Below are 57,063 nucleotides of genomic sequence, written 5' to 3'. Positions count from 1 at the left end.
ACGCCTTCTGCCTGTGGCCGCAACAGTTGCTTGACAACCCGCTCGACCGGGACGGGCTGGCTGCATCCGTGCGCGCGTCCCTGTTCAGTGACCATCCGCGGGGCTGGCGTGCCTACGTGGTCGGCTTGCGCCGCGACGTCGCGTGGTTCGATGCGAAGCCGGCTAAGCGGCGCGCTTCGCGTGGCGTCGCGGACGTGGCGCCGTCGCTTCCGGACGACGGCCCGCCGGCACTCGACGCGCCGGCTGGCCGAGGCATCGCGACGGACATCGAGCGCGGCTTCGGCGCCGCGGGTCATCCGATTGAAAGCGTGGAAGGGGCGAAACGGCTAGACGAAGGCCGCGCCGACGAGCAACGGGGCGCGCAGTGAGACTAGCGCTCAGGCATCGTCGACTGTCGGGAGATGACGTGTCGATGGCTCATGTTCCGAGCGACACGTACAAGAGCACGATAGGTGCCTTCGAACCATTCGGCGTCGCCGAGCGTAATGGCGCGCCGTAGGTGCAGCGAAAATCGACGAATCTCGACCATTGGAAGCGCACGCCCGCGCCGACGCCCGCGAGCAGACCGGGGTTGTTCTCCGCTGGCTGATCGATGGTGGTCCATACGCGGCCGGCATCGAAAAACACAAAGGGTTGCACGACTGCATTGCTCGCGCCGAGAGCGATCGCAGGCGTGCGCACCTCGGTCTGGATGTTCCAGCCGCGATCGCCGAGCGTCACGTACGGGTCGTAGCCTCGCACACTGGACTCCCCGCCGAGCCCCATCTCCTCGCTCGGCAATAACGTGTTCGGCGTCCACTGCAACGTTCCGTTCGTGACCAGTGTGAAGCCCGCCCCAAGCGCGGTGGCGCGCGACGCAGTCAACTGCATATAGATGTAGCGGGCCGTCGCGCCCTGCCGCGCGGCGTTGAATGCCGCGTCCTGGTTGCTGCCATCCCATCCACCCGGACTGGCGACGAGTGTCGCCGCGGCATGCGCCGTGCCCGCCTCGGTCGGTTTGCTGATGTTGTAAGCCAACACGAACTGATGGATGTGCGTGTTCGAGTTGAAAACCTGGGAGCCGCCGAATTCCAGATCGTTGTTGCTCCGCTTGAAGTCGTATCCGATCTGGACGAGCTGGGTCGTGTCCGTGATGGTCGGCAATCGCAAGTCATAACGGAAGCTAAGCTGCGCGGAAATGCCCGTTTGCCCATACGTGTCGGGCAGGCGGGGCGTGCTCTGCGCGTACACGCCGAACAACTCGATCGTGTCGAGCCAGGGCAGCGGCGCTGCGTAGTTCAGCGCGTGCGCGGTGAAGCGGGCGCGGTTCGGGCGGCCTTCGATATCCGGATTGCCGCTGAAAAAATCGTTGCTGGCCGTGAATTGATAGGCGATCTGCTGATCGAGCCCGAACAGGTTGCCGTAGCCGATGCCCGCAAAGAACCGGTCACGGCCGAGGTCCGGCACGCCTTCATTGTCGTAACCCGCGCTGACCCGAAACGGCAGACGGTCTTCGGTTTGCAGCACGACGTCGGTCGTCTCCGCTGCTTCACCGGGTGCAAACACAGCATCGACCCGTCGATAAGGATTCGCGTTCAGCACAGCGAGTCCCTTCGAGACCGTCGCTTGCGGGATCGGCGCGCCGGGTTCGAGCGGCATTTCACGTTCGAGAAGCCTGCTCGAAAAGTAGCTGTTGCCGCTGGCATGAACCCGCCCGAGCTTGAATTCCGCAACGGCGATACGCACGACCCCCGAGCTGACGTCCTGTTCCGGCACGTAGACGTCGACGAGCGGCTTTCCCGCCGCCCGATACCGCGCGACCACCGCGCGGCGAATTTCGGCGAGGCGGCCGAAAGTCAGCGGCTTGTCCAGGTCCGTGGCGAAGCTCTGCAGGAACGCGTCGTCGAGTACGGGCAGTCCTTGCGCGACGATGCGTTGTTGCTGCGTCGGTGATGCCGTCGCGTGCTCACCGGCCGGTTCGAAGACGAGCCCGGCAAGCCGCTCGACTGCGATCCGTGCGGAGTCCGCCTGGCTTTCCGGGGAGGAGGGCGGCGGCGCGCTTCGCGGCGCCTGCGGGGCGGGTTGAGGCGCGACATCGCGCCATGCCTGTGCCGCTGCGGGCGAGGTCTGCATGATGGCCGCAACGCACGACGCGATCATCAGGACAGCAGTGCAGTCGGCGGATCGCGGTTTCATCGATCGTCTGGCTGCAAAGCGCTGCGCCCAGTGACAGCGGACTGCGGCGACGAGGCGCGCGCGTCGCGCTGCAAGCGATGCCATCGCGCATGTAATACGAGCCTGCCGCTGTTCATCGCGATACCTGTTGACGGGTGTGGTGCATCGAATGCGGAGCCGCGCGTCGAAATCATTCTAGTCGAACCGTCTGGCGCGAAATTCCAAAAGACGCGAATCCTCTGAATGCCGCCAGCTACTTCCTGCCGCGTCTTGGGTATGCAGGAGACATTCAGTAAGGGCATTCACCATGTGTAACTGCCGCTGATCTTGTCCTTACTCTTCCAGACTTGTCATGCAACTATTCGTGTTTCCAGGCCATCGTTGCACAAGGTCCAGTCGCGTTCGACTACAACGGTCCGGCGCCTGCGCCGACCGTCCCGGCAATCACCGGAGTGACGATTTCCAACTGTGATTTCGGCACGCCCGCTGCCGCGGGGCCTGCTAGCGCCAGCACGCCGGGACCGATCTACCTCTACAACGGGCACGACATCACGTTGCAGAACGTGATCATCGCTGGGCAGACGCTCAATCAGACGCTGTCGGATCCGCGCTAAAGGCGACGCCAAAGAGCGGCGAGGCGCCGCTCTTTGGCGTCGCAAAGCCGAAGTGAAGCCGTCGCGTGCGGGGCTCTCACGACGCGGTGTTCTGCAACTCGTGCGACTCGCCGAGCAGACTCGCCGCGTAGGCTGGAACATTCGCCGCTGGCAGTGGCGCGGCGAAGTAGTATCCCTGAACGATCTCGCAGCCGGCCTCGGCAAGAAAAGCCAGTTGCTCCGCTCGTTCGACGCCTTCCGCGACGACTTCGAAACGCAGGTTGCGGGCAAGTGCGATGATCGCACCGATGATCGTCTCATCCGCACGACTGCTGCCAATGCCGCGGATGAACGACATGTCGATCTTCAGACGGTCGGCGTGGAAGCTGCGCAGATAAGCCAGGCTCGAGTAACCGGCGCCAAAGTCGTCGATCGCTATGGACACGCCAATGTCGTGCAGCGCGCGCAGCGTGGGCAGGGCGCCTGGGGCAACCAGACCTCCTTCGGTAATCTCCAGTTCCAGCCGGTCCGCGGCCAATTGCGACGCGGCCAGAGCACGGCGCACGACGGCGCCGAAATCACTCGACGTAAGCTGGCTCGGCGACACGTTGACCGACATGCGCAGCCACGGCAGCACTTCTTCCCAGCGCTTTGCCTGTACACAGGCAGTTTGCAGCACCCATTCTCCGATTGGCGCGATCAAACCGATGTCTTCGGCCAAGGGAATGAACGTCGTCGGGCTGACCGTGCCGAAGTCCGCGTCGTGCCATCGGATCAGCGCCTCGACTCCGCTCAGCCGGTAACTGCGTATGTCCACTTGCGGCTGGTACACCAGCTCGAAGCCGTTCTGCTCGACGGCATTGCGCAGCTTGTGGGATAGAGCGATGCGCTGAGCCGCTTCATGTGCGAGGGAAGGCGCAAATCGCTCGACGCCGTTACGCCCGCCTGCCTTGACGCGATACATCGCGAGGTCGGCGTGTTTCAGCAGGGTTTCGCAGTCTGTGCCGTCCTGCGGATAGCAGCTGACCCCAACGCTCATCCGGACCCGCAGTTGCATGTCGTCGATTTGCACCGGCTCGTTCAGCGTTTGCGTCACGCGCGCCAACAGCGCGCAGAGTTCGGCATCGCCGGTTGAACCCTTCAGCATCGTCACGAACTCGTCGCCGCCATAGCGGGTGACCACGCCATCCGATCCGACCGAGGCCGACAGCCGCCGCGCAACTTCCTGCAACAGGCGATCGCCGGCGCCGTGGCCCAGGCTGTCGTTGATGTCCTTGAAATGATCGAGGTCGATGAACAGCAGCGCGAACTCGTGACCCTCGAAGATCGCCGTGTCGATCAATTCACGCAGCGTCACGCGGTTCGGCAAGTCCGTCAGCGCATCGCGGCGCGCCTGCCTGACCAGCAGATCGCGCGACTCGATGAGCTCCGTCAGGTCGCTCACCACGCTGATGTGATGCGTAACCTTTTCCGACTCGTCGCTTACCTGCGCAACGTAGAGCTGATACCAGAACTCCGTTCCGTTCGCGCGACGGCTTTTCGTCAGCGTGGTGGCCTCGCGTTTCCCGGCAATCGCCGTACCGATCTGTTGCCACAATCCGGGTGTTTCCGGCCGCGCTGAGTGATCGCCTGCGTTCTGCGGGCGCGCATAGCCAGTTATTTTCTCGAATGCCGGGTTCGCGTATTCGACCACGTCGCCGCTCGGATCGGGTCGCGTGATGAGCACGCCGTTGCCGATCGCGTCGAGTGCACGGCTTCGCAGCAATAGCGCGAGCTCGGCATTCTTTCGCTCCGTGACGTCGACGGCCGTGATGAAGCACGCTCGATGACGGCCATAGGTGAGGAAGTGGTACGACAGTTCGACGTAGACGGGCGTGCCGTCGCTGTGCCGATGCCGGCATACACCGGCCGAGCCGCTGGTGGTGGCCGCAGCCAGCTGCGCGTGCAGATCGCGCAGAAATGACGGCAGGTCGGCTTGCGCATACAGGGCGGCCATGTCGAGCGAGCATAGCTGACGGCGCGTGCGTCCGTACTGGGATGCGGCGGCGCGGTTCGCAGCGAGAATCGATAGCGTCTCGACGTCGAAAATCAACATCGGCAGTGGATGATGATCGAAGTACTGACGGAACCGGCGCTCGCTTTCTGATGCGATGACGCGCGCGCTTTGCCGCGCGAGACGGGCGCGATAGTGAGCAATCAATGCATAGCAAAAGAGAAAACAGGCCGCCAGCGCCGTGGTCGCAAGCACGGTCCGTTCTATCACCAGGTGGCGCGTCGCGCTGTCGGATGCAGCCCTCAGGGAAGCGGTCTGCGCGTCGCGGAGGGTCACCAGCTCGGTGACGATGTTCGCCAGCATGCGGTTCGCTGCGAGCAGCTCGGGGCTGTCCACCGAGGCGTGGCCATCCGCGACGTGCGCACGTACCGCGATGTCGGCCAGAAGCCACGCCCAGCCGGCCGTCTCACCGCGCAGACGCCGTACCGCCAGTTGGCTTCGCGGGTCGCTCGCGTAACTTTGTTCCAGCCGGTCGAAGCAGGTGGCGGCCAGCACGACACGCTGCACCGGCCACGCGAAGGATGCCACCCGTGCACTGTCGAGCCCCACCAGGAAGTCGGCGTTCGCCTGAATATGCACTGCTTGCAGCGTCTCGATGTCATCGCGGGCACGCAGCGCGTGAATGCGCTCTGCAACGGACCGCTCGTGCCATATCAGCGTGTAACCAATGCCGACAGCGAAAATGACGAGGCCGGTCAACACCAGTGCGACGGTGATGATCAGTTGCCGGTCGACGCCATGTCGCCGCCTCCACCGGCCTATGACGCCAGCGATGCCGAAGCTTGAAATATATTGCATCGATTCAGAATCAGCGCGCGTGAGTGCAGAACATTGATACTCGACGGCGGCATGGCTGTGCGTCAGCATCTTTTACCGGTTATTGCGCGCGGTAACCGGGCTATTGTCTCCTCAGTGAAGGTATCGGCAGCGAGACGAAGAACTTGAGAATCAAGCTGCTTCGGCCGTAGTTTCGACGACCGGCCGTTCGACGGAGAGCGTTCAACAGTCACCAGAGAAAAACGCTCAGAGTTTGAGCGTAGAATCCATTCTCGAATCCAGCATGCCAGCGTACGGCCTGTGCTAGTGCCTGGCATTCGTCGAAGGTCGGATAGGGGAGACGCTATTGTGAAAAGCTCTGCCACCAGCTACGGTTCGATTGCCCAATTCCTTCACTGGTGCACGGCGATAGTCGTGCTCGTAACGTTCATGTATGGGCCCGGCGGACATGAGCAGCGCGTTTATTCTGCGGCGCACGATTTCGACCGGCAATTGCACGAGACCTTGGGTCTATGCGTGTTCGCGCTCACCCTCATCCGCCTGCTGTGGCGGGCGTTCGACACCCATCCTGAGACACCTCCGATGTCTCGCTGGATGGCTGTTCTGGCAACAACCGTTCAGTGGTTGCTGTATCTGCTTCTCCTCGCCCTAGCGCTTACCGCCATCTCGGGCGCGTGGCTCGAAGGGCATCCTCTGACGCTCATCGGTGGTCACGAGATTCCGTCTTTACTCAGTACATCGCATGCAGCAGGCTCAGCCATCTCATCGCTTCACACATGGCTCGGCGACGCCATTATGTGGCTTGCGGGGTTCCACGCATTCGCGGCTATTGTTCATCATGTCCTCCTTAAAGACGACGTCTTGGTCGGCATGCTTCCGCGCTGGTTTCCGACCGGACGGGCGCGTACTGGCCGATAAGCCCGATGGCAAGACTGCCCGTTTAGCGGTCCACAGCGGGATCGGCCGCCGCCTCAGCCTCTGCGGGAAAAGCCTCCATGAAGGCAGCAACGGCTCGAATGTCCCGATCCGACAAGTTGTCGGAGATAGTCTTCATCACTTCGCCACGCGGGCGTAGCCCGGCGCTCCGGAACACCAGGATCTGTTTTTCAACGTAATCCGCGTACTGTCCGGCGAGGCGAGGAAATCCCCCTGTCCCTTCTCCATGCTGGCCGTGACAGGTACTGCATGCCGGTACGCCTTTGTCCGGAATGCCCAACAAAAAGATCGTCCTGCCCGAATCGATGAGCCGATGATCGGCCGTCGCTCGTGGTACCGGAGGCGGCTGGCTGGAGAAGTACGCGGCGAGTTGCTCGATTTGCGTTTCACTCAGATGCGTGAAGCCCCACATGAATCTTCTGGCATTCGGGTCGCTTCGCACATGAGCCTTGAAATCCGTTAGCTGATTGACGAGGTATTCCCGTGGTTGGCCCGCGAGTTTCGGAAACGTGGGAGATACCGAAACTCCATTTACGCTATGGCAATTCGAACACACCTGCAATGCGATCGTCCTTCCGGCGACGGCGGGATTGTCGATCTGTCTGGACTGCTCCAGGTTGTGGCAGCCGGTTGCGCCGAGCGATAGCGCGACGAGGATCAATCGCGCGCGTGGCCAGCGGCACGTTGAATCCTCAATGGAATGCGCGGGATGTTTCATCGATGGGCCTTCTAAAAAACGTGAGCCGATACCGTCACCAGTACGCGGCCCAGAGGTATAGAAACAGCGTGTCGTTGTCGCTTGCATTGCGTCCATGGCCGTCGTAATTCGACCGGGCGCCGAGGTATTTGGTGAAATGCGTGTATTGAAGACCGACGCGGATGTTCTGCACAGGAATCCAGAAGATCTCGGGCATCCACCCTTGCGTGGCCGGCGACGAGTTCGCGCTGCCGGCGTACGCCACGCTATCCGTGGTGCCGGTCACGTTGAAGAACGAAAGGCTCACGCCATATTTGGCCTGATAGATGTACGAGGCTTTCAGGCGTAAGGAATTCAGATTCGCTGACTGGCTGTTGCCAAACACGAAGTTATTCGGGTCGCTGATGTTTTCATGGATATAGCGCGCCTGTGCGGTTACGGTGTTCGGCTCGAGGATGTACTGATACTGCGCATCCACGCCGATGTCGCGATAGCGGGTGACGCCCTGGGTGAAGATCGGCATCGAGTTCGCGTCGTTCGGATAGACGTTCGCATTGATGCCGAAGGTCCCCACCATGACGTTGTGCGGACCCCACTCATGAGTCAGGGCCAGACGCCAGTACGGATTTTGACCCTTCAGATAGATCTGCGGGTGGTTGGGGTCGCCGGCCTTGTTGCCCTTGCTCATGAACGACCAGATGCCATCAGCGGTGCTATACAGCGACACCTCCGCATAGACTGTCCGGTTCCAGTACAGGTAGCCGCCCGCACCCACGACCTGCTGCGCGAGCGTGCCTTCGAGGATCGGCAGAAACTGGGGTGAGCCGACCGTGCTGATCGAAGAGGAAATGTACGGGTAACTCCATGCCGGAGAACTGTTCCACACATCCTGCACGGTCGGATTGTTGTGCAGGGTGGTGCCGAGAATCAGGTCGCTGGCGTTCCCGATGATCCTGTCCACATAACGGAAATCCATGTTGTCCGATGCCCAGTGGCCGATCCAGTGTCCGTCGCTTCCCTGATGGTCGTAGTTCGAGTAGGTGAATTGCGTGAACGCACCGATCCTGTCGGTGATCTTGCCGGCGAGGAAGATGCTGGCTGAATCGAATATCGGCAGACCGTCTTTGGGCGACACGATATTGCCGCTGGCATCGTGGTTGAGCCTCGTCCTGGTCATGTCGAGCATCGCCATCACGGCGATTGGAACCGTACGTTCGCCGAAGGTATAGCCATTGAGCTTGAACATTCGGCCGTACGGCGTCAGTTCAGGAAACTGTCCGCCCGCGTGACACGCGACGCAGCTTTGCCCTGTTTGACGGGCGAATATAGGCAGCGCTCGAACGACGGGAGCAACCACCAGGCACAGCACGGCGAGCGCCAGCATCCAGATCCGACCCGTCAGCCGATGGGCGGCATCATCGCCTGCAAATGCCTTTGACATGTCCGTCTCCCCGACGGCCAGTTCCGCATTCGGTCATGCGCAGCGCGCACGAACCCCTGCCCACTGCGGAAACTGGGCGACAGCATCGCACTTCGCGCTCGGCATGACCGGCGTCGCATTTACATCGGCGTAGTGGGGCAAGCTGATGCCGCGTTGCGGTTGATGCTTGCCTGCGCGGAGCGCTTTCTCCAGACTCCAGAACGAGCGCGCACGCCGATTTATTCCCGCGCATGCGCTTGAACGCGCAAGGCGGGAGACCGAGAGGGACCTTGTTGAGTTCCCGCGGCTTTGGCTATACGCGATCGCTAGATCTTCATGCGCTGTAGAACGCGGTCGCCGGCGACGAACTGATGAAACATTGCCGCAGCGATATGCAGGCAGATGACACCGAACAGCACCCACGCGAGAACGCCGTGCACATCGCCCATCGCATGCCCGAACGAGGAGCCCGGTGCCGACAGTGAGGGTAACGAAACAAGGCCGCCGAGGCGGACCGTCCACGTGCGCGACGAAGCGTTGATCCAGCCGAGCAGCGGCACCAGCACGAGCAGCACGTACAGCGCAAGGTGGGTGACTTTTGAAGCGACGCGAAACAGCGGCGGCAGATTGTCCGGCGGCGACGGGTGAGTCACGCGCCACAGCACCCGCAACACCATCGCGGCGAGCAATGCGGTGCCGACGCCAAGGTGCCAGGCGATTTCACCGTCCGGCACCGTATCGCGGTGCACGTCCGGCATCGTCCAGCCGATCACGAACTGCGCGGCAACCAGCCCGACGACGAGCCAATGGAGCAAACGTGCAACGATGTCATAGCGGTGTTCAGTCGAGACTTGCATAGGGGGCGCCTGTGAGTTGGTTTCTGGTGAAACAGATCGTACACTGCCGCGCCTTAAGCTCAGGTTAAGAACCCGTCGCCAAGGCCGTCTGTCTGCGCCGTTCGAATAACTCGAAGATGGCCATTCCCGCGATCATCGCGGCCACGAACACCCACGCTTTGGCCGACCCGAGCCCGAGCGCGACGAGCGCGGGGCCTGGACAGAACCCGGCAATTCCCCAACCGACGCCGAACGCGGCACTGCCCAGCACCAGTCTTGCCGTGACGTGGGTCGACGCGGGAATCCGCATCGGCGATCCGAGCAGCGACTTGTCGCGGCGCTTGGCGATCGCGAAACCGATTGCCGCGACGGCCACCGCGCCCATCATCACGAACGCGAGCGACGGGTCCCAGCGTCCGGCGATATCGAGGAAGCCCTGCACTTTCGCAGGGTTGGCCATGCCCGACAACAGCAGGCCGATGCCGAACAGCAGCCCGCATAGGAATGAAACAGCTGTTGCCATCTTAGGCTCCGAGAAGATGTCGAATGATATAGACGGTGACGAAGCCGGCCGCCATGAACGTCGCCGTCGCGACGAGCGAGCGCGTGGCGCCGCGTGAAATGCCGCACACGCCGTGTCCGCTCGTGCAGCCGCTGCCGTAGCGGGTGCCGATGCCGACCAGCAAGCCGGCCGCGATCACGGCGGGCCACGATGCGTCGACGGTGATCGCGACGGGCGCATCGACCGCGCGCGCGATTAGCGCCGCAACGATCAGCCCGGCAACGAAGGCGACGCGCCATGCGCCGTCGCGCTTCGTCCAGCGCAGCAGGCCGCCGACTATCCCGCTGATTCCGGCGATGCGGCCCAGCAAAAGCACCATCGCCGCAGCCGCGACGCCGATCAGCAGGCCTCCGCACAGGGAGGCGATCGGGGTGAAATGGTCGAAATCTATCATCGTTCGCTCTGTTTGATTGTTGGGTGGGTTGCGGCAGCGCTTACATCAGCGCCGCTTTGACCAGCAGGCCGAGCGCCACGCACACGAGGATGCTCGCAAAGCCCAACTGCACATGATGGGCGGCAATGTGATGCGACGCGAGCCGTCCGCTGAGCATTCCGGCGGCGGTGGCGCCAGTGAACCACAACGCGACTTCGAGTGGAAGTGTTGCGCCGTGCGTGGCCGTCGCGAGAACGCCGCTACTGCCGACGAGCGCGATCACCATCAGCGAAGTCGCGACGATGCCGTGCATCGACACGTCAGTCAGCTTGCGCATCATCGGCACGATGATGAAGCCGCCGCCGACACCGAGCATACCGGTCATCAATCCGGTCAGCGAACCGGTGGCCGCGAGTGCGGCTGCGGTCGGCCAGGTCCAGCGAAAACGGCCGGTCGCCGGGTCGACATGCGCGACGCACATCGACGATTGCGGCTCGCGCGACGCGCGGCGCGCGCGCGTCTGACGCAGCAGCCGGAACGCGACGACCAGCATCACCGCGGCGAACAGCGCGAGCAACACGCGTTGCGGCAACGCATGCGCGAGGCGCGCGCCGGCGGCGGTGGCGGGCACCCCCGCGGCGGCCATCAGCAGCGCGGCGCGATAGCGGACGAGCCGCTTGCGGAACGCCTCGAGCGCGCCCACCGCTGCGCTGCCGGCCACCGCGACGAGCGCGACCGGCGTGGCCTGCTGCAGCGGCCAGCCCATGCCGAACACGAGCGCGGGCACGGCAAGAATGCCGCCGCCGGCGCCGGTCAGTCCGAGAGTGGCGCCCACCAGCGCGCCGAGAACGAGAGACAGCAGCATCGAAGACCCCGTGAGCAGTGCGTGCCGGCGCTCAGTCCGCCAGTTGCGGATTAGCGAGCCATTCGCGTCCCTTCAGCATGCCGCGCCAGTAGAGCGGCGGCAGGATTCGCTCTTTCAGCAGCCACGCGAGCCGCGATGGCTTTTTGCCGTCGATGAGCCACGCCGGAAACGTCGGCGCGACCTTGCCGCCATACAGAAACTCGGCGAGCACGATCTTTCCGCGCTCGACGGTGAGCGGGCAGGAGCCGTAGCCGTCGTAGATCGCGACGCCGCTCGCCGCGCCCAGCGAGGCGAGCACGTTGTGCGCGACGACCGGCGCCTGCTTGCGCGCGGCGGCGGCGGTCTTCGCGTTGGACGTGTTGGTCGCATCGCCGAGTCCGAAGATGTTTTCGTGGCGCTTGTGCCGCAACGTGGCCTGATCGACGTCGAGCCAGCCGGACGCATCCGCGAGCGCGCTGTCGCGGATGAAGTCGGGCGCCTTTTGCGGCGGCACGGCGTGCAGCATGTCGAAGCCGGTCTCGAAGGTTTCCTTGCTGCCGTCGGCTAGCGTATGCGTGAATCTCGCCATCTTTGCGTCGCCATCGACCGCACTCAGCGTGGAGCCGAAGTTCAGCGCGATGCCGTAACGTTCGACGTACTGCATCAACGCGGGCACGTAGTCGGCGACACCGAACAGCGCCGCGCCGGCATTGCGGAATTCGACGCCGATATGTTGCAGCCGCCCGCTGCGGCGCCAGTGATCGCACGCGAGATACATCGCTTTCTGCGGCGCGCCGGCGCATTTGATCGGCATCGGCGGCTGCGTGAAAATGGCTCGACCCGTTTCGAGCTGCTGCGTCACCTTCCACGTGTACGGCGCGAGGTCGTAGCGGTAATTGGACGTGACGCCGTTGCGCCCGAGCGTGTCGACGAGGCCGTCGATCGCGTTCCAGTCGAGTTTGAGGCCGGGGCACACCACCAGCTGGCGGTATTCGACGGCGCGCGAGCCGTCGAGAATCACGAGGTTTTGCGCCGGCTCGAAGTGCGTGACGGCAGCCTTGATCCACTTCACGTTCGCGGGCAGCACGCTGGAAATCGGACGTGCCGTCGTTTCCGGGTGGAATACGCCGGCGCCTACCATCGTCCAGCCCGGCTGGTAATAGTGCGTGTCGGCGGGATCGATGACCGCGATGTCGAGATCGGGACTGCGCGCAAGCAGGCTCGACGCCGTTGCGATACCGGCCGCGCCGGCGCCGACGATCACCACGTCGTGCCGGTGCGTCGGCCGCATCCGTTGCGATGCGGCGGCGAGCGTGTCGGCCGCTGGGTTCGAAGGGTCCGTGAGTTTCGTGTTGCGCATGTAGGGTCCTCTTGTTTGTTCCAGGCCGCCGCGCTCACAGCGCATCGACCGGTACCTTGATGTACGACACGCCATCGCTTTCGGGCGGCGGCAGGTGGCCCGCTCGCATGTTGACCTGCACCGACGGCAGGATCAGCGTGGGCATCGTGAGCGTGGCGTCGCGGGCCGTGCGCATCGCGATGAACGACGCTTCGTCGATGCCGTCGCGGACGTGGATGTTCTGCTCGCGCTGCTCGGCCACCGTGGTCTCGAACAGCAGCGGCCGGCCGCCCGGCTGGTAGTCGTGGCACAGATACAGGCGGGTTTGCGGCGCGAGACCGAGGATGCGCTGAATCGAGCGATACAGCGCTGACGCATCGCCGCCCGGAAAATCGCAGCGCGCGGTGCCGTAGTCGGGCGTGAACAGCGTGTCGCCGACGAACGCGGCTTCTTCGCTGCCGTCGCTCGCGACATAGGTCACGCAGGCGGGCGTGTGGCCTGGCGTGTGCATCACGCGCACGGACAGATCGCCGACGTTGAACGTCTCGTCGTTGTCGAACAGGCGATCGAACTGCGAGCCATCGGTGCGAAACCCGGGACCCGCGTTGAACAGCTTGCCGAACACGGCTTGCACGCGCGTCACCTGCGCGCCGATTGCGATCTGACCGCCGAGCCGCGCTTTCAGATAGGGCGCGGCCGACAGGTGATCGGCGTGCACGTGGGTTTCGAGTATCCATTGCACGCGCGCGCCGAGCGACTCCACGCGCGCGGCGAGGCGATCCGCGGTTGCGGTGCAGGTGCGTCCCGACTTCGGGTCGTAGTCGAGCACGGTGTCGATCAATGCGCAATTCCTCGTGCCTGCATCCATCAGCAGATAGCTGACGGTCGATGTCGCAGGATCGAAGAAGCCCTCGACGGCGAGCTTGCCGGTTGCCATTTCGGTGGGTTCCTCACGATAGCGGACTAAGCCAGTCCGAGGCGCCCACCAATGCAGGAGTCGTGCCACCAAGCCGCAGCGTCACGGCCCTCGGTTGTAACGCACTGATTTTTAGAGGTTTATCGCGCGCGATATGGCGAATTGAAGAGGCGTCTGCACGACGCTCGGCCTCACCCGTGGCAAAGAGTCACTGCCATTTGGCAGTCGTGGCAGAAATGGCAGTTCCGGCGTATAGTGCGGCAGCCAAGGAGTAATCACGATGATCCCGCCCGACATTGCGCCGCCCCCTTCGACCGAGCTTCCGTCGCAATCCCCTGGCGCGTCTGACGGCGTGCCCACGGTGGTACCCGACGTGAGCACGCTCGTGTCATATCTGGAGCACGATCCGCAACCGGCGATCGTGCTCGATCCGCACTATCAGATTCTGGCCGCGAACAGCGCCTATCAGCGCCAGTTCGGCGTCGAGGGCCAGGCGCACATCGGCCGCCGCTGTTATCAGGTTTCGCATCACTACGACGTGCCGTGCGATCAGGCGGGCGAGCACTGCCCGATGAAACGCGCGACGGAAAATCGCAGCGCGGATCGCGTGCTGCATATCCATCACACACCGAGAGGCCCGGAGCACGTCGACGTCGAGTTGCGGCCGATCTTCGACCGCCACGCGCGCATCGTCGCCTATGTCGAGCGTCTCGCCACGGTCAGGAGCGCGTCCGCGCGGCCAAGCTCCGAAGGTCTGGTCGGGCGCGCGCCGGCGTTCAACGAGGCGATTTCTGCTTTGCAGCGCGTCGCGCCTTCGATGCTGCCCGTTCTGCTGCTCGGCGAATCGGGCACCGGCAAGGAGCTGTTCGCGCATGCGCTGCATGAGGCGAGCAGCCGCGCTCAGGGGCCGTTCGTCGTCGTGGATTGCTCGGGCATTACCGAGACGCTGTTCGAAAGCGAGTTGTTCGGCTTCGAGAAGGGCGCGTTCACCGGCGCGACGAGCCGGAAGCAGGGCCTCGTCGAAACCGCGCAGGGCGGCACGCTGTTTCTCGATGAAATCGGCGACGTGCCGCTATCCATTCAGGTGAAGCTGTTGCGGCTGATCGAAACGGGCACCTTCAGGCGCGTGGGCAGTACCGATATGCTGCGTGCCGACTTCCGGCTCGTCGCGGCCACGCACAAGCCGCTCGAGCGGATGGTCGCGGACGGCCAGTTCCGCGCTGATCTGTATTTCCGGATCAGTGCGTTTCCGATTCATTTGCCCGCGGTGCGCGAGCGTGTCGACGACATCGCGCTGCTCGCGGATTCGATCCTGACGCGCATTGCGTCGACGCGAAGCGGGTCGTCGCATAAGGCGTCGATTTCGGCGGAGGCGTTGGCGCTGTTGCGTGCCTATGCGTGGCCCGGCAACATCCGCGAATTGCGCAACGTGCTCGAGCGCGCCAACCTGCTCGCCGACGGTGGTGTGATCCGCCCGGAACACTTGCCGGAGGCGGTCCGCGATAAGACTTCCGGCGCGGCGAAGGAATCGCTGGCCGTGGGTCCGGGCCTGCCGCGCAAGCTCACCGATGCGGAGCTCGCGAGCGCGGCGGCGCAATTCCGCGGGAAACGCAGTGAGCTTGCCGCGCAATTGGGTTTGAGCGAGCGCACGCTTTATCGCCGGCTTAAAGCGATCGCGGGCGGTGAGGGCGCCTAACCAAACCGGAGCGATGCTCGCAATGCCGGCCGGCTGTCGCCTCATCGTCACTCAGGGTTTCCTGACACGCGAATCAGGATCTCTAACCGTGGTTTTCCAGCCTGCGCTGAATGCGACACAACTTCCGCTCATAGATGATGACGTATCGGAATGCAATGTCGAATTGATGGGTCATGATGGGCTATCTGTCGGAGCGGGAGAACGTCGTCGAACAGATCGACTCGATATGTCTACGACTGTTCGACACGTGGTGCGAGGCGCGCAGCGTGAAATCGCTCGCATATTTGATGCACTGCTGGCCGCTGCTCGACAGCACGCCTGCCGCGCTCAAACGGCTGGGCGAAACGATGCGCGAATTGCGTCGCAATCACGCGGAGCAGATCAACGAGTATGAGTTTCGCGCGCTGTGCGAAGTAGCCGACCTGATCGACGAACTGACCGAGCCTCGCGCAGTCCGGCGGCTCGCCGTGGTCGGCGGGCTGGCGGAATAGCGAACCGCAACGCAGCTAAAAGCCCGGAAGAGCGGAGAAAATCGTGCGAGCGGCGTGCAGCGGCAGTGAGGCCGCGGCGCGGCTGTTTCATCGGTCGTTCCAAAGCCGGTGAGCGCGTGATGGACCAGGCTCTGGCATCGAGTGCAGAATAGGACACCCTGCAACTCGTTGAGCGGTCTCTCAAAGGGAACACCGCATCATGAGCCATTTCGCCACCCCGGTTGCGCAGACCGGCACCATTCTGATAGTCGACGATACGCCGGGCAATCTCGGCGTAGTCGTCGACAGTCTCGAAGCGCGAGGCATTCGCGTGCTGGTGGCGCTCGACGGTATCGAAGCGTTGGAGCGCGCGGTCTTCTCTCAGCCCGATGTGATCCTGCTCGACGTGAAGATGCCGGGCATCGACGGCTTCGAGACCTGTCGACGCCTCAAGCTCGATGAGCGCACCCGCGATATTCCCGTCCTGTTCATGACATCGCTGACCGGCAACGAGGACCGCGTCGAAGGTTTTCTGGCCGGTGGCGTCGACTATGTGACCAAGCCGTTGCGCGTCGACGAGATGGTCGCGCGCGTCGGCGTGCATCTCGAATTGCGGGTGATGCACAAGCAGGTTCTCGCGCAAAACCGGCAACTGCTGGCGGAAGTCGCGATGCGCAAGGAAACGGAGGCTGCGTTATCGCAAGCGCGCGACGATCTCGAGCGGCGTGTCGCGTTGCGTACGGAAGAACTCGCGCGCGCCAACGCGTGCTTGCAGGCAAGCGAGGCGCGCTTTCGCGCGATTGTCGAAACGAGCCCGGTGCCGCTGTGCATCACGTCGATGCCTGATGGGCACATCCTGTACACGAATCAGCCGCTGCGTGAACTCTTCGGCATGGACGAACACGTGTCCGTCAATATCGCGGATTTCTACGCCGACCGGGGGGAGCGCGAGCGTGTGATCGAGCATCTGCGCGCGGAGGGCAGCTTGCGCGATAGGGAGATACAGTTCCGGCGCGCGGACGATACACGGTTCTGGGCGATGGCGACGGCGCGCGTCGCGACTTACGACGATTCTCCCGCGATCTATGTCGGCCTGAACGACATTACGGGCCGCAAGCAGATGGAACAGGAACTCGTCGAATCGCGCGAGCAGCAGCGCGAACTGTCCGCGTATATGGAGGCGATTCGCGAGGAGGAGAGAAAGCGCATTGCGATGGAGATTCACGACGAACTGGGCCAATTGCTGACTGCGCTCAAGATGGACGTGTCGCTGCTCAAGATGCGCATAACGCACGACGCGGAAGCGTCGAAAAAAGCCGATGATATGCGTCAACTGGTCGAAGGCACGATCTCGATGGTGCGCAATGTCGCGAGCCATTTGCGGCCCGCCGCGCTCAACTTCGGCATCGTGTCCGCGCTCGAATGGCTTGTCGAGGAGTTCAACCGCCGCCATGCGATTGCGTGTGAATTGCGTATCGAAGGCGGCGACCCGGCGCTGTCCGACGCTCATGCGACGGCCCTGTTCCGCATCGCACAGGCGTCGCTGACGAACGTCGCGCGGCATGCCGACGCCACACATGTCGAGGTGACGCTCGTATCGACGGCGGCGAAGCTCTTACTGCAGGTGCGTGACGACGGCCGCGGCTTCGACCAGCAAGTCGTGAGGCGCGACTATTCATATGGCCTGCTCGGCATGAACGAGCGCGCGCGGCTGATCGGCGGATCGCTTTCGATCGAAACCGCGCCCGGCGCGGGCACGATGGTTTCGATTCACATTCCGCTCGATGCTGCTAGAACGTAAGACGAAGCGATTCCCGCTCCGCGGCGCAAATCTTCGGAGTTATTCTCCTTCCAGATATTGCTCGACGAAGTTGAGAATCGACTTGGACTGGTAAGCCTTCGCCAACCTGCAGAGGTGGTCCGCGAAGGGTCGATAGCGCTCGTCGAGCTCGGTCAAGTGCTGGGCATGTTGCGTAATGGCACGCATATCGCCGAGTCGCGCGAGGTAGTGCAGCGCTTGAATTTCCTCCGGCGGGGGCGCCTTCAAGTGGTCGGGAAGAGGCGCGGCGGCAGGTACAGCCGATGGGCCCGCTTCACTGACTTGTGCCTCTGAAGCTGCATCGATCCACTCGACATTCAGGAGCGCCGCGACGGCGGACAATAGCTGGCCGAAGTCGATCGGTTTGGCCAGAAAGGCATTTGCGCCGGCCTCCAGACTTTGCGCCGCGTCGGTTCTCGACGCGCGAGCGGAGACCGCGACGATCGGAAGATCCCGGAATTCGGCCATCTGGCGCAAGCGACGCGTGGCTTCGAGGCCGTCAGTCTCGGGCATGACCACATCCATCAGGACTAGCGCAGGATGGAGGGATTCGATTTTCTCCATCGCTTCAGATCCGTTAGCAGCTTCCGCCATGTCGAATCCGAGCGGACCGAGCATATCGACCATCACGGCGCGGTTCTCCGCCACGTCATCCACGACCAGGATAGTCTTGCGCGGCCCTTTGTAGCCGCTCACGATCCGTTCGGACGCGGCGACAGCCGCGCAAGGCGCCACCACCTCGACGTCCAGCTCGATCGAAAAGGTGCTGCCTATATCGCGGCGACTTTCGACATGGATCTCGCCTCCCATCAGGCGCACGAGTTGCCGGCTAATGGCTAGCCCGAGGCCGGTACCGCCAAAGCGATGACGGTCCTCGCTGACCTGCTCGAAAGGACTGAAGATTTCCTCCAGACGCCCTTGATCTATGCCGATGCCGGTGTCCCGGACTTCGAAACATAGTCGCGTCGGCGGGGTGAAAGCGACGCGCAGACGCACGGTTCCCTGCTCGGTAAATCTGATCGCGTTCGAGAGCAGGTTGAGCAACGCCTGGCGCAACCGTATTTCGTCCACCCGCACACACGCGGGCAGATCCGGCGGCATCTCGCAAGCGAAGGCCAGGCCTTTTTCCGTGGCCTTCACCCGTATCGTCTCGGCGATAAAGGAGACGAACTGTTCGAGCGGGACGTCGGACAAATTGAGTTCCATTCGCCCGGCCTCGATTTTGGCGATATCCAGGATGTCGTCGATGAGCGTAAGCAGGTGTTCGCCGCTGCGCTGGATGACTGCCAGTCCGTCAAGCTGGTGCTGATCGAGGGTCGTGTCGCGCTTGAGGATTTGCGCGTACCCGAGAATTCCGTTGAGCGGCGTGCGTAGCTCGTGGCTCATGTGCGCCAGGAACTCGCTCTTTGCCTGGTTGGCCGCATCGGCACGCTCCTTGGCAACGGCCAGCTCCGCTGTCCGCTCGCGAATCATGTCTTCGAGGTGCTCGCGATAGCGCCGCAACTCCGCTTCGGCACGCTTTTGCTCCGTGATATCACGTGAGATGCCGAGCAGGAACCGGGGCTCGCCGCGCACATCGACGATCGGGATTTTCATCGTGTGCAGGACGCGAAGTCCATGGCGCGTATGAACCGGCTCCTCCGGTATGTCGATCATTTGCCGCGACTCCAGCACCGCGCGATCCTTCAGCGTGAAGAAATTGGCCTCGTCGGCGGGAAACAGGTCATGGACGGAGCGGCCGAGGAGTTCCTCCCGCCGGTAGCCGAGAAGTTGCTCCGCCGCCCTGTTGAAGCGCACGAAATGCAAGGTCTCGGCCTCCTTGACGAAGACCGTGTCCGGGATGTTTTCGATGATGCTGTTAAGAAAGTTCTCGCTTTCCCGAAGCGCATCTTCGGCGTGCTGACGTTCGGCGATTTCGTCGGCCTGACCCGCTAGCGCCGTACTGAGTTCCGCCGTGCGCTGGGCGACGCGCGCCTCAAGTCCGGCGTTGAGCTCCTTTAGCGCCTGCTCGGCCTGGCGGCGTTGGCGTCGGTCTTCCAGGAACTGCTCGACAGCACGCGCCATATCGGCAATCTCGTCGCCGCCGTGCACGGGCACGCCGGCTTGCGTGTTCCCGGCATCGCCATGTCGCAGAAAATGGCTGACGCGGCGCAGGCGCGCCACGACATGGCGCCCGAGGAATTCGCGGGCGATGAGCCAGGTGAGCAACAGGCTGACAGCGAGTCCGCCGGCCACCCATTTGCGTGTGCGATCTGCGCGAGCGGCCAGATCCTGGACTGCTTCGCGGTATTCGCTCGTCAAGTCATCCGACTGCCGGTGCGCCGCGGCGGCGAGAGCGTCGGCCGCGCCGCGCAGATCCGCGTCGAGGCTGGCCAGCGACACACCCGCCGGTTGCGCCGCCGCCGAGGCACCCCGGCGGGCGAGCGCGGTCTCGCGCACTTGCGCCTCGATGTTGACGATGTTGCGAAAGCGTTGGCTCGACCGATAAAGTGTCAGCGGGTCGACACCAGGGTCTTCGCTCGTGGTCGCCGAGGCCAGCCGGTCGACCAGGCCGTCGAACGATGCCAACTGTTCGAGCACCTGCCGATGCGTCTCGCGCACCGCTTCGACCGTATCGTCGCTGGACAGCTGCAACGCGAGGCGTTCGATCGTCAGCGTGTGCTGCACCAGATCCTGCGCATCCACGAGGCGGGCGAGCCGCTCTTCGGCCAGCTGACGGATCGAGAAGGCCGAAGTGGCCAACGAATAGATCGACGTGGCGCCGACCACGACCACCAGCGCGGCCAGGCACGAGGCAACGAGCGCAAACTGGGCGGTCAGCGATTGTGGGAATGGCAGTTTCACGGGCGTTGCCAGATCCGACGATAAATGTCGCGATAGCCGTTGTCAGGATCGTAGAGCAGGCGATCGCCGCCGTCAGCGGCGATGTTGTCCGCCGTTACGAGATGCACGGGGCTCACGTAACCCGTCACGCCTTCTCCGGCGAACAGCCGGTTCAGTTCGTCGACCAACTGCCAGCCGTGCAGATTCAGGGGTTCGGCGACGGTCCCCGTCTGGAACGTACCGGTGCGGATGCGCAGGAAGGCGGACTCGCTGCCGTCGCCGGCCGACAGCATGATCATTGCGGCGTTTGGTATGCCCGCCTGCGTCAACACCGGCACGGCGTAGTCGAAGTAGATGTCGTTGATCCCCAGCGCACAGGTCCAGCGCGGGCCGTAACGCGCGAGCAGCGCGCGTGTCGCCTCTGGCACCAGCTTCTCGCTGCGCGAGATCGCCACGTCGCGCACTTCGAGCAGGGTACAGCCGCTGCACGCGCGAACCACAGCAGCCATTGCGTCCGCCTTTTCCTGTGCGATCCGGAAACCGGTGTCCGTGAAGATGACGACGCCCGCATGTCCGGCCGACTGCACGATGGCCGCGAGCGCGGTCACCCGCGCAACCTCGAGCGGGTCCGTCGAGACGTTCATCGCGACGGGCGTGCCCGGCACCGGTCCGGCCCGCCCCGCCACGTGCCAGCCGACGATCGGGATGTCGCTGTCGGCAAACGGCCGCAGTGCGGGGAGCAGCGCATATGCGTCGCCCCCGGCGAGGATCAGACCGTCGGGGTGGCCTGCCAACGCATTGGCGAGCATCTTCAGACGGAGGTCGGTCGTACCGCCGGAATCGAAGATCTTGACGCGCCAGCCTATGACCTTGGCCGCCTCCAGCACACCATCGACCACCCCGAGGATGCCGCCGTTGCGCAAATCCTCGGCGACCACCGCGATACGTTTTCCGGATTGCGCGCGCGGGCCGTTGCGCGGCCCGCTCCAGGGTGCAGCGGGTCGCGAAGCGGCGTCGACCACTCGCTTCGCCATAGCCAGGAAGTCCGTCGCGGCGACCGGCGCTGCAGTCCTGGGGGCAGGCGATAAATCCTGCGCCGTGGCCGCCGACAGCTCGCACGCGCATGCCAATGCCAGAAGGAAGCCTCTCATGCTGTCCCTCCATGGGGCTCCGTCGAGCTCCATTGGTGTCGCCCAAGCCGCTCGCGGAGCAGCTGCTGGTTAGCATATTACAACCGGGTTCCCGCGCGGCATGGGTCGTGCGCAGGTGCGCAACGTCACGCTGCCGCTGGACGTGTATGAACGGCGGGAAGTCTCGGCATCGACTTTCCCGCAGCTGCGAGGAGCCTTGCGCGTCACGCGACGGCTGGCCCGCCTTCGGCAAAAGAGCGCGCGCCGGCTCGGGCCATCAAACCTCATGGCGTGTGCCGGGCTGCGCGACCGGCTCGCGCAACCTGCGCCTTTGAGACGGCGTCGACAACATCGAATCGATATAGGTGTGCGCCCGATTTTCTCCATACCTGAACGCCTCCCGCTCAGTCAGAAAATCGAACTGTTCCGGAAAACTGACCACTTCCTGGTGCGGATTGCCGGGCAACGTCACGGTCCATGACACACGAAAACGGCGATATTTACCGCCGAGCCAATGCGTCTTCGATAGCGTGACGTTCACCTCGATATTGCAGCCGCGATACGGCGCATATTCCTGAATGGACATCGCTTTTCTCCCGCCAATGAACGGGTCGCGCCGTTCGGCCGCGACAAGTGCGCAGCCCATGGCTGTCTCCGTTATGCGTTTCGTATTGACGATGCACGTCGAGCAACGAGCGTTCCCGGCGAACCGCCGCGGCCGTAAGCGCGAGGCGGGCAGCAGCATGCGGAATGCGGAATGCTAACGGGTTGGTACGGACCGACACGAAGGATCACAACGACCGGGCACGAGAACAGGCGCATACCGAAGCGCTGTGGTTGGGGAGCAGAGATGAGCGCGCAGGTGAATTGGACAAAGCACGCCGTTTGTCACGGCAATATTGTGATCATTGGATTAGGAAGCATCGCGAGTTCGCTGTTACCGATTCTTTTCAGACACATCGAGGTTTGCCCGGAACGCGTGACCGTGTTCTGCCCGCCCGGCAACGATACGACGATCGCTCGCGAATGCGGGCTGAGCGTCGTCGAGCAGGCGCTGTCGGAGAACAACTTCGAGGTGCTGCTCGCTGGCTACGTCAAAAGAGGCGACCTCGTGCTGAATCTGTCGGTGAACGTGTCGAGCGAATCGCTCGTGCGCTTCTGCTGGTCTCGTGGCGCGCTGTATCTCGACACATCCATCGAGCCATGGGAAGGGGAGTCGACCGATCCCGATCGTTCCGCCTCGAAGCGCAGCAACTATGCGCTTCGGGAAGCTTTGCTGGCCTTTCGCCTCGACAAGCGCGACGGTCCGACCGCCATTCTCACGCAAGGCGCTAACCCCGGACTGGCTTCGGCGTTCGTCAAACAGGCGCTGCTCGATATGGCCTCCAACAGCGGCATCGAGCCAACGGCGCTGCGCAGCTACGAGGACTGGGCTGCGCTCGCACACCGGCTGAACATCAAGGCGATTCACGTAGCGGAGCGGGACTTCCAGGTCGCCAAGTGCCGCAAGGCGCGAAACGAGTTCGTCAATACGTGGTCCGTCGACGCTTTCGTGGAAGAGGGCATGCAGCCGGCGGAACTTGGATGGGGTACGCATGAACGGCATTGGCCTGCGGACGCGCGCCGGCACGGATTCGGCAGTGATGCGGCGATCTACCTGCAACGCCCGGGACTCGCGACCCGCGTACGCAGTTGGACACCGCTCGCCGGTAGTTATCACGGGTTCCTGATTACCCACGGAGAGTCGATCTCCATCGCCGACCATCTGACACTTCGCAAGGATGGCGAAGTGATCTACCGTCCGACGGTGCACTACGCTTACCGGCCCTGCGACGATGCGTTTCTTTCAATCGACGAATTCGCCGGACGGGGCTGGCGCCTGCAGGACCATAAGCGGATCATGCGCGATGAGATCGTCGATGGCGCCGACGAACTCGGCGTGCTGTTGATGGGAAACGACAACGGAGTCTACTGGTACGGCTCCCGTCTGACCACGCCGCAAGCCCGTCGACTCGCGCCGCATAACGACGCAACGAGCCTGCAAGTGGTGGCCGGTATTCTGGCCGGCATCGTATGGGCGCTCGGGAATCCGGACGCCGGTGTGGTCGAGCCGGACGACATCGACTATCAAACCGTGATGCGGGTCGCGCGACCTTATCTGGGCGAGATGATTGGCGTCTATGATTCATGGACGCCGCTCGCGCAACGCTCGCTACTTTTCGATTCGCCCTGCGACGACGATCCCTGGCAATTTCTCAACATACGGGTTCCATAGCGAGAAGACCTTCGGAGACCGGCTTATGTCGTCACTGCTGAACAAGGAACAGGGCGTTGTCGAGGACTCGTATTACGAGGCGAGCGTCACCCGTGCGCAGCCTGGGCCACCATTGCAGGAGAAGCTCAACGCGGACGTGTGCGTGATCGGCGGTGGCTATGCGGGGCTTTCGTGTGCGCTGGAGCTAGCCGAGCGTGGCTTCGCCGTGGCATTGCTGGAGGCGCAGCGCATCGGCTGGGGGGCGTCCGGGCGTAACGGCGGGCACGCGATTGTCGGCTTCGGCGCCGAGGGTGAAGATGCGATCGAACATCAGTGCTCCCGCGAAGTCGCGCGAAGGGCGTGGGACGTGTCGCTGGAGGGTATGAGACTGCTGGAAGATCGGCTTGCGCGCTTCGGCATCGATTGCCATTATCGGCGCGGATATCTGACGCTTGCCGTCAGCGATCGGAAGGCCGAACAGCTGATGAACTGGGTGCGGCGCACGCGCGACCGCTACGACTACCCGCTCGAATGGCTGGGCCGCACGGCGCTCGGCGCTCATATAGCATCGCAGCGGTTCGCCGCGGGCGTGTACGACACCGGGTCTGGCCATCTTCATCCGCTTCTTTATTGCCTTGGTCTGGGCGAGGCGGCGCGTCGCGCGGGCGTCAGGATTTTCGAAAATTCCGCCGTGTCGCGGCTCGATCGGGGCGCTCGGCCTGTCGTGAAGACAGCCGAGGGAGAGGTGTCGTGCGACCGTGTGGTAATGGCTGGAAACGTTTATCTAGGAGAGTTCGGCGATCATCCCGCACCGGAGATCGAAGCCCGCATCATGCCCGTGGGCACCTACATGATCGCGACGGAACCGCTTACCAGTGCGCGGGCCGACGCGCTGATGCCGGGCCGCGCCGCGGCGTCCGACAACAACCTGATACTCGATTACTTCCGGCTCAGCGCGGATCATCGTTTGCTGTTCGGTGCAGGCGAATCGTATGACGCCACCACGCCGCGCAATCTGATCGACCGCATGCGCAGACGCATGACGGGGGTTTTTCCGCAGCTCGCCGACGTGAAGATCGAATATGCATGGGGCGGCTTTGTCGACATCACGATCAACCGCGCGCCGGATCTCGGTCGTATCGGCGACAACCTCTACTATGTACAAGGCTTCTCCGGACATGGGCTGGTGTTCGCGGGAATGGCCGGCAAGATTCTGGCGGACGCGATCGGCGGCGATGCTTCCCGCTTCGACGTATTCAGCCGCATCAGGCATCGGCGGTTTCCGGGCGGCAAGAGACTACGCACACCGGCCCTGGTTCTGGGCATGTGGTATTACAAGCTTCGTGAACTCATCTGACCGACGCGCTACCCCCATGCCCGGCCGAACGAGCTAGTCGGCAGGTGAGTCGCAGCGGACCGTCGTAGCGTTGGTTCTTTTTACCGTCAGATTGATCGATCGTAACCGTCGCGAGCGGCATCTATCGTGGTGGCTCAATCATCCATCTCTCCCTACTGGATCGGCGGCACAACGCCGAGTTTTTCGGCCAGCATTCTTTCGTAGACGCCGAAGTGCAGGTCGACCTCTTCCTGCGTAACCACCGTCACGAAGATATTGATCTGGTCCAGCTGCAAGCCCAACACCGTCGCGATCGCCGCTTCCACCTGCGGCACGCAAAGCCGATCGTCCGCGAAAGTGGTGCCGACAGAGATTTCGTAAGCCGACTCCTGCCGGAATACCACTTCGACCAGCCGCGCCCGGGCGCTCATATTGTTATCGATCGCCAGCCGGATGACTTCGGCGGCCGAGCGCATCGTCTCGGTTGGAAAACCCTTCGTTGAGCGCAACCGGATTCGGTGCCGACCAAGGGTGAGCCAGTCATGTTCGAATTCCATGAAGTCCTCGCATGGTTCGTCCGAGTGTCGTAAAAATAGTGCGCACTGAGCCGAATTCAAGATCAAAATTTTGCGCCACCCACCTTGAAATTTTCCCCGTGCATACTATTCTAAATTCCGCTCAGGCAGTCGTGCCCGCCATGCGGCGCGCTGCGTGTTTCGATTTGTTTGCCGCAGCCCGGCAGACGGACTGGAGCGCGTAGGCCGGTTCGTTTCCGTGCTGCATCCAAGGAGGAAACGATCATGAGTGACCTTTACTTCGGAGCCGATCTGTTCAGTGAGTTCGACCGTCTGCAACGGCAGATGGCGAGCCTCTTCGGCGGCTTCCCTTCCAGTATCCGTTCGGGCCGCGCTGGCGCCTTCCCGCAGATCAACATCGGTTCGACCGACGACTCGATCGAGGTCGTCGCGTTCGCGCCGGGAGTCGACCCGGCCAGGCTCGAAGTATCGCTAGACAAGGGCTTGCTGACCATCAGCGGCGAGCGCGCGAGCTCGCAACCGGAAACCCGCGGCGACGATGCGCGCACCTATGCACAGGAGCGATTCGCCGGCAGTTTCCGGCGCGTGGTCGAGCTTCCGCAAAACGCGGACCCTGGCAAGGTGAGCGCGCGGTACACCAATGGATGCCTGATGGTGAGCATCGGCAAAAGCGAGGCGTCGAAGCCACGCGCGATCACCGTTCAGTGAGCACCGACAGAACTACGGAGGACATCATGAACGACACGACTGAACTCGCCAGAAAGGAGCAAACGGCGGTGACCCAGCGCGACGGTGAGGCATCGCAACGCCGGATCACGTTGACGCCGCCGGTCGACATCTTCGAGGACAGCCACGGCATCACGCTGTGGGCGGATCTGCCGGGCGTGACCAGGGAGCGGCTGGAGGTCAAGGTCCACGATGGCAACCTGTACATCGAAGCAGAAGCGGTGGTGCCGACACCGGCGGAACTGCGTCTGCAGCATGCGGAGATCCGTGAGCCTCACTTCGCGCGGGCGTTCTCGATGAGCGCCGACTTCGATGCGTCGAAAATCGAAGCCAATCTGAAGGACGGCGTATTGAAGCTGACGATACCGCGCCGCGACGAAGCGCGACCGCGCCGCATCGAAGTGCGTACCGACTGAACGAGCCATCGACATCGGCTAGCACCGACGCCAGGATTACCCCGCAGCGGGTGACGATCTGGCTCGCCGGGCCGTTAGCTCAATTGGTAGAGCAGCGGACTTTTAATCCGTTGGTTACTGGTTCGAATCCGGTACGGCCCATACGAGTTCCAGCTATCTGGCGCACACGACAGGCAATTCGCGGCTGCTTGTGAGTGCGAACTTCGTGGCGATGAAACGTCTTGCGCTCCCGGGCATCGTCCATGCTGAGTGATGTTCACGCGCGGCATCACGCGCCGTGTGACACTGCAAGGAGCAAATCATGACGACCCAGCAACAACAGCCGAAAACGCCGAAACCTGCCGACGCCGACACGGGCAACGAAGGCACGTTCGAAACGGACATTTCCGAATCCGGCGATGACGGCACGAACGTGCGGCAAGCAGAAGTCAAAGAAGAAGACCTGTCCGAAGTGAAGCCATCGCAGGAAAAGGGCGCCCAATGATGATGCGCACAGCGTCTCGCCTGTAGAACTGTCCGTCGCGTTGCCACCCATCACGCGATCTCGGCCTTCACGAACCTCGCCATGAAGGTGCGGGTCGTGCCATCGGGAAACAGCACCGCGACCTGCTCGTCGGTTGAAAACACCACATGGCCCGAGCCGTATTTGCGCACGCGGACTGCGTCGCCGCGGCCGAAGCGCGCCTTTGTGCTGGCGTGGCGCGGCGGCCGTTTATCGTCGTCGGCGGTTCGTTGCGCTTCGAGCGTCGCTGTGAGCGGGTTCAGGCAGTTGTCGCAAGTGCCGCAACGCTCGAATCCCTGCGCATCGCCGAAATATTCGAGCATCACGCGCCATCGGCAGCCGCCGGTTTGCGCGTAATCGATGATCTGCTGGAGTGCATCTCGATCGCGGGTCGCGAGCTGCGCATAGCGTTCGACCGCGGCCTCGATCGCGCCGTCCTCGGCGCTATCGCGTCCACGCCCGGGGCCGCGCTCGCGTAGCCGATACCGCTGTAGCCGGCTGCGCGATACGTGCCCCGAGTCGGTCAGCATCTTCAGCGCCACGGCGAGCTTGTTGCGGCCCACGTCCGGCACCGCGTCGAGCAGCTCGCGCGCGGTCACGCCAGGAGCGGGCGCTTTCGCGCGCTGCGCGAGCGCGTCGCAGATCCGCCGCAGCAGCGCAGCATCGGGATAGCGGCCCAGCGCGAGAAACTGCTGCACGCGCCGATCGTTCAGATCGAACAGCAGCTCGCAGCGCGCGACCTTGCCGTCGCGTCCCGCGCGTCCGCTTTCCTGGTAATACGCATCGATGCTGCCGGGAATCTGGTAATGGACGACGAAGCGGATATCGGGAATATCGACGCCCATCCCAAACGCGTTGGTTGCGATCATCACGCGCACGTCGCCCGACACGAAACGCTCCTGCGCATCGTGCCGCTCGCGCGCCGACATACGGCCGTGATAGCAGGCGGCGGCAACTTCCCAGCTGCGCACCGTCGCCGCGAGTCGTTCGGCTTCGCGCACGGTCGCCGTGTAGACGATGCCTCGGCCGGATCCGCTCGCGAGCAGCGTACGCAACGCGGCCGTCTTCGCCTCTCTCGCGCGCGTCGATGCCCGCTGTCGACCGCCACCCACCGACACCTGCGTCACTCGATAGTGAAGGTTGTCGCGATACACACCGGTGTTCACGATGCGCGGCTCGTGAAGCCCGAGCGAGCGCACGATGTCCTCGCGGATGTCGGGCGTCGCCGTCGCGGTCAGCGCGAGGATCGGCGGCCTGCCGAGCGCGTTGACCGCATCGACGATGCGCAGGAACGCCGGGCGAAAATCGTGGCCCCACTGCGATACGCAGTGCGCCTCATCGACGACCACGAGCTTGATGCGCTGGCGCGAGCCCGCCTGCAATGCGTCGAGCAGCTCGGACCGCGTCAGCTGCTCGGGCGTGACGAACACGATGCCGCGGCGCATGCCGCACAACGCGTCGTAAGTCTCGCGCAGCTCGGCAGCCGGCACCGCGCTATTGATCCGCCAGGCGTCGATGCCGGCCTCGCGCAGCTTGTCGAACTGATCTTTCATCAGCGCGATCAGCGGCGATACGACGAGCGTCCAACCGTCGAGGTGCAACGCCGGCAACTGTTAGCACAGCGATTTGCCGGCCCCCGTGGGCATCACCGCGAGCGTGTCGCGCTGTTCGAGCACGCTGCGGACGATCTCCCGTTGGCCGGGGCGCAGCCGGCTGATGCCGAACACCTCACGCAGCGTCCTGCGCATCGCGTTCAGACGGGCAGACATGTCGCGCGTGGTGTCGGTGTCAGTCATGAAGATCGGGAACGCCGGTTGGCCTGGGGTGCAGCTAGTCAGCCAGCGACGTAGCAACCACCGTACCTCGACGGGGACACGGGCGGGCTCGCGCCGTGCTCGTACCTGCTGACGTGACATGGGCAATCCCCGGACCGTGCGGCAGATCGGAACGAGCGGCGCGACGAGTGGCTCGGTATGTGGTTTGCTCGACGGGAGAACCTGGTCGGTCGCGGAGCCGCCATGAATGACCGCACAACGGATTCCCCATCCGGCGAAGCGGAAGTCGTCGCTGCGCGCGGAACCACGAGAACACCGGGCAGTCGCGCGGTCGGACAGGATCTGACGGACGCTAACGCCATCGAGCATCGGAGGTGAATGATGAAGGCAGTCGTTTTTCACGGGATCGGCGATATCCGGCTCGACAACGTGCCGGACCCGCAATTGCAGCAGCCGAGCGACGCGCTCGTGCGGCTCACGTCGAGCGCGATTTGCGGCACGGACCTGCACATGGTGCGCGGCACGCTCGGCGAGATGGAGCCCGGTACGATCCTCGGGCACGAGGGACTCGGCATCGTCGAGGAAGTAGGGCGCTCGGTGCGCAATCTGCGCCAGGGCGACCGCGTGCTGATCCCGTCAACGATCTCGTGCGGTTTCTGCTCGTATTGCCGCGCCGGTTATACCGCCCAATGCGATACCGCGAATCCGCATGGGCCGGCGGCCGGCACCGCATTTTTTGGCGGTCCGAAATCGACTGGGCCGTTTCAGGGTTTGCAGGCACAGTTCGCGCGCGCGCCGCTCGCGAACGCGAGCCTGATCCGGTTGCCCGACGAGATCGACGACGACCGCGCAATCATGCTGTCGGATATTTTTCCGACCGGCTATTTCGGCGCACAACTGGCGGGCATTCATACCGGCGATACGGTCGCGGTGTTCGGCGCGGGACCTGTCGGGCAATTCGCGATCGCGAGCGCGAAGCTGATGGGCGCGGGCCGGGTGTTGGTGGTCGATCGCGTTGCTTCCCGGCTCGACATGGCGTGCGCACAAGGGGCCGAAGTGATCAACTTCGACGACGAAGACCCGGTCGACATGATCCTGCAACTGACCGGCGGCATCGGCGTGGACCGCGTGATCGACGCGGTCGGCGTCGATGCGGTGCGCGCGGAGCACGGACCCGCCGCACAGAAAGCGAAGGACCAGCAGAAGCAGTTCGATCAGGAGGTCAGGGAGATCGCGCCGCAAACGAGGCCCGACGGGGACAACTGGCAGCCCGGGAGTGGCCCGTCGCAGGTATTGCAGTGGGCGGTGCGCGCCGTCGCGAAGGCGGGCACGGTGGCGATCATCGGTGTATATCCGCCGACCGATCGGGTGTTTCCGATCGGCGAGGCGATGAACCGCAACCTGGTGCTGCGCATGGGCAACTGCAACCATCGCGCGGTGACGCCGCGGTTGATCGAACTCGTACGCAACGGCACGTTCGATCCGCTCGCGGTGTTGACCCAGCGCGAGCCGCTAGTCGATGCAATCGCGGCGTACCGCGAGTTCGACCGGCGGGAGCCTGGTTGGATCAAGGTGAAGCTGGTGCCTTGACTAGCATTCGAGCATGAGAAATCCGGCTCAACTGATTCTCCGTCGCGGGACCGTCGATATCGCTGGACCCATCTGACCATGGCTCCTCATTCCAACTCGCTCGATGCGCGAAAGCTCACGGCTGCGCTCGCTTGCTGCGTGGCCGAAGCAGCTCGCGCACAGCCCTCGCCACAGGATGCGCTGCATCCGGCCGGCATCCAGGCCGCGCACATCGTGCGGCTGTGGAACCTGTCGTTGATCGTATGCGGAGCGGTATTCGCCGCTGTTCTATTAGCGATGTTGATTGCACTGGTGCGCCGGACCGACAGAGGCGCCAATACAGAAGGGGACGAGCACCCGCCGCTCGCTAGCCCGAGCGAACGCGGACCGCAGCGCGTGGTAGCCGCAGTCAGTATCGCCTCGGTCGCGCTGTTGCTCGGGCTGATCGTCGCCGACGTGTTGACGGATCGCGCGCTGTCACGCTTACCCGTCGACAACGCGTTGCACCTCGAAGTCACCGGCGAGCAGTGGTGGTGGAAAGTCGACTATCCCGGCGATGCCCAGCAGCCGGGGTTTTCGACCGCGAACGAATTTCACGTGCCCGCGGGACGCCCGGTGATCATCGCGCTGAAGACGACCGATGTAATCCACAGCTTCTGGATGCCGAATTTGCACGGCAAGAAGGACATGCTGCCGGGCAGCGATTCGACGATCGAATTCCGCGTCGATCAACCCGGCATTTATCGCGGCCAGTGCGCCGAATATTGCGGCGCCCAGCATGCATGGATGGCAATGTTCGTGACCGCCGACACGCCCGAAAAATACGCGCAGTGGCGCACACAGCAGGCCACGCCCGCGGTGACCGAGGCGCTCAGTCCGTCCAGTGTGCTCGTGCAACGCGGTCTGCGGATCTTCGAGCAGTCCAGCTGTGCGAACTGCCATACGGTGCGGGGCACGTCGGCGCAAGGCACGCTCGGCCCAGACCTGACGCACCTGATGAGCCGGCAGACGATCGCGGCAGGCGTTCTGCCGAACACGCAGGAGAACCTCGCGGCGTGGATCCGCGATCCGAACGCGACGAAGCCGGGCACGACGATGCCTACCGTGCCGCTTCCCGCATCCGACCGGCAAGCGCTGGTCGCCTGGCTCGGAACGCTACGATGAGCACGCTCGAACGCCCGCCCGTCTTGCACGTCGACCTTGCGATCAAGGACGGACCCGACGCGCCCGCCGACACGCGCGCGCTGCTCGCCGACACGTGGCGCGATCCGCCGGGCGTGATTGGCTGGTTCTCAGCGATCAACCATAAAACGATCGCGCGGCGGTTCATCGTCACGACGTTCGCGTTCTTCCTGCTGGCAGGCTTGCTCGCGCTCGCGATGCGCACGCAACTCGCGCGACCGAACAACCGCCTCGTCGGTCCCGACCTCTACGACCAGCTGTTCACGATGCACGGCACGACGATGATGTTCCTGTTCGCCGTGCCGGTGATGCAGGCGGTCGCCGGCTACCTGATTCCGCTGATGATCGGTGCGCGCAGCGTCGCATTTCCGCGTATGAACGCGTACGCGTACTGGGTGTTCCTGTTCGGCGGACTGACGCTCTACATCGCGTTCGCGATCGGTGCGGGGCCGCGCTCGGGCTGGTTCAGCTACGTGCCGCTGGCGGGCCCGGACTATGCGACCGGCAAGGGCTCCGACATCTGGGCGCAGATGATCACGTTCACCGAGCTGTCCGCGCTGCTCGAAGCGATCGTACTTATCGCGACCATTCTGAAGATGCGCGCGCCCGGCATGTCGCTGAACCGGTTGCCTTTGTTCGCGTGGGCGACGCTCGTCACGCAGTTCATGGTGCTGTTCGCCATGCCTGCCATCATGCTCGCAAGCACAGCGCTGATCCTCGACCGGCTGGTGAGCACGCAGTTTTACAACCCGTCGCTCGGCGGCGACGTGCTGCTGTGGCAACACCTTTTCTGGTTCTTCGGACACCCGGAGGTGTACCTGATCTTCATTCCGGCGCTCGGCTTCATGTCGTCGATCATCGAGACGTTTTCGCGCCGGCCGGTGGTCGGCTATCCGGCGATGGTGCTCGCGCTGATCGCGACCGGATTCCTTGCGTTCGGCCTCTGGGTGCATCACATGTTCGCGACCACGGTGCCCGAACTGGGCAAGAGTTTCTTTACGGCGGCGAGCGTGCTGATCGCGGTACCGTCGGGCATCCAGGTCTATTGCTGGCTCGCGACGCTGGTGACCGGCAAGCTCAGGCTCCGCGCGCCGATGCTGTTCGTGCTCGCGTTCTTCTTCATTCTCGTGCTGGGCGGCATGACCGGCATCATGCTCGGCTCCGTCTCGCTGGATCTGCAGGTGCACGATACTTACTTCGTGGTCGCGCATCTGCATTACGTGCTGATCGGCGGCGCGGTGTTTCCGCTGTTCGGCGCGTTTTACTACTGGTTTCCCAAGATCACCGGACGCATGCTCGGGGAGCGCCTCGGGCGCTGGCACTTCTGGCTGTTCTTCATCGGCTTTAACGTGACCTTCTTCCCGATGCACTGGCTTGGACTGCATGGGATGACGCGGCGCATCTGGACTTATCCCGCCGGGCTCGGCTGGGGAACGATGAATCTGGGGGCGACGCTCGGCGCGTATCTGATGGGCGTCGGCGTCCTGCTGTTCCTCGTCAACGTGGTACGCAGCCGCCGGCGGGGCGCCGCTGCGCCGGCCGATCCGTGGGGCGGCGGCACGCTCGAATGGAACGTACCGAGCCCGCCGCCGCCGCACAACTTCGACGTGCTGCCGATCGTGCATGGCCGCCATCCGCTGTGGGAGCCGACGCAGCAGCCGGCGTCGGTGTCGGGCCTCACTGCCGGCGCGCGCGAGGTGCTGACGACGAGCGCGCTCGATGCGATTGCCGAAACCCGCCCGCTGTTTCCGACGCCGTCGATCTGGCCGTTTGTGAGCGCTGTCGCGACGACGATCTTCTTCATAGGCTCGATTTTCACACCGACGGCCGTATGGTGGGGCACCGTCCCGGTCGCCGCGGCGATGATCGTGTGGTTCTGGCCGACGCGGGCGAGTAATGCGCTGGCGCGCGCGCTGGAGCGCTGGCCGTCGCCGCGCGCCGGCGCAGCGCACCACGAAGCGCCGCACATCCGCGCGCTCGCCGGGTCGGATGATGCGCCGGCGCGCGCCGTCTCGACCCTCGACGTGCGCGCGCTGCCGAGCTTCGACTTCAGCCATCGCAGCCTGATGTGGTGGGCGACCGCGGGTCTGATGGCGATCGAAGGCACCGTGTTCGCGATCGCGGTCGCGATGTACTTCTATCTGCGCGGCGTGAACGCGGCGTGGCCGATGCACGCGCCGCCGCCCGCGCTGCTGTGGGGCACGCTGAACACGGTGGTCCTGTTGCTGAGCCTCGTGCCGAACCAGCTCGCAAAGCGCGCGGCGGAGCGTGGCGAACGGGCTCGCGCATGCCTGTGGCTCAGCGTTTGTCTCGCATTCGCGCTGGCTTTCCTCGTGCTGCGCGGCTTCGAGTTCACGGCGCTGAACGTGATGTGGTACGCGAACGCTTACGGGTCGATCGTCTGGTTGCTGCTCGGGCTGCATACCACGCACCTCGTGACCGATACCGTCGATACCGCGGTGCTCGCGCTGTTGCTGAAGATCGGTCCATTCGAAGGCAAACGGCTGCTCGACACCAGCGAGAACGCGATCTACTGGTACTTCGTCGTGTTGAGCTGGCTGCCGATCTATGCGGTGCTGTACCTGGCGCCGCGCATGCACGGCTGATTCGTGAGGTGCCGATGGACATCTGGCTAGGTTTGCTCGCGGCACCCACGGCGGTGCTCGCCACACAGAGCGTCGACTATGCGCTGATCCGGCTCGCCTGCGCGAGCGGCGCCGCGTGGCCGATGCATGCGGTCAGCGCGGCCGCGTTCGCGTTCTGCGCGCTTGCCACGTGGCTCGCCTACGGCCGCTGGCGTGCCGAACGATCGCGCGGCGCGCCAGCGTATGCTCCGCGCGCCGCGCGCGCCGGTTTTTTCGCGCTGATGGCGATGATCGTCGGTGCGCTGTCCGCGCTCGTGCAACTCGCGATGTGGTTTCCGCAATGGCTGCTGCCCGCTTGCCGATGAGAAGGCAACTTCGCTGGTTCGCATGCGCGGCCTGGCTGCCCGGCACGGCGGCTACCGCGCATGAACTGTCGTCCGTTGATCGTTCGACCCTGTCGTTCGGCTGGAGCTTCGAGCCGTGGGTCGTTGCGTTGATGGCGCTCAGCATCGGCGGGTATCTGATCGGCTATGCGCGGCTGCAGCGACGCTCGCGCGCGCAGCGGCGCGGCGCCGGCTCGCGCAGGCTGCATCTGCTGGCCTTCGCCAGCGGCTGGAGCGCACTCGTGCTCGCGTTGATGTCGCCGCTCGATACGTTGTCCGGCGCGCTGTTTTCCGCGCATATGGTGCAGCACGAATCGATGATGCTGATCGCGGCGCCCCTGTGCGTGGCCGGGCGTCCGCTCGCCGTATGGATGTGGGCGCTGCCCCGGCGCGCGCGTCTGGCGCTCGGGCGGGCGGTGCGCGCTCGCCCGGTTGCGCGTGCGTGGCGCTGCCTGAGCGCGCCGCTCGTCGCGTGGGCGCTGCACGCGGTCGCTCTGTGGGGGTGGCACGCGCCGACGTTGTTCGACGCCGCGCTTGCGCATCGCTCCGTGCATACGTTGCAGCACGCCAGTTTTTTGCTCAGTGCGCTGCTCTTCTGGTGGACCGTGACGGGCGACGGCGCGCGCCGCGGCAATGGCGGACACGCGATGCTGTCGCTGTTCACGACGATGGTTCACACCAGTGCGCTCGGCGCGCTGATCACGCTCGCGCCGGGCCTGTGGTATCCATCGTATGTCGAGCCGTGCGCGGCGTTGGGCATCGATCCTCTGCACGATCAGCAACTGGGCGGACTGATCATGTGGGTGCCGGGCGCGCTGGCCTATCTGACCGGCGGGCTGTTCGTCGCGGCGCGCTGGCTGAGCCGCGCAGACCGGCAGCCGGCTTTCACGCACGACGCGGCGCGAGCCCGCGGGGAGGGCGCGCGATGATGCGAAGGCGCACGGTGGTGCGAGCGGCGGCAGCGGGTGCGTTGCTGGCGGTGGGCGTTGGGCTGCTGGCGATCGCATTCGGCGGAGGGGCGGCCGCGACGGATGCGGCGGCGGCGAGCACTGACGCGCCGGCTTCGGGCGGCGCGGCGAGCTTCGATCCGTCCCGGCTCGCACGTGGCGAGTACCTGGCGAAAGCCGCCGACTGCGCCGGCTGCCACACCGCGCCGCAGGGCGGCGCGCCGTACGCGGGCGGCCTTGGCATGGGTTCGCCGTTCGGCACGATCATGTCGAGCAATATCACGCCGGACCCGCAGTACGGCATCGGCCGCTACACCTACGAAGACTTCGAGCGCGTTCTGCGCGAAGGTGTCGCACGCGGCGGCAAGCGGCTCTATCCGGCGATGCCATACGTGTCATTCTCGAAGCTCAGCGACGAGGACGTGCACGCGCTATACGAGTACATGCTGCACGGCGTCGCGCCGATCGCGAAACCGACGCCGCGCTCGGACGTCGCGTTTCCGTTCAACCAGCGCTGGGCGCTGCGCTTCTGGCAGATGGTATTCGTGCCATCGAAGCCATACGTGCCGCGCCCGCAAAGCGACGCGATCTGGAATCGCGGTGCTTATCTGGTGCAAGGTGCGGGACATTGCGGCGCATGTCATACGCCGCGCGGAATGTTCTATCAGGAAAGCGGCCTTGACGAGTCGTCGAGCCACTATCTGGCGGGCGGCGTCAACGATCACTGGTTCGCGCCCAACCTGACCGGCGACATGGGCTCGGGACTGGGCCGTCTCTCCGCCGCGGACATTGCCGCGTTCCTGAAGACCGGCCACGGCGCGGGCGTCGTCGCGTACGGCAGCATGGTCGAACAGGTCGAGGACAGCTCGCAATATCTGACCGACGAGGACCTGCACGCGATCGCGCATTACCTGAAGTCGCTGCCGGCCCAGCAGCCGTCGGGCACCTATACGGACGGCGCCGATCCCGCGCGTTCGAGTGCGAACGGCAGCCGCGTGGCCGACTCGCTGAGCGTCGGCTTCAACGTCTACCGGTCGTTCTGCGCGAGCTGTCATCACGCGGACGGACGCGGCGTGCCGAACGCATTTCCCGCGCTCGCCGGCAACCCTTCGGTGATCGCGGAAGATACGACTTCGCTGATCCGGCTGCTGATCGAAGGCGGCAACAGTCCGACGACGCAAAGCGGCCCGCCGCGTCAGTCGATGCCGGCGTTCGCGACGACCCTCGCCGACGTCGAGATCGCCCAGGTGTTGACGTACATCCGCGGCGCCTGGGGCAACAATGCGCAGCCCATCACCGCCAACGACGTGGCGACGTTGCGCAGCGAGTTGCACAAATAGCGGGGAGCCGCGCGCGGATCATTCATTGACCGACGCGCTGATATGCGCGATCAACGGATAGTGATCCGACGCGATTCGCGAAAGCGGCGTGCGATGCACGACGACACGCAACAGCCGTTCGCCAGGATGCACCCAGATGCGATCCAGCGCGAACAGCGGAAAGCGCGTAGGAAACGTACGCAACGCGGTCGCGCGATGAAAATGTGTGACGAGCCGCCTGAGTGTACGGCCGTACACGAACCACTCGTTCAGATCGCCGAGCAGGATGACGGGCAGCGCGGGCGTGTCGAAGCTCTGCAACACCTGCTCCACCTGCGCGCGCCGTTCGCTGGAGGCAAGGCCCAGATGCGTCGCTACGACGCGCCACAGGTCGCCGTTGCAATCGATATCGGCGTCCAGCGCGCCGCGCGGCTCGCGGCTCCTGAAAGACAGGTCTAGCGTGCGCACCGCGCGCACCGGATAGCGCGTCAGCACGGCGTTGCCAAAGCGTCGCGCGGGCGTGTCTAATGTTGGGCCGGAGACGGCTTCCAGGCTCGTCATGCGTTGCAGCACGGCAAGCACATCGGGCGAACTCGCGCCGCCCAATGGCACTTCCTGCAGAGCGAGGATATCCGCATCGATTTCAGCGAGCACCTCGCCAATGCGCTCCGGCGCGAACTTGCCGTCGATCCCCACCGCGCCATGCAGGTTGTAAGTCCCGATGCGCAGTTCGCGTTCGCGCGCAAGCGTGATCCGTGGCCGCTCGATGCCAGGCTCGTGCATCAGGGTCATGAGCTGGCCTCGTCCTGACATCGTGATGACGTTTTGCCCGCGGCATCGCGAGGCATCCCGCTGTGCTCGCGCAAACGCTGCGCGCGTTTGGCTTCATCGCTGGCGCGCGGCTTGTCAGCATCGCTCGGGGCGCCTTCGTGCGTGTCGCTCGTGCCCGATCTGCCGAGAAAGCGCTGCAACAGCACCGACAATCCGATCAGCACCGCGCCAATGCCGATCAGCACGGCGAACGAGCCGGCTGTCGGACGTCGCAACGAAGCGACCAACTGATGCGCGAATGCGACCGTCAGGAAGATGCCCGGACCCATGCCGAGCATCGTGCCGATGATGAAGTCGCGCATGCGCACGTGTGATGCACCTGCAACTAGATTGACGATCGCGAACGGCGCGACCGGCAGGAGCCGCAACACGACGACCGCGACGATTCCGCGCTTCGCCACACGCTCCGACAGCCGGTTCACGCGTGCGCCCGCGAGTTTGCGCACCGCATCGCGACCGAGCCGGTGGCCTATCCAGAACGACGTCGCAGCGGCCACGGTGGTGCCGATGAACGCATACAGGCCGCCCCACGCCGCGCCGAACACGACTCCCATCGTCGCGATCAGCAAGGTCACGGGCGCGGAGACGACGGCCGCCGCGACATAGGCGAGCACGATCCACAGCGGCGCAAGCGGCAGCGCCTCGATCTGCCGCGTCGCATTCGCGAATGATCTCAGGTTGAGGTAGCTGGCGAGCGGCGACCAGTGCCACGCCGCCGCGAGCCCGACGACCAGCAACGCGAGCACGCCGAGCAACGCATATCGTCCAATCAGCGGCCGCGCCTTCTCGGCGGGCACGAACTGATCGATGAGCTCGTTCGCGGCGATGGGTGTTTCGGGATCGATCAGCGCATCTGGCGGAATCAGTTGATCGAGTTCGGGCGAGACCTGCGGATCGAGATCGACGAGCGTTCGATGCTTCGTGCGATCGCGCTGCAACGCATGAATCGCCTCTGTCACGCTGCCGCGCGCATCGCGCTCGCGCACGAAGTCCGCGACTTCGCAGCCGAGATGCTCGGCGAGCAAAGTATCGCGCATCTTCGCGATCGCACGGCGGATGCGTGCATCGGCACCCGCATCGATCGACACATTGCACTCGCTGTCGAGCACCATCGAGCGATTGTTCAGGTTCGCGGAACCGACAATCAGCAATTCGTCGTCGACGATCATCAGCTTGCTGTGCACGTTCACGATGGATTCGCCCACGCCCGGTACGTCGGGACTCAGCAGGCGATAACGGCCGTACTTGTCCGCGGCCTTGAGAATGCCGTGCAGGCGCGCGCGCAGCACGCCCATCGTCACTTTTTGCAGCCAGCCGGTCTGATTGCGAGGCACGACGATCGTCAGCTCCGGACCATCCTCTCGCGCGAGCGATTCGCTCAGCGCGGCGCCAATCGATGCCGACGTGAAGTACTGGTTCTCGATATAAATGCTGCGGCGCGCACGCGCGATCGCATCGAGATACTGGGTGCGGATTTGCTGCTTGCTCTCGCGGCCCAGGTATGCGGGCTCGGTGAGCGAGATCGCAATGTCGACATTTTCCAGCTCTACGCTGCGCGACGGCGGCCACGGGTCCTGCGTCGGCGGCACGGGTTGAGTGTGGATTGCGTGCTTTCTCTTGCACGCGCGTGCCCACCGCTCGCGCGCGAGCATGCCGATTTCGCGCGCGGCCTCCCCATCGAACATCGAATGGACATCGTGAGACGGCTGATACCGTGCGCCGTTTGCATCGCGGCGCAGCGGATCATCGGCCCGATGCTGTTGCGTGTCCCAGCGCGAACGCGTGAGATCGAGACCGCCGACGAACGCGAGACTATCATCGATTACGACGATCTTCTGGTGGTGCGAGCCGCCTAACGGATGCTTGCCGTCCATCTGAAACGCGATGCGCCGGTGCGTGCGCCAACCCATCTTGAACACCGGCAGCCATTCGCGCTCGAACGCGTAGAGCATCGCGAAGTCCCACGCGAGAATGTAGACGCGCAGCAGGCGCTTTTGCGCGGCGACTGCGTGCAGAAAGTCGCCGAGCGCTTCGGGAAAGCCATCGTTCGAACCTTCGGGCGTGAGCTTCATGCGGCTGTCGATATCCCAGCCGAGGATGAACACCGTGCGCTCAGCGCGCGTGATCGCCTCGCGCAGCACGCGGAAATAATCGGCTCCGTCGATCAGCAGGGTGAAGCGATTCGCATGACGCACGCTCTCACAGTTGCGTCCCGGCTCGAAGAAGGATTCGTTCATGACAGGTTCGCGGTCACATTGCGGAAACGATCCGCAAGATACGTGCCGCGGCGTCCGTCAGCCGCGCTTGCGATGCCTGAAAGGCTATCGAGATCCGTTCGGGAAGTCGCGACAGATCGGGCGGAAGGCGGATATCGACATGGCGGATCGAGATCTACCGGATATCGACGATGGCTTCGCGTACATCGATTTTGCGCGGGATCACATGCTCCCGATAAGCGAGATCGGCGCAGTCCTGCTGAGCCTTGACGACTTCGTCGGTGAGCGGATAGTGGACGCCCCATTCGAGCCGCGGCAGCGCCCGCGTCCAGATTTCCAGGCGAACACCCGTGTTCTGCGACAGGAACTGCGCCGTCTGCGCGGGATGCGCCAGTTCAAGCGCCGTTTGCCGGTCGAGCACATCGAACAGCAGACGCAACGCGGCGGGATAACGCTGCGCGTACTCGCGCGAGCCGATGTAGAAGCCGTACTGCGGCACCGACAATTGCCCGATCGACAGAATCGTGCGCGCGCCCGTCGCGAGTTCGGTATCGGCATAGCGCGGGTCCGGCACCGCCCACGCATCGATGAAGCCGCGCTCGAACGCGGCGCGCGCGTCGCTGTAGTTCAGATAGACGAACTGCACCGCCGACGCCGGCAGTCCGGCGTCGGCGAGCGCCTTCAGCACGAACAGATGTCCTTGCGAGCCCTTCGCGAACGCGATCTTCTTGCCCTTAAGATCTTCGAGCCGCCGCGCGGGCGAATTCGCCGGCACGATCAGCCCGTAGCTCTTTTGCATGCGCGGCGCGGACGCGACGTAGACAACGCCCGGCGCGGCGCCCGCCTGCGCGAGGATAGGCGGCGTCGCGCCTACCGCGCCGACGTCGACGTCACCGGTGTTGATCGCTTCGACGAGCGGCGCGCCATAGACGAACTCCATCCACTTGACCGCGACACCGTGTTGCGCAAAAGCCTTTTCGAGTTCGCCGGATGCACGCAACGCGACGAGCGGATCGCCTTTCTGGATGCCGATGTTGATGGTCGCGGGCCAGGCGGGGTCGGCGTGAGCCGGGACCTGACAGCCAAAACAGACGACGAACGCCGCGAACGTTCGCCACCACAAGCCGCGGAGTGGACGCATGGTTTCAGTTCTGGAAATACGGGTTGGCGGGCCGGCCGAGTCCGTAATGGCCGCGCAGCGTATCGGCTTCGTACTCGCGTCGGAACAGCCCGCGCTTTTGCAGGATCGGCACGACGTGATCGACGAAGATATCGAGCTGTGCCGGCAGCACGGGCGGCATGACGTTGAAGCCATCGGCCGCGCGGCCCTCGATCCAGTCTTCGATGACGTCCGCGATGCGCTCCGGCGAACCCGCCACCGTGAAGTGGCCGCGCGCACCGGCGAGCTGGCGCAGCAGTCCGCGCAGCGTCGGCCGTTCGCGCGCGACGAGATCGGTGATGACGGCGGCGCGGCTTTGCGCGGCCTGCACCGTCGCAGGGTCGGGAAAGTCGTCGCGAGAGAGCGGCTGATCGAGCGGCAATGCGGAGAAGTCGTACCCGCCGAAGCGGTTCGACAAACGGCTCAGGCCGACTTCGATATCGGTGAGCGCATTGAGTTCTTCGAGCAGCGTGTGACCTTGCGCATCGGTCGGGCCAATCGCCGCGCTCAGACCGGGAAGGATCACGATGTCGTCCGCACGTCGGCCGGCGGCAATCGCGCCTTGCTTGAGTTCGGTGTAGAAATCCGCCGCTGATGCCTTGCTCAGATGCGCGGTGAAGACCGCTTCCGCGTGACGGGCGGCAAACGCCTTACCCGTCGCCGACGAGCCCGCCTGCACGAGCACCGGCCGTCCTTGCGGCGGGCGCGGCAGATTGAGCGGACCGGCGACGCGATAAAAACTGCCTTTCCAGTCGATGCGCCGCACCCGTTCCCGATCGAGGAAGCGTCCGGTTTGCGGGTCGTCGATGATCGCGTCGTCGGCCCAGCTGTCCCACAGCGCCTTGACGACGCCCACGTATTCGTCGGCGCGCGCGTAGCGCTCGGCATGCTCGGGCGCGCGCTCGTAGCCGAAATTCGGGCCGGCGCCTCCGACCCACGACGTGACGATGTTCCAGCCAATGCGCCCGCCCGAAATATGATCGAGCGACGCAAACTGGCGCGCCAGATTGAACGGCTCCGTGTATGTCGTCGATGCCGTCGCAATCAGGCCGATGCGGGTCGTTTCGCGCGCGAGCGCGGCAAGTGCCGTGATCGGCTCGAGTGCGCCGCTCGCGACGTAGCGCGCACCGTCGCCGAGTTCGAGGGCATCGGCGAAGAAGATCGAATCGAAGCAGCCCGCCTCGGCGCGCTTCGCAAGGTCGGCGAAATAGGTGATGTCGGTCAGCGCCTTACGCGTCGCGCCCGGATGCCGCCAACCCGCTTCGTGATGACCGCGGCCGTGAATGAACAGATTCAGATGGATGGGGCGGGGCATGGGCGAGCTTGGTCCTGCGTGTGCGCAGGGACGCGACGATGATGGAGCGACTCATTCTATTGCCGCTCGCCGGCGGCTCAAACGAACGAAGTCATATATCGATATCAAGGCGCGCCGCGATGCGGGCGGAACGCTCGCGCTGTGCTGGCAACGCTTTGTGTTTCATCTATTTGGACGCATTGATGCCCGGATTGCGGCGCCCGGTCTAGCGACCGTGATTCACCAGACTGCACACAGGGCTTTTGCGTTTGGCGATCGCGGCGGCATAGTCCTCGGAGAACGCCCGCTGCGCGAAGCACGGTGCCGAGGTCGCGAGCAGTGCATCGACCTGCGCATATTGTTTGTTGAACACCCATGGCCGGCGTGCGAGCGTGCGATCGTCCAGCCAGTAGGGACTCCAGTCCCGGGTCGTCTCGATGACCTCGCGCGCGAATTGCGGCCCGTACTCGAGCGCGCCCTCGATAACAACATCGATATACGACTCGACGAGCGGGAATTTCGCGTCAGGCACCGGAAGCCCTTCTCCCGGCGCTTTGCCCTCGGCCTTCGGCACGTAGACCCAGACGGTTCCCTGCGTCGGCAGCGGCTGCCACGACACCGCCTCGATAAGCGCCCGCGGCACCTCGACGCGCACGTACCCCTTCTCGCGTTCGTCGAACGCGGACATGTCGTTGCCGGCAACGGGATAAATCACTCCATTGATCGTCATCGGCGTCTCGCCGTCGAACGGACGCCGCAGGCCGAGCGCCGTGAACCCGGAGGTTGCGCGGTCGCTCCAGCTGCGCACATAGCCGAACGCCGCCGACACGCGCACCGGAATCGCCGCAACCGGCTTGCCGGCCGTGGCGGCGCGCGATGGCGTGTTGATGAGCGATCCGTAGCCGAAAATGAACTGGGTCGGCTGATCGGGAAGACGCGTTCCCCAGAAGTCGGTGTTCTGCGCGTGCGCTGCCGAGCCAAGCAGCGCTAGTGCTACAACGAATCCTCGAAGCTTTGCCATCGCCGACATCGTCATATCTCCGTCCAATGGGTTACCGCAGATGATCGCTTCAGCCCGACGGCCCCGGCAAACGCGCGCGCCAGGCCTCAGGGTCGCCCAACGCTTTATAGGCCATCACCAGGTGTGAAGCATAAACGAGTGCCGCGGCATCGAAGTCGACGACGCGCTGGTTTTCCGAGCCAACTGAAATCGAATCTGGCGGCTGGACCGACGCACGCAGCGATTCTAAGTCGAAAGCGTCTTGTGCGAGCCGGCACGTACAATCCGAAGATCTTTTGACAATGACAGGAAAGGACGGGCCCGATGCCGAACTTTGAGCGCACGCGGCTCACTGCGCTGATCGACTCTGCGTGGCGCATCGCGTTTCGCGTCGGATTTCCGCTCGCCCGCGCGTGGTGGCACTTGCGGCGGCCTCGCCATGAGGGCGCGCTAGTCGCTATCTATGTCGGTCAGTCGCTGTTGCTGCTGAAGTCATCGTACCGGGCCGAATGGGGGTTCCCGGGCGGCAGCGTCCGGGCCGGAGAGACACCTGCCGCCGCGGCGCTGCGCGAGATGGCCGAGGAGATCGGGCTTGCGTTTCACCCGTTAGTCCCGGCAGGCAGCGTGGCCGGCGAGTGGGACGGGCGAAGGGACCGGGTGCATTTCTTCGAAATGCGCGTTGATCACCTACCGGAACTGCGGCTGGATCATCGCGAGATCGTCGCCGCGCATCTGGCGTCGCCGCAGGAATTGCCTGGCTTCGCGGTGACAGGCGCGGTCGCCGCGTATCTCGGCAGGGATGTGCGCGGCTAGTCGAGCCGTTAGTTTTCCATGACCGTTCTAGTCTGCGCGACGCTGCGCGATGCGCGTTGCGCGACCATCGCGCAGCCATGACCAATAACGCGTCATCCGATATGCGCGAGCACGATCAGCGTCAGCGTGACGACGATAGCGCCGCCGATTCGCGTGGCGATCTGCGCGAAGGGCATCAGTTGCATCCGGTTCGCCGCGGTCAGGATCGCGACGTCGCCTGTGCCGCCCTGGCCGCTATGGCATGCATTCACGATCGCCGTATCGATCGGGTAGAGCTTGAGCCGGCGCGCAACCAGGAAGCCGGTGCCCATCAGTGTTGCCACGGTCGCGACGATCGTCACGATATTGGCCAACGTGAACGCAGCGATCAACTTGTCCCATGGGGTCATGGCGACGCCGATCGCGAACAGCAGCGGATACGTCACCGCGGTCGAAAAGAACTTGTAGACGACGAATGCGCCTTCCTGCAACTGCGGCGAGACCGCGCGCGCCACCTTGACCAGCACCGCGAGGAACAGCATTGCAACCGGCGCGGGCAGACCGAAGAGGTTGCGGCACATCAAGCCAAGCAGGTACAGCGTGATCGCCGTGATGCCGGCCGCCGCGATATGCGTCACGTCGATATGACCGCGAATCTCCTCCTCTTCAGGGTCCATTTCATCTGTCTCTCCGGGTTGCAGGCGGCCCTCGCCGGTGAGATGGGGAAAGCGCTTGCCGAGCATGTCTAGCGCGCCGGCGAGCACGATGGCGGTGAGGCTGCCGAGCATCACCGGGGGCAACACTTGTGCAAACAGCTCTCCCTGCGGCAGATGCATGATTTCCGAATAGCCGACCGACAGCGGAATGGCGCCTTCACCGACACCCCCCGCCATGATCGGCACGACGATATACAGCAGCGTATGACGCACGCCGAGTCCGAATGCCGAGCCAACCGCGACACCAACCACGCATGCGGCCAGCGAACCCAGCGCGAGCGGTACGAAGATCTTGAGAAAGCCCTTGATCAGCACACGCCGGTCCATGCTGAGAATACTGCCGACGATGATCGACGCGATGAACAGATAAAGGAAATTGCTCTGCTTCGTGAACTCGGTCGTGAGGCCGAGAATTGGCTTGGGCAACAGGTGATAGTAAGTCAGTGCGGAAGGCACGAACGTCGCGCAGATCGCGGCCGCGCCGATATTGCGCAGAAGCGGCAGGCGCTTGCCAAGTTCCGCGCAGGTGAAGCCGAAGAACGCCAGCACGGCGATCGCCATCGAGATCTCGCCCGGGATCTTGCCCGTCACCGCGAATCCGGTGATTAGCGCGAGCAGAATGAAATAAACCGGCAGCGGGATGATGCCGATTCTGTATTCCATCAGCTTCCACCAGCCTTCGGGCCAGAATCGGGTGGCATTGTCGGACCGCTGCGCGGCCGCCGCCGGTGAATGCTTCGGCGTAGGTGAGGTGATGGACAAAATAGACTCCTTGATTTGGCGCCGGCAATGTATGCCGGCCTCGCGTTTCGATACAGTCGAAGTGGTATCCGATGAGTGAACGGAACCGGAATGACAAATCGCCCCGGGCTAAAAGGCGCCCGCGCGCTTACCCGGGCATTACGCGATGCCGGATCGAACAACGGATCAACTCGGAATTGTTTGCGATGCAGAGCTTCTGCATCATCCGCGTCTTGGGTGTGCCGATAGTCTTCGCGCCGAAAAGACTTCTGAAACTTGCTCCCGGGCGGTTGCGTCATCAACGCTGAGCCACACCTGTCCGTCGCACCGCGCGCAAATGGCCAGCTTTCTCGCATGTGACGTGTCCGGACGAACTACGCTCCCGTGGTATCCGCATGCTGCACACGCGTAGGTGTAACGTACTCCAGTGAGTGTCTCCATCAGCCTTCTCCTGGCGGTCGCATCAGCCGCTTGACTCTGTAGCGACGGTAGCGGCAGTTGGAACCGCCAACTCATTCATTCGATCCTCTACCTTGCTTCCGTTTGTCTGCCGCTCAGGTTGCGGATCTCGTCCGGGCTTATCGTCGAGCGCGCGGCAGATATCGACACTCAGGTCGTTGTCGCTCGCGAAGCGCATCACAAAATCAAATCCGTCCGGACAGATACGTCGCAGTTCGTTCGAGATGCGTAGGCATTTGATGTCCTGCTCCACAACCGGCATCGCAAGCCGTGTGCTGGCTATAGGGTTGCCTGCGCAGCGTTCGCCTACGAACAGTGCAACGACTCCCGCAAGGCGCTCGGCCCAGTCGCCTGGCCGGAAGAGCTTGCACTGCGACGTCACACCGCGAATCAGGTGGTGTTCGATGCCATCGTTAGTCATGTTGCGGCTATCGCGGCATGCGCGTCGTCAGGTAACAGGGGTGAGCATTGTGATTGCGTGGGCTCGTCCAGCATCGCGTTCCGGCATTGAAAGCACGATGGGATCACCGCGATCGATGCTGCAATTCTAGGAGCGCGGAACCTTCTGAACGCTTTCAGCCATGGCACGTTCCGATGGGGGTTTTCCATGAGCCAATCCGGTGGCCACTGAATTTGTCGTCTACGCGGAGTCTTGCTGATTGCAACGCTGTCGTGCTTGCGCGGATACGCAGGCCGTTTCATGGAAATCCCCTAAATGCAGCTCCTGGCCGTGAAAGCCGGGGGAAGGGTCGGCGCTCCGACAATCCCGCCATCGATGCAAGCGAAGTTAAGCGTGTTTCGTCATTGCCGTATACGAACGAGTTCGTCATCTCGAAACAGGACTGGGAATAATTGGTTCAAGCGTCGTCGCGTATATCAGTAGAGCCACTGAGTTGCATAAATGACACGGGAAAGGAGCGTGAAGGATTGGGATAACTAGCATCGCCGACATTCGCATACCGAACCGGTTGCAGGGACCTTGAGACGGACGCAACCGTGCGCAGGGAAAACACAATTTCAACGCAGTAGTTTGAGGAGACATCTTGAAGACGAAATATCTTTCGCTGGCGGTCGCGGTCAGCGCACTCGGGGCGAGCGGCGCGCACGCGCAGTCGAGCGTGCAACTTTACGGGCTGATGGATCTGAGCGTGCCGACTTACCAGTCCCACGCGGATGCCAACGGGAATCACGTCATCGGCATGGGCATTGGGGGCGAGCCGTGGTTTAGCGGCAGCCGCTGGGGCCTGAGGGGCGCCGAAGACATTGGCGGCGGTTCGAAGATCATCTTCCGACTGGAGAGCGAATACGTTGTCGCCAACGGTCAGATGGAAGATCCTGGTCAGCTCTTTGACCGCGATGCGTGGGTCGGTATCGAGAACGACACGTTCGGCAAAATTACCGCAGGCTTTCAGAACACCATCGCGCGCGATGCGGCGGCGATCTATGGCGATCCGTACGGCAATGCGCGGCTGACGACGGAAGAGGGCGGCTGGACCAACGCCAACAACTTCAAGCAGATGATTTTCTACGCGGCAAGCGCGACCGGGACGCGTTATGAAAACGGCGTCGCGTGGAAGAAGCTGTTCAGCAATGGCATCTTCGCGAGTGCGGGTTACGCGTTCGGCAACCAGACGAGTTTCGGCACCAACGCGAATTATCAGGTTGCGCTGGGCTATAACGGCGGCCCGTTCAATGTGTCGGGCTTCTATAGCCACGTGAACCGCGAGGGCAACACGAACCAGTCGTTCTCGGTCGGCGGCAACTATACGTTCGGTATTCTGCGCGCCAACGCCGGCTACTTCCGTTACCTCGGCAATCAGGGCGCGCTGGGTCAGCGTCAGGATAATGCCTGGACCGTGTCGCTCAAGCTGTCGCCGAAGGGGCCGCTCGATTACCAGCTCGGCTATCAGCAGATGCGGGTGAAGAATGCCGCGTACAACGCCGACGGCGACATTCCGAACGCGAACATCGGCGCCTTCGATCCGACCTCGGGCTTGCACAACGGTTACAAGGAAACCCTGTACTGGTCGGCGTTCTATCACCTGTCCAAGCGCACTGAAGTGTATCTGGCCGGCGACTATATGAGGTTGCATGGCGGCTATACGGTCGGCAGCACGTTCGGCGCGACCAACCAGCTCGAACTGACCACGGGTGTGCGGACCCGATTCTGATCGGGAACACGGCCTCGCAGCGCAGCCGCTTCAACAATGTTCTCCCGCTCGCGGTCGCGGACTTATCCGCGGCCGCTTTTTCATTTCAGCACGCGAGGGAGAGGCATGTTCCGCAATACGACTCGAGCAGATCAGCCGCGCGGTCACGCACATGGACAAGGCGACCCAGCAGAATGCCGCGCTCGTCGAGCAGACTGCTGCTGCGGCGGCGTCGTTGGAGGAGCAGGCGGGCGCGCTCGACGGCGCGGTCGCGGTGTTCCGGATGAGCGAACCGCGCGCGTCTTGCAGCCAGCCAACCGGGGAGGGGCCGGAGCTGTTTGCCACACTTTCGCCCGCGTGCGCATGACGATGCGCAAGCCATCGCAGCGCAACCTGTGAGGCAATTGAAAATCCAACCGCATGACAGTGACGTGCGTGGAGGTGCAACATGGACACTCGAGCGATGCTGCGTCGCATTGCGACCGGTTTGCTTGCCGGGATGGTTCTCTTTGGCTTAAGTGGTTGCAATGCGTTGAGCGGACCGCCCGCGCCAGAGTGGCCGGGTCCTCACGCACCGTATCCGTTCCCCGACGATGTCCCGCATCGAACGCAGTGATGACGAGCACTGCCGATCTCGGCGCTTGCCTGTCGATGCTCGAGGCCGGGAAACCCAATCGTGGGTTCGGCTGGCGTCAGTGCCGCCGCCTTGAAATAGTCTTCGAGCCGGTCGGCGATCGCCGCGTCGAGCGAAGGAAATCCTGACAGGCAAGCCAGCCATTTCCGACGGCAGAATCCTCCGGCACCGATGGAAGTCGGATTTACGGCTGCCTACGATGTTTTCGCGCAAGCTGCGGAGGCAATGGTGGAACCGCGGAGGGTGAGATACAACTCCGTGGTTGCATGAGCCGTTGGCATGAGCACGCCGTAGCAGAGGAACTGGTACGTCCCACGCGATTCCGAAAAAGCAAGTCGATGATGCGATCAATATTTGATGGAACCGAATTGGAGCCCTCGGCAGAGAAGACGATTGAATGATATGCCCGCATTCATACCACTGAGCGACACGGACTGGGCCCGTATCGCCAGCCTCTTCCGGTTCGATGAAGCAAGGCGGTTTGGAAAAACACCAAGGCATCCGCGCGAAATATTGAACGCGATACTATGGGTCTCGACCCACCAAAAGACGTGGGCCAATTTGCCGCCCGAGATGCCACCAGCAGGGACCTGCTACATAAAGTGCCTGCAATGGCGGCGTGATGGGACTTTGCAACAGGTGGAGGCCATTCTCGGACTGTGCATCGATTTCCGCTAACGCTTGCCAATTCATCTCTTTCTCTGCTTATACTGATAGCCACCTGAACGGCTCACGCCCAGGTCCCACGCTGCACGCCGACAAGAAGCCACGACATCGGTCGAGAACACGGCACGCGATCCACGTTTTGGAACCGCAGTTCTTACATATCGGGTGTGACCTCTTATGCTAAATCGTGCTTTTGGTGCTGCAATTTCATCGTTGCTGCTGGCAGGCGCAGCAGTTTCACCGGCCATCGCGCATACCGACGACGGCTTCGCGCTGGACGATGGCGCGTCGCATGGCCGTCCGGTCAAGGTGATGATCGTCTCGATGTTCGGTCCGGAAGGCCAGGTGTGGCTCGATCATCTCGGACCGTGGCAGGACATCCCCGTCGCGGGTCTGTCTCCTGACTATCCGGCAGTGCACTGCAATCGCCAGGAGGTGTGCGTGATGACGACGGGCATGGGGCACGCGAATGCCGCCGCGTCGATCATGGCGCTGACGTTCTCGCCGCGTTTCGACTTGCGTCATACGTACTTCATGGTGGCGGGCATCGCAGGTATCGATCCGCTGCAAGGGACCGTCGGTTCCGCTGCGTGGGCCAATTGGCTCGTCGACTTCGGGATTCAATGGGAAATCGACGGGCGCGAAATTCCGCCGGGCTGGGACACCGGCTATCTCGGCATCAACACGACGGGCCCGACGCAGAAGCCGCCGCTCGACTATCGCACCGAAGTGTTCCAGCTCAATCGGGCGCTTTCGAATGCGGCATTCGCGCTGTCGCGCAACGTGACGCTCAGCGACGACGCACAGGCGCAGGCTGCCCGCGCCAAATACAACTATGCGCCCGCGAACCGTCCGCCCACAGTGATCCAGTGCGACACGCTGGCGGGCGACACCTGGTGGTCGGGCACCGAGCTCGGCGAGCGCGCGCGGCAATGGACGAAAATCCTGACCGACGGCAAGGGCACCTATTGCACCACGCAGCAGGAAGACAACGCCACTTTCGAGGCGTTGACGCGCGCGGCGAGCGCGCATCGCGTTGACCTGGAACGTGTAGCGGTTCTGCGCGCCGGCTCGGACTTCGATCGGCCTTACGCGGGCCAGTCGAGTGCGGACAATCTGCTCAACTACGCGTCACAGGGCGGCTTCACGATCGCGATCAACAATCTGTTCCTGACGGGCAATCCGCTCGTGCAGGACATCGTCACGCGTTGGGGCGAGTGGCGCGACGGCGTACCGCGGCGGTAGCGGGTCTGCGGCGTGGTGAAGCGGAGCGCGTGCCGGTCTGTACAGCGATTCTGTCGACCGTTGTGATGGGCTGGCGCGCGGCTACGTGCTCGGCATGCAGAACCGTTCTGCAAGGATTCTGGATCGAGCGTATGGCCGGACCCATTGCTTACCAGTTGTAATCTACAAGTCAGGCTGGAATGCAAAGTTGATTCCGCTGCGACGTTCTCGTCCGGACAGAACAATGTGCGCTACCGCACATATCTCGACGTTTTCTCTTCCGTCGCCAGCAGAAGAAACTAGCATCAAACGCACAGCCTTCCCCGCATCCTCTCCTTGCCGGCTCAGGTCTGAAAACATCAATTCAGAAAAGCGGACCGCGCATACCCTTTACCTGACAATCCAGAGGAGACCGAGCAGAGGTCTCTTCATATAAATCCACGCTGATTGAATCGCCTCCACTGCGCTGCAACGCGACAGGGCAGATGCCTTCGTCGTTCTATCTAACATGGAGAAACGATTATGGATCGTCGCGAATTTATCAAGAAGACATCGGCGATTGGCGCTGCACTGACTACGCCAAAGCTTGCGCTTGGCGCGTCCGGGTCGGCCACGGGCGACGCCGCGCACAAGGGAACCCCCAACATTCTGTTCATTCTGCTCGACGAGATGCGCTACCCGCGCGTGTTCCCGGCGGGAATCAACAGTCCGGGCGACTTCCTCAGGCATTTCATGCCTCAAACGCATTCCCTGTGGAGAAAGGGCGTTAAGTTCTCCGGACACTACACGGCCGCCTCCGCATGTACGCCAGCACGTGGCACTTTGGTCACTGGTCTTTATTCGCAGCAAACCTGGGTGCTGACGACTATCTTCGACAACCCGTCAAGTAAAGGTTCGCTTCAACCAACGCTCAGCCGGGCGTTTCCGACTTATGGCAAGCTGCTACGCAACCTCGGTTATTCGACGCCCTACATCGGGAAATGGCATCTGTCGGTCACCGTCCAGGGGCAGCGCGAGCTTCAGGAGTACGGATTTCAGGCGATGACTTTCCCTGATCCAACTGGCAGCAACCTGCAGGGCACGGTCGGCGATATTCCCAACCTGTACTACAGCGACGAGTACATCGCCAATCAGGCGGTAGCGTGGCTCGGCCAGCGTAAGCCGAACGAAGCACCCTGGTGTTTGACGGTAGGCCTCGTGAACCCTCACGACAAAGAGTTCTTCCCGGCGGGAACGGAATTCCAGACTTACCATGATTATTTCGCGAACTCGAACTACAACCCCAACGGATATCAGCAATGGCGGGACTACACGGTAGGGCCGCCGAACTACGATTGGAATACCAATCCGCTCAAGAATCCACCGACGCTGGCGTACGCGGCGGTCCCGCCGAACTGGGAGTCGGCGGATCGCATCCAGCGCACCAAGCCGGCAGCGCAGGCGTTCAACAGAATGATCCAGGAGGCTATATGGGGTGGTGTCCAGGATGATCCGGATAGCGCTGACTTCGTCATCACGGAATATCCTGTGCCGATCCAGGGCGTGACTAAAGGGATCGGCAAATCGCCATTCAGTTACTGGAAGCGTAGCCTCGAGTCGTACACGCAGATACTGACAGACGTCGACGAACGGATTGGTGAGATCGTCCATTCTCTGCCTCACGATGTCGCGCGCAACACGATCATTATCCTGACGTCCGACCATGGCGAATACGCTGGCGCGCACGGTATGGTGTCCGGCAAGACCTCGACTTGCTACGAAGAGGCGTACAACGTCCCGTTGATCGTGGTTGATCCTACGGGACAGTATGCGGGCGATGTCGACAAGATCCGCGACGGCCTGACTTCTTCAGTCGATATTCTTCCGATGCTGGTGACGATAGGCAACGGCGGCAACCGCAATTGGCTAACGGGCGACTACGCGCAGTTGTACGGCGGCAGGCATGATCTTCTTCCGATGCTGAAAAGCGATTCGGCAGCCGGTCGGCCCTATGTCACCTTCACGACCGACGAAACACTGCCTGAGTCGTACATACCAAACGCGTCGAGTACGCCTACGCATATCATCGGTGTACGCACTCAGGTGAACAAGCTTGGCACCTATTCGTTCTGGGCACCGGAGTCGACGACCATCTCGGGCCGAAGCCAACTCGAGTACTACGACTATGCGACGACGGCAGGACAACTGGAACTCGATAACCGTTACCGCGCTCCAGCGGCCCGAGTGCTCTATCAACTGCTGCTGGCGGACATTTTGCCTAACGAGTTGAGGGCGCCGCTGCCCGGGGGCTTGGTGGCTGCCCAGACGCTCGCTGAGGCGAGATATGTGAGCTACGTCAGGTTGATCAATGCCGGGGGCGTGAGCGAACCGCAATTGCCACTGTCGATCGGCGATATCTGAAGTCGGGGCGAGGCTGGTCACCGTAGGATCGGCGGCGGCCAGTCGCGCGTCGCTGACACCCCCACTGAAACGCTCACCGCTTCTGCAGCTTCGTCACGGTGAGTGCGCCGTCGCCAGCAAACGCTCACTTGACGTCCCCAGGTATTGAAGGTCTTCCGGTAGCAAGGGCGGCCGTACGAATATTAAATAGATGCCCATGGTGATTGTGGCAGCGCCGACGGCCGCGAGTAGCCACGCGCAAAGAGCCCGATGCGATGTCCGGCGCTTTGCGTTCACGGTATGTAACCCTGGGAGCAGGAAACGTTCGAACAGAGCGGCGCAAGGGTCGCGCGTTACGTCCGGGCGGTCCGTAACCGCAGCGCGTTACCGATGACAGAGACCGAACTCAACGCCATCGCGGCACTGGCGATAATTGGACTGAGCACAATACCAAGCCACGGATAAAGCACACCGGCTGCCACTGGAATCCCCACCGCGTTGTACGCGAACGCGAAGAAGAGGTTCTGGCGAATGTTCCTCATCGTTGCGACGCTCAATGCGCGCGCTCGCGCGATGCCACGCAGGTCTCCCTTGACGAGAACGACCCGGGCGCTGTTCATGGCGACATCTGTTCCGGTTCCCATTGCGATTCCAACATTCGCCTGAGCAAGCGCAGGCGCGTCGTTCACGCCGTCACCGGCCATGGCGACGACGTGCCCCTGGGCCTGAAGCTCCTGCACATGCTTGTACTTGTCTTCAGGCAGCACGCCAGCCTTGACGCCATCAAGGGCGAGCGTCCTTGCCACGGCGTTTGCGGTGACGGGATTGTCGCCGGTGAGCATGACAATCCGCACGCCGGACGCTTTTAACAGCCGCACCGCGTCAGGTGTCGTGCCTTTCACGGGGTCCGCTACCCCGATGTAGCCGGCAAGTTCGCCGTCTATCGCGACATACATGACCGTTTGCCCGGCCTCGCGCAGCTTGTCGGTATCTTCTTCGACCGACGAGCAGCTGATTTTCATCGCTTCCATCAGGCGCGCATTGCCCAGCGATACCGTGTGCCCTTCGATTTTTCCGGTCACGCCTTTGCCGGGTACGGAGTCGAAAGCCTCTACGTGATTCGTCCCTGTTCCAGCTTCTTTCGCGTGCATGATGATGGCCTGAGCGAGGGGGTGTTCGCTCGCACCTTCGAGACTTGCGGCGTAACCAAGAACCAGAGATTCTGACCGGCCACTCTGCGCAACGACAGTCTGTACACGCGGTTTGCCCTCCGTAAGGGTACCGGTTTTGTCGATTACGACGGTGTCGACCTTCTCCATCAACTCGAGAGCTTCCGCGTCCTTGATGAGCACGCCTTCGCGAGCGCCACGTCCAACCCCGACGATGATGGAAACCGGGGTGGCCAAGCCGAGAGCGCACGGACAGGCGATGATAAGCACACTGATGGCGACGACCAGTGCGTTTCCCAGCGCGGGCGCGGGACCGACCAACGACCAGGCGGCAAAGGACACTGCGGCGAGGCCAATGACCGCGAGCACGAACCAGCCAGAGACCTGGTCAGCAAGCTTCTGGATAGGTGCACGCGAGCGTCCAGCCTCCGCCACCATCTGCACGATTCTCGCGAGCAGCGTGTCGGAGCCAACCTTCTCTGCGCGCATCAGGAACGTTCCCGTCTGGTTGACGGTTGCGCCGGTCACCTTGCTACCCGTGACCTTCTCGGCGGGAATCGGTTCGCCCGTAATCATTGACTCATCGACGCTTGAGCGCCCATCAACCACCACCCCGTCAACCGGTATCTTCGAACCCGGCTTCACGCGAAGGGTGTCGCCCACGATGACGTCCTCGAGCCTCACATTTTCTTCCGTGCCGTCGGGCCGGACGCGGGCAGCCGTGTGCGGTGCAAGCTGCAGCAGGTCGCGGATGGCGCTCGACGTACGCGAACGCGCGCGAAGCTCAAGTACCTGCCCAAGCAGCACAAGGGTCACGATTACTGCGGCAGCTTCGAAATACAGCGGCAGTTCGTTTCCTCGCCTGAACGCCTGCGGTAACGCGCCGGGGAAGAACAGTGCAAATACGCTGAATGCATAGGCCGCAGCTACGCCCAGTCCGATGAGGCTGAACATGTTGAGCTGCCACGTCATGAACGACTTCCAGCCGCGTTGCAGAAATGGCCAGCCGCCCCACAACACCACAGGGGTGGCAAGCAACGCCTGGACGCACTGCGCCCATGACGCCGGCATCCAGTGCGGCAAGGGCCACGCGCTGAAAAGGCGGTCGAGTGCTGCGTCGATATCGAAGGGCAAGGCCATTCTGCCCATCGTCATGAGAAGCAACGGAATCGACAGCGCGAGACCGACCCAGAAACGTCGCGTCATCGATTCCAGTTCGACGTTTCGTTCTTCCGTCGCCGCAGGGGTAACCGGCTCCAGGGCCATGCCGCAGATGGGACATGCCCCCGGGGCCGAGGCACGAATTTGCGGATGCATTGGGCAGGTGTAGATGACACCGGAAGCCGGCTCGCGGACGGGAGTGCTCTTCTTCTCCGTCGGATGGAGGTATCTGTCCGGTTCAGCCTCAAATGCCCCCAGGCACTTGATGCTGCAGAAGTGATATGTCTGGTCGCGGTGGGTCAGGTGATTTGCCGAATCCGTCGTGACCTTCATCCCGCATACCGGGTCAATGGCTTCGGTTGAGCCTTCCTTGCCGACAGCATGTTCATCGTGTCCATCGACGGATTCAACAGCATCGTGGACATGGGTATGCATGCCAGACATCTTGAACACTCCTGGAAATCTTCAATGCACCTGCACAGCATCATTTCCCGATAGTTTGGGAATGAAGCGCGGCGTACGCGCGGCATAGTCTCTCCACAGCTGGCCGAACCGCTCTTCGGCTTCGTGCTCCTCCTGCATCGCGAGCTTCACATACATGAATACCAGTACCGGGAACATCACGAGCGTCACCAGCGTCGGCCACTGCAGGAGAAACCCGAACATGATGACGATAAAAGCGAAGTACTGCGGATGTCGAATCTTGGCGTATGGTCCGGTAGTCGCAAGTTTACCGGAGCGTTGCGCCTCGTATAGGACGTGCCAGGCCTTCGCCAACAGATAAAAGCCGCCGAAGACGACGACAAGGCTTAGCAGATGCGGAAGGCCGAAATGCGGATTGCCGTGCCGGCCCGTCATCATCCACCAGAGGTGCCCCGAATCGTGCGCGAACAGGTCGGTTTGCGGAAACCGGGATTGGAACCACCCGGAGAACAGGTAAATGGTGAGCGGAAAGCCATACATTTCCGCGAAGAGCGCGATGATAAAAGCCGAGAAACCCCCGAACGTGCGCCAGTCCCGTTTCGTTGCAGGCTTGAAAAAGCTGAAGGCGAAAATGATAAAGACGAGCGAGTTGATGAGCACAAGGCCCCAAAGACCATAGCCGTTATCCATGCTGCTCATGGTTGCCTCCTGACGCAGACGTTTCTTCGGTTCTAGTCGAACCGGCGTGCCTGTGTCCGTGACCGTGATGCATGAACAGATGCATCAGTGGACAGGCAAGAAGTAAGAGGTACGGCAGCACGCCGAGGAAATGCGCCCGATGTTCAGAGAGCAGCAGGAACAGGGAGATAGCCGCGAACACCAACAACGCAATGGCAGAGCGCGATTTCAGGAAGGGGCGCGAAGTACGTGGGGCGTCATTCATCGTCATCTCCAGAGCCTGTCAGATTTTTAGTGTGCCGAGGTCATGAGACGATAACGGAAATAACGTCCTATGACCGAAGCAACAGTGACCAAGAAGAGCAAGAACCCGAAGGCGCCGAAGCTGTTCCCCGACGAGCTG

Annotated in this window: 48 protein-coding genes, 1 tRNA gene and 2 pseudogenes (1 of these 51 only partly in view); 25 read left to right on the top strand and 26 right to left on the bottom strand. The window is 63.2% G+C overall.

Annotated features, from left to right (window positions below):
* Positions 1 to 368, top strand: partial view of a hypothetical protein gene (locus ACLFKU_RS31735; RefSeq protein ID WP_410851745.1) — the 3' portion only. 202 nt of this gene lie to the left of the window's left edge; the window shows 368 of its 570 coding nt (coding positions 203-570); the start codon falls outside the window, past its left edge; it ends in the stop codon at positions 366 to 368.
* A 49-nt stretch (positions 369 to 417) separates the two neighbouring features.
* Here the strand turns inward: ACLFKU_RS31735 and ACLFKU_RS31730 are convergent, their stop codons facing one another.
* Positions 418 to 2,139 carry a ShlB/FhaC/HecB family hemolysin secretion/activation protein gene (locus ACLFKU_RS31730; RefSeq protein ID WP_410851754.1) on the bottom strand — a complete coding sequence of 574 codons (1,722 nt, stop codon included), beginning with the start codon at positions 2,137 to 2,139 and terminating at the stop codon, positions 418 to 420.
* Between the two features lie 377 nt (positions 2,140 to 2,516).
* On the opposite strand from ACLFKU_RS31730, the pseudogene ACLFKU_RS31725 reads away from it, so the two are divergent.
* Positions 2,517 to 2,768: pseudogene (locus tag ACLFKU_RS31725) on the top strand (endopolygalacturonase); the annotation flags it as partial.
* Positions 2,769 to 2,844: 76 nt separating this feature from the next.
* Here the strand turns inward: ACLFKU_RS31725 and ACLFKU_RS31720 are convergent.
* A complete protein-coding gene (locus tag ACLFKU_RS31720; protein ID WP_410851744.1) occupies positions 2,845 to 5,598 on the bottom strand; it encodes a putative bifunctional diguanylate cyclase/phosphodiesterase in 2,754 nt (917 codons plus the stop codon).
* A gap of 327 nt (positions 5,599 to 5,925) precedes the next feature.
* Here ACLFKU_RS31720 and ACLFKU_RS31715 point away from each other — a divergent pair, with 327 nt between their 5' ends.
* Positions 5,926 to 6,495 carry a cytochrome b gene (locus ACLFKU_RS31715; RefSeq protein ID WP_410851743.1) on the top strand — a complete coding sequence of 190 codons (570 nt, stop codon included), beginning with the start codon at positions 5,926 to 5,928 and terminating at the stop codon, positions 6,493 to 6,495.
* Positions 6,496 to 6,517: 22 nt separating this feature from the next.
* On the opposite strand, the gene ACLFKU_RS31710 is transcribed toward ACLFKU_RS31715, so the two are convergent.
* From ACLFKU_RS31710 to ACLFKU_RS31675, 8 genes are all read right to left on the bottom strand, one after another.
* Positions 6,518 to 7,231: a c-type cytochrome gene (locus tag ACLFKU_RS31710; protein WP_368586430.1), complete on the bottom strand. Its 714-nt coding sequence runs from the start codon at positions 7,229 to 7,231 to the stop codon at positions 6,518 to 6,520.
* A 34-nt stretch (positions 7,232 to 7,265) separates the two neighbouring features.
* On the bottom strand, positions 7,266 to 8,651 hold the full coding sequence (locus ACLFKU_RS31705; RefSeq protein ID WP_410851742.1) for a cytochrome C: 1,386 nt from the start codon (positions 8,649 to 8,651) through the stop codon (positions 7,266 to 7,268).
* A gap of 305 nt (positions 8,652 to 8,956) precedes the next feature.
* Positions 8,957 to 9,487: a cytochrome b gene (locus tag ACLFKU_RS31700; RefSeq protein WP_410851741.1), complete on the bottom strand. Its 531-nt coding sequence runs from the start codon at positions 9,485 to 9,487 to the stop codon at positions 8,957 to 8,959.
* Between the two features lie 64 nt (positions 9,488 to 9,551).
* Positions 9,552 to 9,989: a DUF6691 family protein gene (locus tag ACLFKU_RS31695; RefSeq protein WP_410851740.1), complete on the bottom strand. Its 438-nt coding sequence runs from the start codon at positions 9,987 to 9,989 to the stop codon at positions 9,552 to 9,554.
* Position 9,990: 1 nt separating this feature from the next.
* Positions 9,991 to 10,422: a YeeE/YedE family protein gene (locus ACLFKU_RS31690; protein ID WP_176122852.1), complete on the bottom strand. Its 432-nt coding sequence runs from the start codon at positions 10,420 to 10,422 to the stop codon at positions 9,991 to 9,993.
* Between the two features lie 40 nt (positions 10,423 to 10,462).
* A complete protein-coding gene (locus ACLFKU_RS31685; protein WP_410851739.1) occupies positions 10,463 to 11,266 on the bottom strand; it encodes a sulfite exporter TauE/SafE family protein in 804 nt (267 codons plus the stop codon).
* A 31-nt stretch (positions 11,267 to 11,297) separates the two neighbouring features.
* Positions 11,298 to 12,605, bottom strand: a complete 1,308-nt coding sequence (locus tag ACLFKU_RS31680) for an FAD/NAD(P)-binding oxidoreductase (RefSeq protein WP_410851738.1) — start codon at positions 12,603 to 12,605, stop codon at positions 11,298 to 11,300.
* Positions 12,606 to 12,639: 34 nt separating this feature from the next.
* Positions 12,640 to 13,521, bottom strand: a complete 882-nt coding sequence (locus ACLFKU_RS31675) for an MBL fold metallo-hydrolase (protein ID WP_368586424.1) — start codon at positions 13,519 to 13,521, stop codon at positions 12,640 to 12,642.
* Between the two features lie 259 nt (positions 13,522 to 13,780).
* Between ACLFKU_RS31675 and ACLFKU_RS31670 the strand changes: the two genes are divergently transcribed.
* The 3 genes from ACLFKU_RS31670 to ACLFKU_RS31660 all read left to right on the top strand — a co-directional run bounded on the left by ACLFKU_RS31670 (position 13,781) and on the right by ACLFKU_RS31660 (position 17,467).
* Positions 13,781 to 15,196, top strand: a complete 1,416-nt coding sequence (locus ACLFKU_RS31670) for a sigma-54 interaction domain-containing protein (protein WP_410851737.1) — start codon at positions 13,781 to 13,783, stop codon at positions 15,194 to 15,196.
* 173 nt (positions 15,197 to 15,369) lie between these two features.
* Complete coding sequence (locus ACLFKU_RS31665) at positions 15,370 to 15,687, top strand: hypothetical protein (protein WP_410851736.1); 318 nt, start codon at positions 15,370 to 15,372, stop codon at positions 15,685 to 15,687.
* Between the two features lie 199 nt (positions 15,688 to 15,886).
* Positions 15,887 to 17,467, top strand: a complete 1,581-nt coding sequence (locus ACLFKU_RS31660; protein WP_410851735.1) for a response regulator — start codon at positions 15,887 to 15,889, stop codon at positions 17,465 to 17,467.
* 39 nt (positions 17,468 to 17,506) lie between these two features.
* Here ACLFKU_RS31660 and ACLFKU_RS31655 read toward each other — a convergent pair whose 3' ends face one another.
* The 3 genes from ACLFKU_RS31655 to ACLFKU_RS31645 form a co-directional block, all read right to left on the bottom strand.
* Positions 17,507 to 20,329, bottom strand: a complete 2,823-nt coding sequence (locus ACLFKU_RS31655) for an ATP-binding protein (RefSeq protein ID WP_410851734.1) — start codon at positions 20,327 to 20,329, stop codon at positions 17,507 to 17,509.
* Complete coding sequence (locus ACLFKU_RS31650) at positions 20,326 to 21,459, bottom strand: substrate-binding domain-containing protein (RefSeq protein ID WP_410851733.1); 1,134 nt, start codon at positions 21,457 to 21,459, stop codon at positions 20,326 to 20,328. Before ACLFKU_RS31650 ends, ACLFKU_RS31655 begins: the two co-directional genes overlap by 4 nt.
* A gap of 256 nt (positions 21,460 to 21,715) precedes the next feature.
* On the bottom strand, positions 21,716 to 22,183 hold the full coding sequence (locus ACLFKU_RS31645) for a hypothetical protein (protein WP_368586419.1): 468 nt from the start codon (positions 22,181 to 22,183) through the stop codon (positions 21,716 to 21,718).
* Positions 22,184 to 22,288: 105 nt separating this feature from the next.
* On the opposite strand from ACLFKU_RS31645, the gene ACLFKU_RS31640 reads away from it, so the two are divergent.
* A complete protein-coding gene (locus tag ACLFKU_RS31640; RefSeq protein ID WP_368586418.1) occupies positions 22,289 to 23,713 on the top strand; it encodes a homospermidine synthase in 1,425 nt (474 codons plus the stop codon).
* A gap of 25 nt (positions 23,714 to 23,738) precedes the next feature.
* Positions 23,739 to 25,049, top strand: a complete 1,311-nt coding sequence (locus ACLFKU_RS31635) for an NAD(P)/FAD-dependent oxidoreductase (RefSeq protein WP_410851732.1) — start codon at positions 23,739 to 23,741, stop codon at positions 25,047 to 25,049.
* A gap of 152 nt (positions 25,050 to 25,201) precedes the next feature.
* On the opposite strand, the gene ACLFKU_RS31630 is transcribed toward ACLFKU_RS31635, so the two are convergent.
* The gene (locus ACLFKU_RS31630) at positions 25,202 to 25,585 is read right to left on the bottom strand and encodes a hypothetical protein (RefSeq protein WP_410851731.1); all 384 of its coding nucleotides are present in this window, start codon (positions 25,583 to 25,585) and stop codon (positions 25,202 to 25,204) included.
* A 243-nt stretch (positions 25,586 to 25,828) separates the two neighbouring features.
* Between ACLFKU_RS31630 and ACLFKU_RS31625 the strand changes: the two genes are divergently transcribed.
* The 4 genes from ACLFKU_RS31625 (at position 25,829) to ACLFKU_RS31610 (ending at position 27,190) form a co-directional block, all read left to right on the top strand.
* Positions 25,829 to 26,272 (top strand): Hsp20/alpha crystallin family protein, encoded by a 444-nt coding sequence (locus tag ACLFKU_RS31625; RefSeq protein WP_368586415.1) that lies wholly within the window; start codon positions 25,829 to 25,831, stop codon positions 26,270 to 26,272.
* A gap of 26 nt (positions 26,273 to 26,298) precedes the next feature.
* Positions 26,299 to 26,706, top strand: a complete 408-nt coding sequence (locus tag ACLFKU_RS31620) for an Hsp20/alpha crystallin family protein (protein ID WP_410851730.1) — start codon at positions 26,299 to 26,301, stop codon at positions 26,704 to 26,706.
* 68 nt (positions 26,707 to 26,774) lie between these two features.
* A tRNA-Lys gene (locus tag ACLFKU_RS31615) sits at positions 26,775 to 26,847 on the top strand.
* A gap of 160 nt (positions 26,848 to 27,007) precedes the next feature.
* Positions 27,008 to 27,190, top strand: coding sequence for a hypothetical protein (locus ACLFKU_RS31610; RefSeq protein WP_410851729.1), 183 nt, complete (start codon positions 27,008 to 27,010; stop codon positions 27,188 to 27,190).
* Positions 27,191 to 27,240: 50 nt separating this feature from the next.
* On the opposite strand, the gene ACLFKU_RS31605 is transcribed toward ACLFKU_RS31610, so the two are convergent.
* Entirely contained in the window at positions 27,241 to 28,818 is a 1,578-nt protein-coding gene (locus ACLFKU_RS31605; protein WP_410851728.1) for a RecQ family ATP-dependent DNA helicase, read from the bottom strand.
* A 3-nt stretch (positions 28,819 to 28,821) separates the two neighbouring features.
* Positions 28,822 to 29,004, bottom strand: coding sequence for a hypothetical protein (locus ACLFKU_RS31600; protein ID WP_410851727.1), 183 nt, complete (start codon positions 29,002 to 29,004; stop codon positions 28,822 to 28,824).
* Positions 29,005 to 29,364: 360 nt separating this feature from the next.
* Here ACLFKU_RS31600 and ACLFKU_RS31595 point away from each other — a divergent pair, with 360 nt between their 5' ends.
* The 6 genes from ACLFKU_RS31595 to ACLFKU_RS31570 all read left to right on the top strand — a co-directional run bounded on the left by ACLFKU_RS31595 (position 29,365) and on the right by ACLFKU_RS31570 (position 36,989).
* Positions 29,365 to 30,573: a zinc-dependent alcohol dehydrogenase gene (locus ACLFKU_RS31595; RefSeq protein ID WP_368586445.1), complete on the top strand. Its 1,209-nt coding sequence runs from the start codon at positions 29,365 to 29,367 to the stop codon at positions 30,571 to 30,573.
* Positions 30,574 to 30,651: 78 nt separating this feature from the next.
* Entirely contained in the window at positions 30,652 to 31,716 is a 1,065-nt protein-coding gene (coxB, locus tag ACLFKU_RS31590; protein WP_410851726.1) for a cytochrome c oxidase subunit II, read from the top strand.
* Positions 31,713 to 34,340: a cytochrome c oxidase subunit I gene (gene ctaD / locus ACLFKU_RS31585; RefSeq protein ID WP_410851725.1), complete on the top strand. Its 2,628-nt coding sequence runs from the start codon at positions 31,713 to 31,715 to the stop codon at positions 34,338 to 34,340. The genes coxB and ctaD overlap by 4 nt, the downstream gene beginning before the upstream one ends.
* 14 nt (positions 34,341 to 34,354) lie before the next feature.
* A complete protein-coding gene (locus ACLFKU_RS31580; RefSeq protein WP_176122875.1) occupies positions 34,355 to 34,684 on the top strand; it encodes a hypothetical protein in 330 nt (109 codons plus the stop codon).
* Positions 34,681 to 35,631 carry a cytochrome c oxidase assembly protein gene (locus tag ACLFKU_RS31575; protein WP_410851724.1) on the top strand — a complete coding sequence of 317 codons (951 nt, stop codon included), beginning with the start codon at positions 34,681 to 34,683 and terminating at the stop codon, positions 35,629 to 35,631. The genes ACLFKU_RS31580 and ACLFKU_RS31575 overlap by 4 nt, the downstream gene beginning before the upstream one ends.
* Positions 35,628 to 36,989, top strand: coding sequence for a c-type cytochrome (locus tag ACLFKU_RS31570; RefSeq protein ID WP_410851723.1), 1,362 nt, complete (start codon positions 35,628 to 35,630; stop codon positions 36,987 to 36,989). Before ACLFKU_RS31575 ends, ACLFKU_RS31570 begins: the two co-directional genes overlap by 4 nt.
* Before the next feature lie 18 nt (positions 36,990 to 37,007).
* Here the strand turns inward: ACLFKU_RS31570 and ACLFKU_RS31565 are convergent, their stop codons facing one another.
* The 5 genes from ACLFKU_RS31565 to ACLFKU_RS31545 all read right to left on the bottom strand — a co-directional run bounded on the left by ACLFKU_RS31565 (position 37,008) and on the right by ACLFKU_RS31545 (position 43,498).
* Positions 37,008 to 37,760, bottom strand: a complete 753-nt coding sequence (locus ACLFKU_RS31565) for an endonuclease/exonuclease/phosphatase family protein (RefSeq protein WP_410851722.1) — start codon at positions 37,758 to 37,760, stop codon at positions 37,008 to 37,010.
* Entirely contained in the window at positions 37,757 to 40,036 is a 2,280-nt protein-coding gene (locus ACLFKU_RS31560; RefSeq protein WP_410851721.1) for a VTT domain-containing protein, read from the bottom strand. The genes ACLFKU_RS31565 and ACLFKU_RS31560 overlap by 4 nt, the downstream gene beginning before the upstream one ends.
* Before the next feature lie 154 nt (positions 40,037 to 40,190).
* Positions 40,191 to 41,156 carry an aliphatic sulfonate ABC transporter substrate-binding protein gene (locus tag ACLFKU_RS31555; RefSeq protein WP_410851720.1) on the bottom strand — a complete coding sequence of 322 codons (966 nt, stop codon included), beginning with the start codon at positions 41,154 to 41,156 and terminating at the stop codon, positions 40,191 to 40,193.
* Positions 41,157 to 41,160: 4 nt separating this feature from the next.
* Positions 41,161 to 42,489 (bottom strand): LLM class flavin-dependent oxidoreductase, encoded by a 1,329-nt coding sequence (locus ACLFKU_RS31550; protein WP_410851719.1) that lies wholly within the window; start codon positions 42,487 to 42,489, stop codon positions 41,161 to 41,163.
* Positions 42,490 to 42,694: 205 nt separating this feature from the next.
* Positions 42,695 to 43,498 (bottom strand): gamma-glutamylcyclotransferase family protein, encoded by an 804-nt coding sequence (locus tag ACLFKU_RS31545; RefSeq protein WP_410851718.1) that lies wholly within the window; start codon positions 43,496 to 43,498, stop codon positions 42,695 to 42,697.
* Between the two features lie 294 nt (positions 43,499 to 43,792).
* Between ACLFKU_RS31545 and ACLFKU_RS31540 the strand changes: the two genes are divergently transcribed.
* On the top strand, positions 43,793 to 44,281 hold the full coding sequence (locus ACLFKU_RS31540; protein ID WP_410851717.1) for an NUDIX domain-containing protein: 489 nt from the start codon (positions 43,793 to 43,795) through the stop codon (positions 44,279 to 44,281).
* Positions 44,282 to 44,373: 92 nt separating this feature from the next.
* Here ACLFKU_RS31540 and ACLFKU_RS31535 read toward each other — a convergent pair whose 3' ends face one another.
* Positions 44,374 to 45,732 (bottom strand): 2-hydroxycarboxylate transporter family protein, encoded by a 1,359-nt coding sequence (locus ACLFKU_RS31535; RefSeq protein ID WP_410851753.1) that lies wholly within the window; start codon positions 45,730 to 45,732, stop codon positions 44,374 to 44,376.
* Positions 45,733 to 46,315: 583 nt separating this feature from the next.
* A pseudogene (locus tag ACLFKU_RS31530) lies at positions 46,316 to 46,597 on the bottom strand (DUF3579 domain-containing protein); the annotation flags it as partial.
* A gap of 622 nt (positions 46,598 to 47,219) precedes the next feature.
* On the opposite strand from ACLFKU_RS31530, the gene ACLFKU_RS31525 reads away from it, so the two are divergent.
* The 6 genes from ACLFKU_RS31525 (at position 47,220) to ACLFKU_RS31500 (ending at position 53,250) form a co-directional block, all read left to right on the top strand.
* Positions 47,220 to 48,347, top strand: a complete 1,128-nt coding sequence (locus ACLFKU_RS31525) for a porin (protein WP_368586401.1) — start codon at positions 47,220 to 47,222, stop codon at positions 48,345 to 48,347.
* A gap of 151 nt (positions 48,348 to 48,498) precedes the next feature.
* Complete coding sequence (locus tag ACLFKU_RS31520) at positions 48,499 to 48,693, top strand: hypothetical protein (protein ID WP_410851716.1); 195 nt, start codon at positions 48,499 to 48,501, stop codon at positions 48,691 to 48,693.
* Between the two features lie 248 nt (positions 48,694 to 48,941).
* On the top strand, positions 48,942 to 49,088 hold the full coding sequence (locus ACLFKU_RS31515; RefSeq protein WP_410851715.1) for a hypothetical protein: 147 nt from the start codon (positions 48,942 to 48,944) through the stop codon (positions 49,086 to 49,088).
* Between the two features lie 229 nt (positions 49,089 to 49,317).
* Positions 49,318 to 49,638, top strand: coding sequence for a transposase (locus tag ACLFKU_RS31510; protein WP_410851714.1), 321 nt, complete (start codon positions 49,318 to 49,320; stop codon positions 49,636 to 49,638).
* A gap of 165 nt (positions 49,639 to 49,803) precedes the next feature.
* Complete coding sequence (locus tag ACLFKU_RS31505; RefSeq protein ID WP_410851713.1) at positions 49,804 to 50,871, top strand: purine-nucleoside phosphorylase; 1,068 nt, start codon at positions 49,804 to 49,806, stop codon at positions 50,869 to 50,871.
* A gap of 501 nt (positions 50,872 to 51,372) precedes the next feature.
* Complete coding sequence (locus ACLFKU_RS31500; protein WP_410851712.1) at positions 51,373 to 53,250, top strand: sulfatase-like hydrolase/transferase; 1,878 nt, start codon at positions 51,373 to 51,375, stop codon at positions 53,248 to 53,250.
* A 332-nt stretch (positions 53,251 to 53,582) separates the two neighbouring features.
* Here the strand turns inward: ACLFKU_RS31500 and ACLFKU_RS31495 are convergent, their stop codons facing one another.
* The 3 genes from ACLFKU_RS31495 to ACLFKU_RS31485 are packed head-to-tail and all read right to left on the bottom strand — an operon-like array spanning position 53,583 to position 56,931.
* Positions 53,583 to 56,003 carry a heavy metal translocating P-type ATPase gene (locus ACLFKU_RS31495; RefSeq protein ID WP_410851711.1) on the bottom strand — a complete coding sequence of 807 codons (2,421 nt, stop codon included), beginning with the start codon at positions 56,001 to 56,003 and terminating at the stop codon, positions 53,583 to 53,585.
* A gap of 21 nt (positions 56,004 to 56,024) precedes the next feature.
* Positions 56,025 to 56,681 (bottom strand): methyltransferase family protein, encoded by a 657-nt coding sequence (locus tag ACLFKU_RS31490; protein ID WP_410851710.1) that lies wholly within the window; start codon positions 56,679 to 56,681, stop codon positions 56,025 to 56,027.
* Entirely contained in the window at positions 56,665 to 56,931 is a 267-nt protein-coding gene (locus ACLFKU_RS31485; protein WP_368587528.1) for a DUF2933 domain-containing protein, read from the bottom strand. Before ACLFKU_RS31485 ends, ACLFKU_RS31490 begins: the two co-directional genes overlap by 17 nt.
* Between the last annotated feature and the right edge of the window lie 132 nt (positions 56,932 to 57,063).

It is taken from the genome of Paraburkholderia sp. EG304 (assembly GCF_046543485.1).
Classification (GTDB): Bacteria; Pseudomonadota; Gammaproteobacteria; order Burkholderiales; family Burkholderiaceae; genus Paraburkholderia; species Paraburkholderia youngii.
This window is presented reverse-complemented; position numbering and strand designations above follow the sequence as displayed.

Excerpts from the sequence above, each read along its gene's own strand:
- ACLFKU_RS31680 (WP_410851738.1), bottom strand. The coding sequence starts at position 12,605 with ATGCGCAACACGAAACTCACGGACCCTTCGAACCCAGCGGCCGACACG.
- ACLFKU_RS31570 (WP_410851723.1), top strand. The coding sequence starts at position 35,628 with ATGATGCGAAGGCGCACGGTGGTGCGAGCGGCGGCAGCGGGTGCGTTG.
- ACLFKU_RS31620 (WP_410851730.1), top strand. The coding sequence starts at position 26,299 with ATGAACGACACGACTGAACTCGCCAGAAAGGAGCAAACGGCGGTGACC.
- ACLFKU_RS31610 (WP_410851729.1), top strand. The coding sequence starts at position 27,008 with ATGACGACCCAGCAACAACAGCCGAAAACGCCGAAACCTGCCGACGCC.
- ACLFKU_RS31675 (WP_368586424.1), bottom strand. The coding sequence starts at position 13,521 with ATGGCAACCGGCAAGCTCGCCGTCGAGGGCTTCTTCGATCCTGCGACA.
- ACLFKU_RS31520 (WP_410851716.1), top strand. The coding sequence starts at position 48,499 with ATGGACAAGGCGACCCAGCAGAATGCCGCGCTCGTCGAGCAGACTGCT.
- ACLFKU_RS31660 (WP_410851735.1), top strand. The coding sequence starts at position 15,887 with ATGAGCCATTTCGCCACCCCGGTTGCGCAGACCGGCACCATTCTGATA.
- ACLFKU_RS31575 (WP_410851724.1), top strand. The coding sequence starts at position 34,681 with ATGAGAAGGCAACTTCGCTGGTTCGCATGCGCGGCCTGGCTGCCCGGC.
- ACLFKU_RS31555 (WP_410851720.1), bottom strand. The coding sequence starts at position 41,156 with ATGCGTCCACTCCGCGGCTTGTGGTGGCGAACGTTCGCGGCGTTCGTC.
- ACLFKU_RS31730 (WP_410851754.1), bottom strand. The coding sequence starts at position 2,139 with ATGATCGCGTCGTGCGTTGCGGCCATCATGCAGACCTCGCCCGCAGCG.
- ACLFKU_RS31690 (WP_176122852.1), bottom strand. The coding sequence starts at position 10,422 with ATGATAGATTTCGACCATTTCACCCCGATCGCCTCCCTGTGCGGAGGC.
- ACLFKU_RS31580 (WP_176122875.1), top strand. The coding sequence starts at position 34,355 with ATGGACATCTGGCTAGGTTTGCTCGCGGCACCCACGGCGGTGCTCGCC.
- ACLFKU_RS31630 (WP_410851731.1), bottom strand. The coding sequence starts at position 25,585 with ATGGAATTCGAACATGACTGGCTCACCCTTGGTCGGCACCGAATCCGG.
- ACLFKU_RS31635 (WP_410851732.1), top strand. The coding sequence starts at position 23,739 with ATGTCGTCACTGCTGAACAAGGAACAGGGCGTTGTCGAGGACTCGTAT.
- ACLFKU_RS31670 (WP_410851737.1), top strand. The coding sequence starts at position 13,781 with ATGATCCCGCCCGACATTGCGCCGCCCCCTTCGACCGAGCTTCCGTCG.
- ACLFKU_RS31550 (WP_410851719.1), bottom strand. The coding sequence starts at position 42,489 with ATGCCCCGCCCCATCCATCTGAATCTGTTCATTCACGGCCGCGGTCAT.
- ACLFKU_RS31650 (WP_410851733.1), bottom strand. The coding sequence starts at position 21,459 with ATGAGAGGCTTCCTTCTGGCATTGGCATGCGCGTGCGAGCTGTCGGCG.
- ACLFKU_RS31540 (WP_410851717.1), top strand. The coding sequence starts at position 43,793 with ATGCCGAACTTTGAGCGCACGCGGCTCACTGCGCTGATCGACTCTGCG.
- ACLFKU_RS31710 (WP_368586430.1), bottom strand. The coding sequence starts at position 7,231 with ATGAAACATCCCGCGCATTCCATTGAGGATTCAACGTGCCGCTGGCCA.
- ACLFKU_RS31720 (WP_410851744.1), bottom strand. The coding sequence starts at position 5,598 with ATGCAATATATTTCAAGCTTCGGCATCGCTGGCGTCATAGGCCGGTGG.
- ACLFKU_RS31695 (WP_410851740.1), bottom strand. The coding sequence starts at position 9,989 with ATGGCAACAGCTGTTTCATTCCTATGCGGGCTGCTGTTCGGCATCGGC.
- ACLFKU_RS31640 (WP_368586418.1), top strand. The coding sequence starts at position 22,289 with ATGAGCGCGCAGGTGAATTGGACAAAGCACGCCGTTTGTCACGGCAAT.
- ACLFKU_RS31665 (WP_410851736.1), top strand. The coding sequence starts at position 15,370 with ATGATGGGCTATCTGTCGGAGCGGGAGAACGTCGTCGAACAGATCGAC.
- ACLFKU_RS31560 (WP_410851721.1), bottom strand. The coding sequence starts at position 40,036 with ATGAACGAATCCTTCTTCGAGCCGGGACGCAACTGTGAGAGCGTGCGT.
- ACLFKU_RS31490 (WP_410851710.1), bottom strand. The coding sequence starts at position 56,681 with ATGAGCAGCATGGATAACGGCTATGGTCTTTGGGGCCTTGTGCTCATC.
- ACLFKU_RS31495 (WP_410851711.1), bottom strand. The coding sequence starts at position 56,003 with ATGTCTGGCATGCATACCCATGTCCACGATGCTGTTGAATCCGTCGAT.
- ACLFKU_RS31500 (WP_410851712.1), top strand. The coding sequence starts at position 51,373 with ATGGATCGTCGCGAATTTATCAAGAAGACATCGGCGATTGGCGCTGCA.
- ctaD (WP_410851725.1), top strand. The coding sequence starts at position 31,713 with ATGAGCACGCTCGAACGCCCGCCCGTCTTGCACGTCGACCTTGCGATC.
- ACLFKU_RS31645 (WP_368586419.1), bottom strand. The coding sequence starts at position 22,183 with ATGCTGCTGCCCGCCTCGCGCTTACGGCCGCGGCGGTTCGCCGGGAAC.
- ACLFKU_RS31625 (WP_368586415.1), top strand. The coding sequence starts at position 25,829 with ATGAGTGACCTTTACTTCGGAGCCGATCTGTTCAGTGAGTTCGACCGT.
- ACLFKU_RS31685 (WP_410851739.1), bottom strand. The coding sequence starts at position 11,266 with ATGCTGCTGTCTCTCGTTCTCGGCGCGCTGGTGGGCGCCACTCTCGGA.
- ACLFKU_RS31515 (WP_410851715.1), top strand. The coding sequence starts at position 48,942 with ATGACGAGCACTGCCGATCTCGGCGCTTGCCTGTCGATGCTCGAGGCC.
- ACLFKU_RS31595 (WP_368586445.1), top strand. The coding sequence starts at position 29,365 with ATGAAGGCAGTCGTTTTTCACGGGATCGGCGATATCCGGCTCGACAAC.
- ACLFKU_RS31600 (WP_410851727.1), bottom strand. The coding sequence starts at position 29,004 with ATGACTGACACCGACACCACGCGCGACATGTCTGCCCGTCTGAACGCG.
- ACLFKU_RS31565 (WP_410851722.1), bottom strand. The coding sequence starts at position 37,760 with ATGACCCTGATGCACGAGCCTGGCATCGAGCGGCCACGGATCACGCTT.
- ACLFKU_RS31510 (WP_410851714.1), top strand. The coding sequence starts at position 49,318 with ATGGAACCGAATTGGAGCCCTCGGCAGAGAAGACGATTGAATGATATG.
- coxB (WP_410851726.1), top strand. The coding sequence starts at position 30,652 with ATGGCTCCTCATTCCAACTCGCTCGATGCGCGAAAGCTCACGGCTGCG.
- ACLFKU_RS31505 (WP_410851713.1), top strand. The coding sequence starts at position 49,804 with ATGCTAAATCGTGCTTTTGGTGCTGCAATTTCATCGTTGCTGCTGGCA.
- ACLFKU_RS31705 (WP_410851742.1), bottom strand. The coding sequence starts at position 8,651 with ATGTCAAAGGCATTTGCAGGCGATGATGCCGCCCATCGGCTGACGGGT.
- ACLFKU_RS31545 (WP_410851718.1), bottom strand. The coding sequence starts at position 43,498 with ATGTCGGCGATGGCAAAGCTTCGAGGATTCGTTGTAGCACTAGCGCTG.
- ACLFKU_RS31485 (WP_368587528.1), bottom strand. The coding sequence starts at position 56,931 with ATGACGATGAATGACGCCCCACGTACTTCGCGCCCCTTCCTGAAATCG.
- ACLFKU_RS31700 (WP_410851741.1), bottom strand. The coding sequence starts at position 9,487 with ATGCAAGTCTCGACTGAACACCGCTATGACATCGTTGCACGTTTGCTC.